At 72.5% G+C, this 53,315-nt stretch carries 55 protein-coding genes and 1 tRNA gene (2 of these 56 cut by a window edge); 30 read left to right on the top strand and 26 right to left on the bottom strand.

Annotated elements, in window-relative coordinates:
* Together F6X51_RS11865 and F6X51_RS11860 are read left to right on the top strand one after the other, a co-directional pair.
* Positions 1–28: the 3' portion of a DUF3309 domain-containing protein gene (locus F6X51_RS11865; protein ID WP_150963834.1), read on the top strand. The gene continues 128 nt to the left of window position 1, outside the view; only the last 28 of its 156 coding nucleotides appear in the window; its start codon lies off the left edge, out of view; it ends in the stop codon at positions 26–28.
* A gap of 592 nt (positions 29–620) precedes the next feature.
* A complete protein-coding gene (locus tag F6X51_RS11860) occupies positions 621–803 on the top strand; it encodes a hypothetical protein (RefSeq protein ID WP_150963832.1) in 183 nt (60 codons plus the stop codon).
* 496 nt (positions 804–1,299) lie between these two features.
* On the opposite strand, the gene F6X51_RS27855 is transcribed toward F6X51_RS11860, so the two are convergent.
* The 4 genes from F6X51_RS27855 to F6X51_RS11835 form a co-directional block, all read right to left on the bottom strand.
* Positions 1,300–1,617, bottom strand: coding sequence for a hypothetical protein (locus F6X51_RS27855; protein WP_191970094.1), 318 nt, complete (start codon positions 1,615–1,617; stop codon positions 1,300–1,302).
* Positions 1,614–1,886 (bottom strand): hypothetical protein, encoded by a 273-nt coding sequence (locus tag F6X51_RS11850; RefSeq protein ID WP_150963830.1) that lies wholly within the window; start codon positions 1,884–1,886, stop codon positions 1,614–1,616. The genes F6X51_RS27855 and F6X51_RS11850 overlap by 4 nt, the downstream gene beginning before the upstream one ends.
* A gap of 265 nt (positions 1,887–2,151) precedes the next feature.
* Positions 2,152–2,227 (bottom strand) — tRNA-Lys (locus F6X51_RS11840).
* 106 nt (positions 2,228–2,333) lie between these two features.
* Positions 2,334–3,905, bottom strand: coding sequence for a 2-isopropylmalate synthase (locus tag F6X51_RS11835; RefSeq protein ID WP_150963826.1), 1,572 nt, complete (start codon positions 3,903–3,905; stop codon positions 2,334–2,336).
* A 598-nt stretch (positions 3,906–4,503) separates the two neighbouring features.
* Here F6X51_RS11835 and F6X51_RS11830 point away from each other — a divergent pair.
* A complete protein-coding gene (locus F6X51_RS11830; RefSeq protein WP_150963961.1) occupies positions 4,504–5,004 on the top strand; it encodes an SRPBCC family protein in 501 nt (166 codons plus the stop codon).
* Between the two features lie 232 nt (positions 5,005–5,236).
* Complete coding sequence (locus tag F6X51_RS11825; protein ID WP_407658518.1) at positions 5,237–5,572, top strand: hypothetical protein; 336 nt, start codon at positions 5,237–5,239, stop codon at positions 5,570–5,572.
* A 75-nt stretch (positions 5,573–5,647) separates the two neighbouring features.
* Here the strand turns inward: F6X51_RS11825 and F6X51_RS11820 are convergent, their stop codons facing one another.
* From F6X51_RS11820 to pdxY, 3 genes are all read right to left on the bottom strand, one after another.
* Positions 5,648–6,373, bottom strand: a complete 726-nt coding sequence (locus F6X51_RS11820) for an NUDIX hydrolase (protein WP_150963822.1) — start codon at positions 6,371–6,373, stop codon at positions 5,648–5,650.
* Positions 6,366–7,289, bottom strand: coding sequence for a PhzF family phenazine biosynthesis protein (locus tag F6X51_RS11815; RefSeq protein ID WP_150963820.1), 924 nt, complete (start codon positions 7,287–7,289; stop codon positions 6,366–6,368). The genes F6X51_RS11820 and F6X51_RS11815 overlap by 8 nt, the downstream gene beginning before the upstream one ends.
* A gap of 336 nt (positions 7,290–7,625) precedes the next feature.
* Positions 7,626–8,474, bottom strand: coding sequence for a pyridoxal kinase PdxY (gene pdxY, locus F6X51_RS11810; RefSeq protein WP_150963818.1), 849 nt, complete (start codon positions 8,472–8,474; stop codon positions 7,626–7,628).
* Between the two features lie 204 nt (positions 8,475–8,678).
* Between pdxY and F6X51_RS11805 the strand changes: the two genes are divergently transcribed.
* A complete protein-coding gene (locus F6X51_RS11805) occupies positions 8,679–9,200 on the top strand; it encodes a DedA family protein (RefSeq protein ID WP_150963816.1) in 522 nt (173 codons plus the stop codon).
* 7 nt (positions 9,201–9,207) lie between these two features.
* Here F6X51_RS11805 and F6X51_RS11800 read toward each other — a convergent pair whose 3' ends face one another.
* A complete protein-coding gene (locus F6X51_RS11800) occupies positions 9,208–9,807 on the bottom strand; it encodes a DUF6985 domain-containing protein (RefSeq protein WP_150963814.1) in 600 nt (199 codons plus the stop codon).
* Between the two features lie 255 nt (positions 9,808–10,062).
* Here F6X51_RS11800 and F6X51_RS11795 point away from each other — a divergent pair, with 255 nt between their 5' ends.
* Complete coding sequence (locus F6X51_RS11795) at positions 10,063–10,548, top strand: MmcB family DNA repair protein (protein ID WP_150963812.1); 486 nt, start codon at positions 10,063–10,065, stop codon at positions 10,546–10,548.
* An 88-nt stretch (positions 10,549–10,636) separates the two neighbouring features.
* Here the strand turns inward: F6X51_RS11795 and F6X51_RS11790 are convergent, their stop codons facing one another.
* From F6X51_RS11790 to F6X51_RS11780, 3 genes are all read right to left on the bottom strand, one after another.
* Complete coding sequence (locus F6X51_RS11790; protein WP_150963810.1) at positions 10,637–11,257, bottom strand: alpha/beta hydrolase; 621 nt, start codon at positions 11,255–11,257, stop codon at positions 10,637–10,639.
* Positions 11,258–11,288: 31 nt separating this feature from the next.
* Positions 11,289–12,218, bottom strand: a complete 930-nt coding sequence (locus tag F6X51_RS11785) for a ring-cleaving dioxygenase (protein WP_150963808.1) — start codon at positions 12,216–12,218, stop codon at positions 11,289–11,291.
* Between the two features lie 298 nt (positions 12,219–12,516).
* Positions 12,517–13,413 (bottom strand): LysR family transcriptional regulator, encoded by an 897-nt coding sequence (locus F6X51_RS11780; RefSeq protein WP_150963806.1) that lies wholly within the window; start codon positions 13,411–13,413, stop codon positions 12,517–12,519.
* Between the two features lie 141 nt (positions 13,414–13,554).
* On the opposite strand from F6X51_RS11780, the gene F6X51_RS11775 reads away from it, so the two are divergent.
* Positions 13,555–14,349 (top strand): SDR family NAD(P)-dependent oxidoreductase, encoded by a 795-nt coding sequence (locus F6X51_RS11775; protein ID WP_150963804.1) that lies wholly within the window; start codon positions 13,555–13,557, stop codon positions 14,347–14,349.
* A gap of 22 nt (positions 14,350–14,371) precedes the next feature.
* Here the strand turns inward: F6X51_RS11775 and F6X51_RS11770 are convergent, their stop codons facing one another.
* Entirely contained in the window at positions 14,372–15,241 is an 870-nt protein-coding gene (locus F6X51_RS11770) for an NAD(P)-dependent oxidoreductase (RefSeq protein WP_150963802.1), read from the bottom strand.
* 27 nt (positions 15,242–15,268) lie between these two features.
* Positions 15,269–16,282, bottom strand: coding sequence for an alpha/beta hydrolase (locus F6X51_RS11765; RefSeq protein ID WP_150963800.1), 1,014 nt, complete (start codon positions 16,280–16,282; stop codon positions 15,269–15,271).
* A gap of 243 nt (positions 16,283–16,525) precedes the next feature.
* Here F6X51_RS11765 and F6X51_RS11760 point away from each other — a divergent pair, with 243 nt between their 5' ends.
* Complete coding sequence (locus F6X51_RS11760; protein ID WP_150963960.1) at positions 16,526–17,854, top strand: MFS transporter; 1,329 nt, start codon at positions 16,526–16,528, stop codon at positions 17,852–17,854.
* Between the two features lie 288 nt (positions 17,855–18,142).
* On the opposite strand, the gene F6X51_RS11755 is transcribed toward F6X51_RS11760, so the two are convergent.
* On the bottom strand, positions 18,143–18,469 hold the full coding sequence (locus F6X51_RS11755; protein WP_150963798.1) for an SWIB/MDM2 domain-containing protein: 327 nt from the start codon (positions 18,467–18,469) through the stop codon (positions 18,143–18,145).
* Positions 18,470–18,935: 466 nt separating this feature from the next.
* Here F6X51_RS11755 and F6X51_RS28885 point away from each other — a divergent pair, with 466 nt between their 5' ends.
* The 6 genes from F6X51_RS28885 to F6X51_RS11730 all read left to right on the top strand — a co-directional run bounded on the left by F6X51_RS28885 (position 18,936) and on the right by F6X51_RS11730 (position 23,386).
* Positions 18,936–19,058, top strand: a complete 123-nt coding sequence (locus tag F6X51_RS28885) for a hypothetical protein (RefSeq protein WP_281407637.1) — start codon at positions 18,936–18,938, stop codon at positions 19,056–19,058.
* Between the two features lie 238 nt (positions 19,059–19,296).
* Complete coding sequence (locus F6X51_RS11750; protein ID WP_150963796.1) at positions 19,297–19,746, top strand: PRC-barrel domain-containing protein; 450 nt, start codon at positions 19,297–19,299, stop codon at positions 19,744–19,746.
* Positions 19,747–19,906: 160 nt separating this feature from the next.
* Positions 19,907–20,419, top strand: a complete 513-nt coding sequence (locus F6X51_RS11745; protein ID WP_150963794.1) for a MarR family winged helix-turn-helix transcriptional regulator — start codon at positions 19,907–19,909, stop codon at positions 20,417–20,419.
* Position 20,420: 1 nt separating this feature from the next.
* Entirely contained in the window at positions 20,421–20,789 is a 369-nt protein-coding gene (locus tag F6X51_RS11740) for an antibiotic biosynthesis monooxygenase family protein (RefSeq protein ID WP_150963792.1), read from the top strand.
* Between the two features lie 88 nt (positions 20,790–20,877).
* On the top strand, positions 20,878–21,579 hold the full coding sequence (locus F6X51_RS11735; protein WP_246696761.1) for a DUF2268 domain-containing putative Zn-dependent protease: 702 nt from the start codon (positions 20,878–20,880) through the stop codon (positions 21,577–21,579).
* Between the two features lie 781 nt (positions 21,580–22,360).
* On the top strand, positions 22,361–23,386 hold the full coding sequence (locus tag F6X51_RS11730) for a PAS domain-containing protein (protein ID WP_191970084.1): 1,026 nt from the start codon (positions 22,361–22,363) through the stop codon (positions 23,384–23,386).
* A 51-nt stretch (positions 23,387–23,437) separates the two neighbouring features.
* Here F6X51_RS11730 and F6X51_RS11725 read toward each other — a convergent pair whose 3' ends face one another.
* Positions 23,438–23,872 carry a hypothetical protein gene (locus tag F6X51_RS11725; protein WP_246696760.1) on the bottom strand — a complete coding sequence of 145 codons (435 nt, stop codon included), beginning with the start codon at positions 23,870–23,872 and terminating at the stop codon, positions 23,438–23,440.
* A 415-nt stretch (positions 23,873–24,287) separates the two neighbouring features.
* On the opposite strand from F6X51_RS11725, the gene F6X51_RS11720 reads away from it, so the two are divergent.
* The 3 genes from F6X51_RS11720 to F6X51_RS11710 all read left to right on the top strand — a co-directional run bounded on the left by F6X51_RS11720 (position 24,288) and on the right by F6X51_RS11710 (position 28,432).
* Entirely contained in the window at positions 24,288–25,085 is a 798-nt protein-coding gene (locus tag F6X51_RS11720) for a PRC-barrel domain-containing protein (RefSeq protein WP_407658515.1), read from the top strand.
* On the top strand, positions 25,082–26,449 hold the full coding sequence (locus F6X51_RS11715) for an MFS transporter (protein ID WP_150963788.1): 1,368 nt from the start codon (positions 25,082–25,084) through the stop codon (positions 26,447–26,449). The genes F6X51_RS11720 and F6X51_RS11715 overlap by 4 nt, the downstream gene beginning before the upstream one ends.
* Before the next feature lie 216 nt (positions 26,450–26,665).
* The gene (locus F6X51_RS11710) at positions 26,666–28,432 is read left to right on the top strand and encodes an ABC transporter ATP-binding protein (RefSeq protein WP_150963956.1); all 1,767 of its coding nucleotides are present in this window, start codon (positions 26,666–26,668) and stop codon (positions 28,430–28,432) included.
* Positions 28,433–29,501: 1,069 nt separating this feature from the next.
* Here F6X51_RS11710 and F6X51_RS11705 read toward each other — a convergent pair.
* Positions 29,502–31,046 (bottom strand): M48 family metalloprotease, encoded by a 1,545-nt coding sequence (locus tag F6X51_RS11705; protein ID WP_150963786.1) that lies wholly within the window; start codon positions 31,044–31,046, stop codon positions 29,502–29,504.
* A gap of 5 nt (positions 31,047–31,051) precedes the next feature.
* Complete coding sequence (locus F6X51_RS11700) at positions 31,052–31,921, bottom strand: hypothetical protein (RefSeq protein ID WP_150963785.1); 870 nt, start codon at positions 31,919–31,921, stop codon at positions 31,052–31,054.
* Between the two features lie 349 nt (positions 31,922–32,270).
* Here F6X51_RS11700 and F6X51_RS11695 point away from each other — a divergent pair, with 349 nt between their 5' ends.
* The 5 genes from F6X51_RS11695 (at position 32,271) to F6X51_RS11675 (ending at position 37,605) form a co-directional block, all read left to right on the top strand.
* On the top strand, positions 32,271–32,594 hold the full coding sequence (locus F6X51_RS11695; protein WP_150963782.1) for a hypothetical protein: 324 nt from the start codon (positions 32,271–32,273) through the stop codon (positions 32,592–32,594).
* Positions 32,595–33,187: 593 nt separating this feature from the next.
* Complete coding sequence (locus F6X51_RS11690) at positions 33,188–33,598, top strand: helix-turn-helix domain-containing protein (RefSeq protein WP_150963780.1); 411 nt, start codon at positions 33,188–33,190, stop codon at positions 33,596–33,598.
* 145 nt (positions 33,599–33,743) lie between these two features.
* Complete coding sequence (metK, locus tag F6X51_RS11685; protein WP_150963778.1) at positions 33,744–34,922, top strand: methionine adenosyltransferase; 1,179 nt, start codon at positions 33,744–33,746, stop codon at positions 34,920–34,922.
* 8 nt (positions 34,923–34,930) lie between these two features.
* Positions 34,931–35,677 (top strand): tRNA (guanine(46)-N(7))-methyltransferase TrmB, encoded by a 747-nt coding sequence (gene trmB / locus F6X51_RS11680; RefSeq protein WP_150963776.1) that lies wholly within the window; start codon positions 34,931–34,933, stop codon positions 35,675–35,677.
* 179 nt (positions 35,678–35,856) lie between these two features.
* Entirely contained in the window at positions 35,857–37,605 is a 1,749-nt protein-coding gene (locus F6X51_RS11675; protein ID WP_246696758.1) for a sensor histidine kinase, read from the top strand.
* 75 nt (positions 37,606–37,680) lie between these two features.
* Here F6X51_RS11675 and F6X51_RS11670 read toward each other — a convergent pair whose 3' ends face one another.
* A complete protein-coding gene (locus tag F6X51_RS11670) occupies positions 37,681–38,715 on the bottom strand; it encodes a hypothetical protein (RefSeq protein ID WP_150963772.1) in 1,035 nt (344 codons plus the stop codon).
* Between the two features lie 396 nt (positions 38,716–39,111).
* Here F6X51_RS11670 and F6X51_RS11665 point away from each other — a divergent pair, with 396 nt between their 5' ends.
* From F6X51_RS11665 to F6X51_RS11655, 3 genes are all read left to right on the top strand, one after another.
* Positions 39,112–39,711: a superoxide dismutase gene (locus F6X51_RS11665; protein ID WP_150963770.1), complete on the top strand. Its 600-nt coding sequence runs from the start codon at positions 39,112–39,114 to the stop codon at positions 39,709–39,711.
* Between the two features lie 217 nt (positions 39,712–39,928).
* On the top strand, positions 39,929–41,458 hold the full coding sequence (gene murJ, locus F6X51_RS11660) for a murein biosynthesis integral membrane protein MurJ (RefSeq protein ID WP_150963768.1): 1,530 nt from the start codon (positions 39,929–39,931) through the stop codon (positions 41,456–41,458).
* Positions 41,459–41,539: 81 nt separating this feature from the next.
* The gene (locus F6X51_RS11655) at positions 41,540–42,214 is read left to right on the top strand and encodes a haloacid dehalogenase type II (protein WP_150963766.1); all 675 of its coding nucleotides are present in this window, start codon (positions 41,540–41,542) and stop codon (positions 42,212–42,214) included.
* Here F6X51_RS11655 and F6X51_RS11650 read toward each other — a convergent pair whose 3' ends face one another.
* Positions 42,215–43,453: a YncE family protein gene (locus F6X51_RS11650; protein WP_246696757.1), complete on the bottom strand. Its 1,239-nt coding sequence runs from the start codon at positions 43,451–43,453 to the stop codon at positions 42,215–42,217. It abuts the gene before it with no gap.
* 61 nt (positions 43,454–43,514) lie between these two features.
* Between F6X51_RS11650 and F6X51_RS11645 the strand changes: the two genes are divergently transcribed.
* On the top strand, positions 43,515–43,877 hold the full coding sequence (locus F6X51_RS11645; protein WP_150963764.1) for a hypothetical protein: 363 nt from the start codon (positions 43,515–43,517) through the stop codon (positions 43,875–43,877).
* An 8-nt stretch (positions 43,878–43,885) separates the two neighbouring features.
* On the opposite strand, the gene F6X51_RS11640 is transcribed toward F6X51_RS11645, so the two are convergent.
* The 3 genes from F6X51_RS11640 to tlpA are packed head-to-tail and all read right to left on the bottom strand — an operon-like array spanning position 43,886 to position 47,584.
* Positions 43,886–45,643 (bottom strand): carbamoyltransferase family protein, encoded by a 1,758-nt coding sequence (locus F6X51_RS11640; protein ID WP_150963762.1) that lies wholly within the window; start codon positions 45,641–45,643, stop codon positions 43,886–43,888.
* A gap of 41 nt (positions 45,644–45,684) precedes the next feature.
* A complete protein-coding gene (nhaA, locus tag F6X51_RS11635) occupies positions 45,685–46,893 on the bottom strand; it encodes a Na+/H+ antiporter NhaA (RefSeq protein WP_150963760.1) in 1,209 nt (402 codons plus the stop codon).
* A gap of 46 nt (positions 46,894–46,939) precedes the next feature.
* Positions 46,940–47,584 (bottom strand): thiol:disulfide interchange protein TlpA, encoded by a 645-nt coding sequence (gene tlpA / locus F6X51_RS11630; protein ID WP_150963758.1) that lies wholly within the window; start codon positions 47,582–47,584, stop codon positions 46,940–46,942.
* Between the two features lie 48 nt (positions 47,585–47,632).
* On the opposite strand from tlpA, the gene argH reads away from it, so the two are divergent.
* The 3 genes from argH (at position 47,633) to F6X51_RS11615 (ending at position 50,382) form a co-directional block, all read left to right on the top strand.
* Positions 47,633–49,024: an argininosuccinate lyase gene (gene argH / locus F6X51_RS11625; protein WP_150963756.1), complete on the top strand. Its 1,392-nt coding sequence runs from the start codon at positions 47,633–47,635 to the stop codon at positions 49,022–49,024.
* A 96-nt stretch (positions 49,025–49,120) separates the two neighbouring features.
* A complete protein-coding gene (locus F6X51_RS11620) occupies positions 49,121–49,396 on the top strand; it encodes a hypothetical protein (protein ID WP_150963754.1) in 276 nt (91 codons plus the stop codon).
* Between the two features lie 227 nt (positions 49,397–49,623).
* On the top strand, positions 49,624–50,382 hold the full coding sequence (locus tag F6X51_RS11615) for an invasion associated locus B family protein (RefSeq protein ID WP_246696756.1): 759 nt from the start codon (positions 49,624–49,626) through the stop codon (positions 50,380–50,382).
* A gap of 47 nt (positions 50,383–50,429) precedes the next feature.
* Here the strand turns inward: F6X51_RS11615 and F6X51_RS11610 are convergent, their stop codons facing one another.
* Both F6X51_RS11610 and F6X51_RS11605 read right to left on the bottom strand, forming a co-directional pair.
* Positions 50,430–50,810, bottom strand: coding sequence for a hypothetical protein (locus F6X51_RS11610; protein ID WP_407658514.1), 381 nt, complete (start codon positions 50,808–50,810; stop codon positions 50,430–50,432).
* Between the two features lie 404 nt (positions 50,811–51,214).
* Positions 51,215–51,916, bottom strand: coding sequence for an HAD family hydrolase (locus F6X51_RS11605; RefSeq protein WP_150963752.1), 702 nt, complete (start codon positions 51,914–51,916; stop codon positions 51,215–51,217).
* 197 nt (positions 51,917–52,113) lie between these two features.
* Between F6X51_RS11605 and F6X51_RS11600 the strand changes: the two genes are divergently transcribed.
* On the top strand, positions 52,114–52,434 hold the full coding sequence (locus tag F6X51_RS11600) for a PetM family of cytochrome b6f complex subunit 7 (RefSeq protein WP_150963750.1): 321 nt from the start codon (positions 52,114–52,116) through the stop codon (positions 52,432–52,434).
* 9 nt (positions 52,435–52,443) lie between these two features.
* On the opposite strand, the gene F6X51_RS11595 is transcribed toward F6X51_RS11600, so the two are convergent.
* Together F6X51_RS11595 and F6X51_RS11590 are read right to left on the bottom strand one after the other, a co-directional pair.
* Positions 52,444–52,950: a response regulator gene (locus F6X51_RS11595; RefSeq protein ID WP_150963748.1), complete on the bottom strand. Its 507-nt coding sequence runs from the start codon at positions 52,948–52,950 to the stop codon at positions 52,444–52,446.
* Positions 52,951–53,040: 90 nt separating this feature from the next.
* Positions 53,041–53,315, bottom strand: the 3' portion of a protein-coding gene (locus F6X51_RS11590) for a histidine kinase dimerization/phosphoacceptor domain -containing protein (RefSeq protein WP_150963747.1). It continues 814 nt past the right edge of the window; the window shows 275 of its 1,089 coding nt (coding positions 815–1,089); the start codon falls outside the window, past its right edge; its stop codon occupies positions 53,041–53,043.

The following is a 53,315-nucleotide window of genomic DNA, read 5'->3' as shown; positions in this document are numbered from 1 at the left end:
CGTCCTGCTCGTCATGGGACGCGTCTGACGTACGTCCTGACCGATGCTCCTGTTCGGCAGGCCGTCCCGAAGGACTGGCGGCCTCGCCCACTCGGCAGGTGGCGGAAACAGCCGAGAGCTGGCGGCCTGGTTTGCAGTCTGGGCGCGGCCGGCACCTCTATGCCGGTCTCAGACCCTCAGCGTTTCGGACCGCTGAGGTGTCTCATTTGGCTCTGGACTATCGCAAGTCAGGATCTCGGAAGCCCGGAAACAACCCATAGGAGACGCCGAACGTGTCTCACGGCTCAGTCTTGTCTGGGTACACCTCGGAGAGACGCGCTTTCAGGCCTAACTGTCGACGCGCGATCCCGCACCCGACCAACCGGGCACTCCCGGATCCGGTCGAAACGCGTATCGGTGCCGATCGCGGGGAGCAGCATGACCGTGCGCCCCGCGCGCGAACTCTGGGGTGGCAGTCACCGGCCCGGCACGTCACCTTCCCCGAACGATGCCGCGGTCGGTGATCCCGCCGGGCTACTCAGCCGAGAGCGGAAGGAACTTGCAGCGCCGGCCGGCGATGAACTCTTGCGAGCCGGTTGGCCGGGAGATGGGACGACGGCCACGGATACCGATGGCAGATCATGAGCGGGAAGTACGCCATACGCCAGGAAGGCAAGGGCTGGACGGCCTACAACACGAGGACGGGCGAGCCGGTGCGCCTGAACGGTGCTGCTCAGGTCGGCCTCAGCCGAGAGGTGGCCCAGGAGATCGTCCGGACCTTGCAAATGCTGGAGCCCGGGCCTGACAAAAGCGTGGCGGGCTGAGGGCGGCGTCAGCCTCAAGGCTGTTCGTGCGGGCACATAGAGCCGCGAGCTGGCTCTCGACCGCCCGCAATTCTGCCTTGGCCTCGCAGGTGTCCTGATGGCGCTGGGCCTGGACCTCAATGAGCAGGTATTGATCGGCCCGACGCGCCTTCAACTCCGCGATGCGCCAGTCCAGAACGCCAAGCCTGTACTCCGCTTCCCTTGTCACGCGCCCCTCCTTCTGTCTCAAACTGCAGCAGCCCTATCGGACGACAACCAGACCGTGCTTGCGCGAAGGAAACCCGGGCATCATGCGCCCCCCGGGGGGGGCCAATGCGCGCCATAACGCTTGGCACACCGAGACTCGCACATGTGGAATTTGGGGGAAAGCCCTACTGTGACAGAGTAATCGACTGTACGAGCTGATTTTGTTAATATTATATTAACTTATCCGAAGTAAAATATAAGGTTATGCAAACGGGCAAATACGCCATGGCGATTGTCGTCTTCGACCCGATCACCGGGAAGCTCGCAGCCATCCAGCCACCAAAGCGTGCCCGTCCGTCACGTCCCCAGTCTGCGGGACAGATACGTCACGACGGCAGCCGAGCGGGGTGCAGTTCTGATTCGGATCATGGATCAGAGCGGGCATTGGGATACCCGGACCGTCGTCGGGTACATCGGCCGCGGCAACGCCTTGAAGGATCACTCGGGACTGGGCTCTTGCGAAGCTTTCAACGCTGATCCTGATGAACGTCGAGTACTTCGACACGACCAGCGGACGACCGTAGTTCTTCGAGCCCTTCTCCATGTCGACCTTGGTGGCCCAGTTCACCACCGGATCGAACTTCTCGGCGACGAGGAGCTCGCCGCCTTGTCCTTGACCGGCAGAACCGTCGCGGTGTTGGTCTCGCCCTTCTTCGGATCGCCGTTCACGACCGACCAGTTGACCTTGCCGGTCTTGGCGTCGAGCGAAGCGCCTGAATAACCGGAAGACCATTGCCAGATTATCCCCGCTGCGCGCGAGGGGGGGGAAACCCGCTGCGAACTCGAGAGGGCCGCCTTCACGAGGGGAGCAGCGCTGGAGCGTTCGGGCGTGGCCATCTGGGTCCATGCCCATCCGACGCGAGCACCGCTTCTTCGATCCCGTCGACTGGCCGCAGCCCTCAGCCGTGATCCGGTCCCGGAGGGCAAGGGGCTGCCGTGAGGGCTGCGGGCGTCCGCATACGCGCAAGCGACGCCGAAGCCACGGCAGGCGGGAGCGCGGACACGCTTGGACGCGAGAACGAAGAAGGACGGTTTGTCGAAATAAGCCGGAGACGTCGTGTCGAAACGACGTCTCGGATCCCGGCTAAGGTTTTGATTTATTTGGTGGGCGCACTAGGGTTCGAACCTAGGACCCGCTGATTAAGAGTCAGCTGCTCTACCAACTGAGCTATGCGCCCTTATCGCTTGTCAGCGATCCGCCGCGGCCACCAAGTCCGTCGGCGAGGTGGGGGCTGATACCAAGGGGGCCGGGGGCTGTCCACCCCCGGCCTGCACTTTTATTGGCTATTCGGCCGCGGCGTGCTGGGCGTGCAGGCGCACGGCCGTGGCCGAGAGCTTGTTGAGGGCCGAGAGGTAGGCCTTGGCCGAGGCGACCAGGGTATCCGGGTCGGCGCCGCGGGCCGTCATGGTGCGCTCGCCGGCCTTCAGACGCACCGAGACCTCCGCCTGCGCGTCCGTGCCCTCGGTCACCGCGTGGACCTGGTAGAGCTCGAGCTCGGCCTCGTGCGGCACCAGCGCCTTGATGCAGTTGAACACCGCGTCCACCGGCCCGTTGCCGTCGGCCTCCTCCGTCAGGGTGCGGCCGTCCATGGCGATCTTCATGGTGGCGCGCTGCGGCCCGCGGGTGCCCGCGATCACCGAGAGGGAGACGAGGCGGATGCGGTCGTGGGCGGTGGCGAGGTTCTCGTCGACCAGGGCCTCGATGTCCTCGTCGTAGACGTGCTTCTTGCGGTCGGCCAGCGCCTTGAAGCGCTCGAACACGTCCTGGACCTGGTTGTCGGACAGGTGCAGGCCGAGCTCGTCGAGCTTCGAGCGGAAGGCGGCGCGGCCGGAATGCTTGCCCATCACCAGCGAGGTCTTGCTGACGCCGACCGAGGCCGGGGTCATGATCTCGTAGGTCTCGGTGTGCTTGAGCATGCCGTCCTGGTGGATGCCGCTCTCGTGCGCGAAGGCGTTGCGGCCGACGATCGCCTTGTTGAACTGCACGGGGAAGTTCGTCGCGTGCGAGACGAGCTTCGAGGCCCGGGTCAGCATCGTCGCCTCGATGCCGGTCTCGTAGGGCATCACGTCGCCGCGGGTGCGGATCGCCATGACGATCTCCTCGAGGGCCGCGTTGCCGGCCCGCTCGCCGATGCCGTTGACGGTGCACTCGACCTGCCTGGCGCCGCCCTCGACGCCCGCGAGCGAGTTCGCGATGGCGAGGCCGAGATCGTCGTGGCAATGCACCGAGAACACCGCCTTGTCGGCGTTCGGCACGCGGGCGCGCACCTGCTCGAACATGGTCCGGTACTCCGCGGGCGTGGCGTACCCCACCGTGTCGGGCAGGTTGATGGTCGTGGCGCCGGCCCGGATCGCGGCCTCGACGCAGCGGCAGAGATAGTCGATCGGCGTGCGGGTCGCGTCCATGGCGGACCATTCCACGTCCTCCACGAGGTCGCGGGCCTGGGACACGGTCTTGAGGATGATCTCGACGACCTCGTCCTCGGTCTTGCGCATCTGGTGGGCGAGGTGGATCGGGGAGGTCGACACGAAGGTGTGGATGCGCCCGCGGGCGGCGTGGCGCACCGCCTCGCCGGCCCGGGCGATGTCGCCCGGGATCGCCCGGGCGAGGCCCGCGATCACGGCCCGCTTGGCGCGGCGGGCGATCTCCGCCACCGCCTCGAAATCGCCGTTCGAGGCGATCGGGAAGCCGGCCTCGATGATGTCGACGCCCATCGTGTCGAGGAGCTCGGCCACCGCGAGCTTCTCGTCGAGGGTCATGGTGGCGCCGGGGCATTGCTCGCCGTCGCGCAGGGTGGTGTCGAAGATGAGGACCCGGTCCTTGGTGCCCTGGGGGGTCGTGGTCTGGCTGGTCATGGCGGTCGTGTACCCTGGTCGCGGCGCGCCCCGCTGTCGCGGCCGGCGGCGCCCTGTAAGCCTGTCGTCGTGGCGGTCCGCGTCCCCTGAGTGCCCAGGCGCAGGCGCCCGGCCGGCCCTCAGGGGCGGCTAAGGAGGAGGCTGGCGAGGGGCGCGCGCGACCGCGGCGCTGCGGGGGCAGCGTGGGCGGCGATGGGCGCGGAGCCGGCTCTGGCCAAGGCTCGTCTCTCCTCGGGGCACGATCGGGGGCAGCGATCGGCGGTGACGAATCGGGGCGGCGCGCGCGCCGGGTCCCGCACAGGCGACCGTACCTAGCCCCGGCGCGGCGGAAAGACAAGAACGGGCCGACGAACAGGCGGCGGGCGTCCGGCCGGACGCCGTTCGGGGACGCGCCCCGGGCCCGGAAGCCTCCTCGGGCACGGAAGCCCCCTCGGGGAGTGAAGCCCCCCTCCGGGCCGGAAGCCCCCCTCGGGGAGCAGCCTCGTCAGCGCCGCTCCATTGCCGCGGCGGCGATCCGGCCTAGCTTCGGGGCAGCCCCACAGGCCCGCGCCGGGGATCATCCCGGTGCCGCACAAGAAACCGGATGGAGACCCCCACCATGTCGCGCCTGCTCTCGCGCTCCCTGTCCCTGCGTCCCCTCGCCTGCGCCGGCCTCGGCCTCCTCGCCGGGACGGTGCCGGGCCTCGCCCTCGATGTCCAGAAATCCGTCGACGTCGCCGCGCCCCCGGCCAAGGTCTGGCAGACCATCGGGGATTTCTGCGGCATCGGCTCCTGGCACCCGGCCATCGAGACCTGCGCGCCCTCGGAGAAGGACGGCAAGAAGATCCGCACCCTCAGCCTCAAGGGCGGCGGCAGCATCGTGGAGGAGCAGGTCATCCGCGACGACAAGGTGATGTCCTACACCTACGTCATCCTCGAGAGCCCGCTCCCCGTCAGCGACTACAAGTCGACGATCGCGGTGGCGCCGGAGGGCGCGGGCTCGAAGGTGACCTGGGACGGCACGTTCAACGCCAAGGGCGCGCCGGACACCGTCGCGAAGGACGCGATCGAGGGCATCTACACCTCGGGCCTCAAGGCCATCGCGGACAAGAGCCGGTAGGCCCGACCCATCCGGGTCGGCGCGCGTCCGGCCGGGCGCGACCGCCGCCGCGGGGCATCCCGCGGCGGCGCAGGACGGGCCGCGCCGCGGGGCATCCCGCGGCGGCGCAGGACGGGCCGCGCCGCGGCGATTGACCGCCCGGCGGCGGAGCGGCACAAACCCGGCGGCGCCAAGCTGCGCCGTACGCACGCCCTGCCGTGAACCCGGGATGCCGCCCTTGACACCGCACCGCCTGAGCCCCGCCCGCGCCGCCCTCCTGTCCGCCACTCTCCTGCCCGCCGTCCTCCTCGGCGCCTGCCAGCCGAAGGCGGGCGCGCCGCCCGTGGCGATTGCCGCCGCCACGCCCCCGGCGATCACGCCGCTGCCCCAGGGCGCGGGCTGCGGCCCCGCCATCGCCCGGACCCAGGCCGTGGTGGACAGCGACGTCGCCACCGGCAACCTGAACCAGCCCGTGGGCGCCCGCTTCGGCGCCGATCTCGCCCGCGCCGCCTCGGCCTGCGCGGCCGGGCGCGAGGGCGAGGCCCTGCACCTCCTCGCCGCCGCCAAGTCCCGCTACGGCTACCCGTAGGCCGGTCCCGCGGGGCCTCGCGACCCCTGGGGCGCCCACGCCCCGCGAAGCCTCAGCCCCACGCACCGCGGAGCCTCAGCCCCGCGGGCAGAAGGCCTGCGCCAGGTAGGCGCGCACGAAGCCGGGCATCCGGCCCGGGTCGATGTCGCCGAGGGACCGGGCGATCACGATGCGGGCGAGCTCGGGCTCGGCCTCGCGGGCCCGGTGCGCCTCCATCCGGTCGCGGAGGGCGTCCGCCGCCTCCGGGAAGGCGACGGGGCGCAGGAAGGCGCATTGCCCCTCCCCGCGCAGGAGCAGCCACGCCTCGGGCGCGTCGTCGGGGAGCGCGAGGCCGGTCTCCTCCCGCAATTCCCGGACGGCGCTGCCGGCGAGGTCGACGCCCGCGCCGCGGACGTCCCCCGGGTCCGGGGTGCCGCAGGGGAAGTAGACCTGCCCGGCATTGGCGGTGTGGCCGCCCATCTCGCCGAGGAGCACGGCCCCGTCCCGGCTGCGGGGCACGATCGCCGCGAAGGCGTTGGCGACGGGCCCCTCCGGGCGGCCCGCGTCCCGGAAGGCGAGGAAGCGCGCGTAGGTCGTCTCGAAGAAGCGGGCCTCGCAGGCGCCGTCCGCGAGGCTCAGGCCGCAGGCGAGGAGCACCGGCCCGTCGAACAGGCCCGGCCGCTCGGCGACGCGCCGCGCCCAGTTCTCGGCGATCGCCCGCGCCTCGGCCCGCGCCCAATCCCACTCGTAGGGGACGAGGCGGGCCGTCAGGCGCCGGAGCGGGTGGAGCGTGAAGCCGGCGGCCCCGCCCCTCTCAGGCAACGAGGCTGCCCTCGCTGACCAGAACGGCGGCGCCCCCGATCTCGACGGAGCGCAGGACGCCGTCCGCGATCACGAGCTGCAGGGCGATCTCGCTCGGGCGGCCCATGGCGAGGCCCTGCCGCAGGACGACGTCGTGCGTGCCCGTGCCCAGGGGCTCGAACTGCATCAGCACCCCGGCGAAGGCCGCCGCCGCCGAGCCGGTGGCGGGATCCTCCGGCACGCCGAGATGGGGGGCGAACATCCGGGCCTGGTAGCGCTGGCCGAGCCCCTCGGGGTCGGAGGCGTAGAGGTAGAGCGCGCCGGTCCCGCCGAAGCCCTCGCCGAGGGCCGCGAGGGCGCCCGGGTCGATCCGGGCCGCGTCGAGGCGGTCGCGGGAGGCAACCGGCACGAAGGTGAAGTCGACCCCCGCCCCGTGCCGGCTCGGACCATGGGCGCCCATCCCAATATCCTCCGGCGCGAGGGAGAGGGCGGCCGCGAGGGCCGCGGGCTCCGGCCCCTCCCCGAGGAAGCTCGGCAGCGCCGGGGCCTTGAAGCGGGCGCGGCCCCGCCCCGCCCCCGCCTCGACCACGCAGGGCACGATGCCGATCGCCTCCTCGAGCCCGAACGCGAGGGCGTCGGCCCGGGCCGCCCCGACCCCGCGGGCCTGATCCTGCAGCCCCAGGAGCACCGCGGTGCCGACGGTCGGGTGCCCGGCGAAGGGCAGCTCGCGCGCGGGGGTGAAGATGCGGATGCGGGCCCGGTGGCGCGCCTCGGCGGGGGGCAGCACGAACACCGTCTCGGACAGGTTGAACTCCCGGGCGATGCGCTGCATCGCGGCCCCATCCAGGCCCTCGCCGTCGAGCACCACCGCGAGCGGGTTGCCGGCATAGGGCTCGTCCGTGAACACGTCGAGGGTGGCGAAGCGGCGTCGGGTCATGGGAGCGGAACACCTTCGGGGCGCGCGGGAAGGACGCCCCCGGCCGCGCGGCCGGGGGCGTCGGCGTCGCGCCGAAGCTGTCGGGTCGGCGCTCGATTCGCAATGGCGGCGGGCGCCGGGCCGCGCCGACATCAGGGCAATGCCGGGGCGCGCGGCAGATCCTGCGCCTCAGCGCCGGAGGCCGCCGGAACCAGCCCTGGTGAGCGAGGTTCCGGCCCGGCACATCCGCAATCCGCTAGGGTCTTCCAGTCGCCGGGTCTTCCATTCGCGATCACGGTCCCGTCGAGGTCGCACGGGATCTCGACCCCTCGGGCGGACGGACCCGGAGGACCGCCCTCACACCGCCTCGACCGGGAAGGTCTCGCTCGGGGACACGAACTCCTCCTGCGCGGCCACCGTCAGGATCTCGCGGGAGCCGGCCTCGGCGGTGCGGCGCAGCAGGCCGTAGACGGAGGCCGAGGCCATGCCGAGCGCCAGGGCGGCCGAGCCGGTGCGGGCGTAGTGGACGAAGAACAGGGCCGCGATGGCGTCGCCCGCCCCGTTGACGTCGAGGGCGAGGCGCGGCGTGCGCACGCACCAGAACCCGCCCCCCTCCCCGGCCAGGAGGTCGATGGCGCCCGGCGGCGTCGCGTCGGTGATGAGCGAGGTGACGAGCACCACCCGGGGGCCCAGCGCCTGGAGGGCCGCGACCGCGCGCTTGGCCTCCTCCAGGGTGCCGGTCGGCAGGCCCGTGAGCACGTCGAGCTCGAACTGGTTCGGGGTGACGATGTCGGCGGCGGGCACCGCCTGGCCGCGCATGAAATCCGGGATGCCGGGGCGCACGTAGACGCCGCGCCCGGTATCGCCCATCACGGGGTCGCAGGCGTAGAGCGCCCGCGGGTTGGCCTGGCGCACCGCCCGGACCGCCCCCAGGATCGCCGTGCCGATATCGGCCGAGCCCATGTAGCCCGAGAGCACCCCGTCGCACTGGCCGAGGACGCCGCGCTCGCCGATGCCGAGGACCAGCTCCTCGATGGCCGGCCCGTCGAAGACGCGCCCCCGCCAGGCGCCGTAGCCGGTGTGGTTCGAGAACTGCACCGTGTGGATCGGCCAGACCTCGACGCCGAGGCGCTGCATCGGGAAGACCGCGGAGGCGTTCCCCACATGCCCGTAGGCGACGTGCGACTGGATCGACAGAACCTTCACCGGGAGCCTTCCTCTCGCGACGCGAACCCGAGACCGGGTGTTAGCCCCGTTCCGGGCCGCGCGCATCCCCGCGGCGGCTCCGCCCGCGCGGGTTCCGCTTGCGCCGCCGCGCCGGGCTCCGCACAGAGGGACCCGGCCGGGCGGCCGCGGCGGGGCCGGGGCGCGCCCCAGGACCGCATCCGAGGATCGCGCTGAAGGATCATCATGGACTTCGACGCCCTGCGCACCGCGACCCTCGGCTTCGTCGAGGCCAACAAGGACTGGACGCCGCTGATCGCGGGGGTCCTGGCCTTCTGCGAATCCCTCGCCTTCCTGTCGCTCCTCGTCCCCGCGACCGTGATCCTGCTCGGCATCGGCGCCCTGGTGGGGGCGGCCCAGATTCCGTTCTGGCCGGTGGTGCTCGCCGCCGCGCTCGGGGCGGCCCTCGGCGACTGGGTCTCCTACGAGTTCGGCCACCACTACAAGGACGGCGCCAAGCGCCTGTGGCCGATGCGGCGCTACCCCGAGATGGTGGCCCGGGGCGAGGCCTTCCTGCACCGCTGGGGGGCGGCGGCCGTCGCCGTCGGGCGCTTCTTCGGGCCGGCCCGGGCGGTGGTGCCCCTGATCGCCGGCATGTTCGGGGTCGACCGCCTGCCGTTCCAGGTCGCCAACATCCTGTCGGCCCTGGTCTGGGCCTTCGTGCTGCTGGCGCCGGGCGCCGGCCTCCTGACCCATTTCCAGGGCTGAGGCCGGCTCAGCCCTCGTCGCCCTCGCCGCCCTCGTCGTCCGGGTGGCTGGAGAGGAAGAAGGCGTGGCGGCCGTGGGCCGCCGCCTCCGCCACCGCCCGCGCGAGCACCGCCTCCGCGGTGTCGACCCCGAGCACCTCGGTCCGCCGCAGCAGGATGCCGAGCCCGTGCTCCGGATCCCAGGAGCAGCCGAAGGCGAGGCCGACGAGCGCCGGGCCGGCTCCCGCCCCGGGATCGTGGACCTGCACCCGCACGGGGGCCAGGGCGGCCCCGATCTCGGCGGGCTCGGGCAGGGAGACGCTCTCGTCGCCCTCGACGAGGCCGAGCACGTCGCCGATCCGCGGCATCGCCCGGGCCACCGCCTCGACGATCGCGGCCGCGACGGCCTCCTGCTCGGCGGCGAGCCCCACCAGGGCCGCGATCCCGGCCGCCGTGAAGGCGACCCCGTTCTCCGGGGGCCCGAGGCGGAGCCAGCCGGGCTTGGCCCCCCGCGCCGTCCCGAACAGGCGCTCCCAGGACGACAGGCCGATCTCAAGATCATCGCCGGCGCCGCGCAGGCGCGTCCGGAGCGCGTCCGGAATGTTGGCGACCTCGGGCACGGTATCCATGACGCTCCCCGAACCGGTGGCGACCGCACGACCCGCCTATAGCATCGCCCGTCCGGCGCGGCACGCGCCGTCGCACGCGATTCGTTCGAACGATCATGAACGGATCCCCCGGTTTTCGATGGGCTCGTTCATGAATTCTTCCATGCTCGTGCGGTGCCGGCGCCGCAGGTGACAAGGCCGGACCGAACTGGTTCGATGGGGCGCCGTCCCGATTCGGGACGCCCGCCCGGCCCCCCGAACCCCTCGATTCCGCCCGTGTCCGCAGCGCTCTCCCTCGCGATCCTCCCCCCCGACCGGCGCCAGTCGCCGACGGCCGCCAGCGTTCAGCGCGGCGTGCGCAGGCTTTTCGCCGACCTCGGCCAGGTCACGATCCCAGAGTTCTCGCTGGCGAATGGACGCCGCGCCGACGTGATCGCGCTCTCTGCTTGCGGAAAGCTCACCATCGTCGAGATCAAGTCGAGCGTCGCCGATTTCCGGGCCGACAAGAAGTGGCCGGACTATCGCGATTACTGCGACCGCTTCTACTTCGCCATCCCCGAGAGCCTGCCCGAGAGCCTGATCCCGGAGGAGGCCGGCCTCATCGTGGCCGATGCCTTCGGGGGCGCGATCCTGCGCGATCCCGCCGACCACCCCCTGAGCGGCGCCCGCCGCAAGGCCGTGACCCTGCGCTTCGCCCATTGCGCCGCCAGCCTGCTCCACGCCCTGGCCGACCCCGGCGCGATCCGCGACGGCGTGCTCTGACCGCCCGCCAGGGCCGGCCCCGCCCTGGCGGGACCGGCACTAACCAATTGGTAGATCATCGTTTTTAAACTTCTGGTCGCGTGCCGGATCAGGCCGCGTGGGCCGCGATCCAGTCCCGGGCGAGGGTCAGATCCCCCTGGCTGAGCCCGTGCCCGACGGGCAGCCGCCGGTGCTCGACCCGGGCCCCGGCCCGCTCCAGCTGCGCGGCGAGGCGCCCGGAATTCTCCGCCGGCACGATCGGATCGACCGCCCCCGACAGGATCAGGACCGGCTTGCCCCCGAGGTCCCCCGCGGGCGGTTCGGCCAGCGGCACCATCGCGCGGATCAGGACGGCGCCGGCCAGCACCTCCGGCCGCAGCAGGAGGAGCGCGGCCGCGATGTTGGCGCCGTTCGAGAAGCCCACCGCGACGGGGGCCCCGATCCCGTAAGCGTCGCGCGCTTCCTCAATGAAATCAGCGAGTTCTCCGGTCCGGCGGCGCAGGTCCGCCTCGTCGAACACGCCCTCGGACAGGCGCCGGAAGAACCGCGGCATGCCGTTCTCCAGGACCGGGCCGCGCGGCGAGAGCAGCGCCGCCCCGGGGGCCAGCGCCCGCCCGAGGGGGATCAGGTCGTTCTCGTCCCCGCCGGTCCCGTGCAGGAGCAGGAGCGGGGGCCGCTCCGGGCCGGAGGCCGGCTCGAAGCGGTGGCTGAAGGCGAGCGTGGTGGCCATGGCCTATCTCCTTGTCAAATCTCGGTTTTTCCTAGGCGACCTTCGGCAGCACGGCCTCGATCTCGGCCCGGTGCGGCTCGAGGAAGGGCGGCAGCTTCAGCGCCTCGCCGAGCGCCGTGACGGGCTCGTCGACGGCAAAGCCCGGCACGTCGGTCGCGATCTCGAACAGCACGCCGCCCGGCTCGCGGAAATAGACCGAGCGGAAGTAGTTGCGGTCGCGCTGCTCGGTGACCGCCAGCCCGTGCTCCTCCGTCAGCTGGCGGACCATCGCGGCCTGGGCCGCGTCGTCCGCCGCCCGGAACGCGATGTGGTGGACCGATCCGGCGCCCTGACGCCCCCGCAGGAAGTCGCCGACCGCCCGGAGCGTCACGGACCCGCCGAGATCCGTCCCGCTGCGGAAGCGCGTCTGCGCGCCCTCGCGCCCGACCTCGTGGAAGCCGAGCACGCCGGTCAGGATCGCCGCCGTGGGAGCGGCCTCCCGCAGGAGCAGCGTGACGCCGTGGAAGCCCCGGATCGCGTGTTCGGCCGGAACCTCGCCCGCCGTCCAAGCCGGCTCGGCCTCCGCACCGTCTGTGCCCACGAGGGCCAGCGCCATCCCGTCCGGGTCGCGGAAGGGCAGCACCGTCTCGCCGAAGACCTGCGCGGGCGCCTCATGGGTCACCCCCTGCGCGATGAAGCGATGCGTCCAGTAGCCGATCGAGGACCGGGGCACGCGGAAGGCGGTCTCCTGCGTCTCGCCGATCCCGGTCCGGCCGGGGACGGCATGCTCCCAGGGGAAGAAGGTCAGGATGGTGCCGGGCCGCCCCGTCTCGTCGCCGTAATAGAGGTGGTAGGTGCCCGGATCGTCGAAATTGACGGTCTTCTTCACGAGCCGGAGGCCGAGCACGCGGGTGTAGAAATCCACGTTGCGAAGCGCCGGGCCGGAAAAGGCCGTGACGTGATGGAGGCCGTGCTCGGACATGATGATCATCTCCCGTTGGACCCGGCATCGGGTCGATGGAGGCAATCTGGCTCTTCGGATGAGGTGAGAAAATAGAAACAACAGAAATCCATCGTTTCCAAAGAATGCCTGGATCCGTCACTGCGACGTGGAAGCGTTGGCCGCCTTCGAGAGCGGCGCCGAGCAGGATCCCTGGCGCGTGTCACCGATCGAGCTTGAGCACTTGAGGGGTGTCTGGCCTTAAAGCTCTGACCTGATTTGAGAAAATTCCTGGCGCGCGCAGGCCGGACCGGTCTCGGCTGACGCTGCTGAGGTTCGGTCAATCGCGGATCGCGACGGTCTCGGTCAGGAAATCGATGAAGCAGCGGATGCGCAGGGCGAGCCGGTCGTCCCCGGCAAAGAGCACATGGATGTCCTCAGCGTCGCCCGGGCTGAAGGCCTCGAGGACCGGGGCGAGGCGGCCGGCCGCGACGTCGTCGGCGATGTGGAAGCGGGCGAGCCGCGCGATCCCGGCCCCACCGAGGGCCATCAGGCGCACCACCTCGCCGGAATTCCCCAGGAAGCTGCCCTGAACCGGACGCTGCACCACGTCCTCGCCGATGCGAAACGGCCACGTGTCGAGGGACCGGCGGAAGCTGAAGGTCAGGCAATCGTGCCGCGGCAGGGCGTCGGGGTGCTCCGGCACTCCGCGGGCCCGCAGGTAATCCGGGCTCGCCACCAGCATCATGCGGCTGCGGCCGAGACGCTTCGCGCGAAGGCGCGTGTCGCGCAACGGTCCGATCCGGATCGCCACGTCGGCCCGGGCCTCGATCAAGTCGATGATCTCGTCCGTCAGCGACAGCTCCACGGTCAGCCGCGGATAGGCGGCCAGGAAGGTGGGCAGCACCGGCACGATCGCACGCAGACCGAAGGGAACCGATGCGTTGACTCGGAGGCGTCCGCTCGGCTCGGCGGCCTCCCGGTTCAGGCTGCCTTCCATGGCCTCGAGCTCGGTGAGCAGGTCGCTCGCGCGCAGGAAGTAGGCCTCGCCCTCGTTCGTCAGCCGCAGGGAACGCGTGGTGCGCTGGATCAGGCGGGTGCCGAGACGCTCCTCGATCCGCGCAACGGCGCGGCTCACGGCGGAGGGCGTCTGCCGCAGCGCCTTGGCCGCCGCCGCGAAGCTGCCGCGGCGCGCCACCTGAACGAAGGCCTCCATCTCGCCGAGCCGGTTGTCCACGCAGCCACCCCATTCGTGCATTGGATGCACGACGATCGTGCCGCCTCGCCGCCTTTTCAGCAATGAACCGGAGCGGCATCTCTCTGGGGATTGGACCGACGGGTGCACGCCCTCCCCCCACAATCCCGAAGAGGCATCGCTATGGATCTGAAGCTCAACGACAAAACGGCCCTGATCACCGGCTCGACCGCCGGCATCGGGCTTGAGATCGCCCGCAAGCTCGCCGCCGAAGGCGCGTCGGTCGTGGTCACGGGTCGGTCCCGCGCAAAACTCGATCAGGCTGCGGCCCTCGTCGCGGCGGAGCCGGGGGCCGGACCCGTGCGGGGCGTTCTCGCCGACGCGGCGACGGCGGAGGGTGCCGAGATCCTGGCCCGCGAGGTCCCGCGGGTGGACGTGCTGGTGAACAATCTCGGCATCTACGAGTCGAAGCCCTTCGCGGAGATCGCGGATGCGGATTGGCACGGCTTGTTCGAGACCAACGTCGTCAGCGGCGCGCGGCTCGCCCAGCGCTATTTCCCGCCGATGCTCGACCGGAATTGGGGGCGGATCATCTTCGTGTCGAGCGAGTCCGGCCTCGTGGTCCCGCCGGACATGATCCACTACGCGGTGACGAAATCGGCTCAGCTCACCATCGCGCGGGGCCTCGCGCAACTCACGAAGGGCACCGCGGTGACGGTGAATTCGGTGATGCCGGGGCCGACCCGCTCGGAGGGCATCGTCGATTTTCTCCGGAGCGTCGCCACCGATCCGAACGCCGCGCCGGAGGTTCTTGAGGCGGAGTTCTTCCGCCTCCACCGACCCCTGTCGCTGATCCAGCGCATGATCGAGCCGGAGGAGATCGCCGCGCTGGTGGCCTATCTGGCGAGCCCCCTCTCCGCCGCCACGAACGGGGCGGCCTTGCGGGTCGAGGGCGGCATCGTGCCGACGATCGCGTGAGCGGATCGCCGGCCGCGCTCGCTCAGCCCCGGCCGCTGCGCCGGGCCGCCACCCGGGCCAGCGCGGCGAGATCCTTCTCGCCGTCGCCATGGGCCATCGCCTCGATCAGGTTGTCGCGCAACACGCTCGCGAAGGGCATCGGCACGCCGACGGCCTCGGCGGCAGCCAGGGCGAGACGGACGTCCTTGGCCCCGAGCCTGAGGTTGAAGCCCGGCGGTTCGTAGCGGTCGGCCGCGATCGAGGCGCCGTAGCCCTTGTAGACCGGCGAGGCGAAGAGGGTGTTGGTGAGGAGATCGAGGAGCTCGCCCCCCGCGACGCCGTGCCCCTCGGCGAAGGCTGCGGCCTCGCCCATGGCCTCGATGGCCGAGACCAGCATGAAGTTGCCGGCGAGCTTCACGGCATTGGCGCGCTGAGGCTCATCGCCGAAGCGCCACGTCCGGGTCCCCATCGCGTCGAGGAGGGGCGCGGCGCGGTCGATCGCCGCCGCCGCGCCGGCCGCCACGATGTTGAGCGCGCCCTTCTCGGCAACGTCCGGGCGCCCGAAGACGGGAGCCGCCACGTAGGGAACGCCCGCCCGTTCATGGAGCGCCGCGAGCTCGGCCGCGAGCGAGACCGAGATCGTGCTCATGCCGAGATGCAGCCCGGGGCGCTCGGGCGAGTCGAGCAGGCCGCCCTCCACGATGACGCCGCGCAGGGCCGCGTCGTCGGCCAGCATCGTGATCGCCGCGTCGCCCCGGAAGGCCTCCGCCGCGCTCGCCACGGGTTTCGCCCCCGCGACGGCCTTGGCGGCGTCGGGGGAGCGGTTCCAGACCCGGACCGTGTGGCCCGCCCGGATCAGGCTCGCGGCCATGCCCTGGCCCATCCGGCCGAGGCCGATGACTCCGACATCCATCTCGGTTCTCCTGTTAAAATATTGATATCAATGGCTATTCAAGAATTCGAGCGTCAGCTCGTTGAAGCGCTCGGTCGCCTCCATGTGGACGAGGTGGCCGACGCCCTCAATGATTTCGGCGCGGCCGTCGGCCATCCGCGCGGCCAGCGCCCGGGCATGGGCCGCGTTCTGGCCCATTCCGGGCTGCAGCTCGGGCGGCGCGTAGGGCTTGCCCGGCGCGTTGTGATCGTTGGCACCCATGACGAAGAGGGCCGGCGCCGTCACCAGGGGGATCTCGTGCACGACCGGCTGGCCCCAGATCGCCTGATAGGAATTCACGAAGGATTGGAGCCAGCGGGGATACTCGCCCGAGTCCTTCACGCGCTCGCGGATCTCGACGAACGGCTCGATCGCCGCGGGCGGCAGGGACAGGGCGTAGCTCGTGATCAGCTGGCGCCGGTAGGCCTCGGCCGTGAGGGCGCCCTCGCGCTGCAGGAGGACGTCGTTCGAGACCGGCGGCACCGCGAATCGGTAATCCTCGAGGCCGAGGGGGGCTTCGAGGACGAGGCTGTTGACGCGGTCCGGGGCGTTGCGGGCGAGGCGGATGGCGAGCATGCCGCCCATGGAATGGGCCACGACGTCGACCCGGGCGAGGCCGAGGGCGTCGAGGAGCGCGACGGTGTCGGCGGCCATCCGGTCGAAGCCGAAGGGGCCGACGGGCTTCGAGGACTTGCCGAATCCGAGCTGGTCGGGGACCACCACGCGGTAGCCCGCGCGGCTCAGCGCGACGATCACGGGCTGCCAGTAGCTCGCCGGAAAGTTCCGTCCGTGCAACAGGATAGCGGTGCGCCCGTTGGGTGCGGCGGCGGGCGCCACGTCCATGTAGGCGAGGCGCTGGGCCTCGTTGTCCCGGGTCAGGGGCAGGAAGCGGACGGGGTAGGGATAGGCGAAGCCCTCGAGCCCGATGCCGAGGGGCGCGGGCGCCTGCGCGCGGGCCGCGACGGGGGCCGCCAGGGGCGCCGCGGCGAGCCCGAGACCGAGGAGCAGCATGGAACATTTCATGAACGATCTCGCACGCAAGCCTTGAACAAATCCACGTTCGCGGGGTGACATAGGGCACTTGAGGGCCCACCAAGCGGCCGATATCGCCCGAAGGCGCATCAGGAGCACGCGACGATGGCCGGAACCCAGGGCCCGACACAGCGCCAGGGCCCGGCCGGCCGGGCGGCGGAGGAGGGCGGCGCGCCGCCGGCGGAGCCATCGCCGGCGGGCACGCCCCCGGACGGGTTGCCGCCGCGGGAGCGCATGCTGGCGCTCCTGGCCATCGCGCTTGCCATGACCATGGCGATCCTCGACGGGGCGATCGTGAACGTGGCCCTGCCGGTGATGGCCAAGGACCTGGCGGTGAGCCCGGGGGCGGCGATCTTCGTGGTCAACGGCTACCAGATCGCCGTGACGGCGGCGCTGCTGCCGCTGGCCTCGCTCGGCGACATCCTGGGCTACCGGCGGGTCTATCTCGGGGGGCTCGCGGTCTTCACCGTCGCCTCGGTGGCCTGCGCGCTCTCGCCCTCCCTCGCGGTCCTGATCGCGGCGCGGCTGGCGCAGGGGCTCGGGGCCGCGGGCATCATGAGCGTGAACATCGCGCTCGTGCGCTTCATCTATCCCCAGCGGATGATCGGGCGGGGCGTCGGCAACGTCGCCCTGATCGTCGCCATCGCGTCGGCGGCCGGCCCGACCGTGGCGGCCGCGATCCTGACCGTGGCGACCTGGCCCTGGCTGTTCCTCGTGAACCTGCCGGTCGGCCTCCTGGCGCTCCTCGTCGGCTCGCGCACGCTCCCGGCAACGCCCCGCAGCGGCGCCCGCTTCGATGCCCTGAGCGCGGGGCTCAACGCCCTGACCTTCGGCCTGCTGATCATCGGCATCGACGGGATCGGCACCCCGGAGGGGCGCGGGCTGGCGCTCGCCGAGATCGCCGGGGCGGTCGTCGTCGGCTCGGTCTTCGTCTGGTACCAGCTGCGCCTGCCGAGCCCGCTCCTGCCCGTGGACCTCCTGCGGATCCCCGCCTTCGCCCTCTCGATGGCGACCTCCATCGCCTCCTTCGCGAGCCAGATGGTGGCCTATATCGCCCTGCCGTTCTACTTCCAGGACGTGCTCCACCTCTCGGAGACCCAGACCGGCTTCCTGCTGACGCCCTGGCCGCTCGCCATCGCGGCGATGGCCCCGGTCTCGGGGCGCCTCGCCGACCGCTACGCGCCGGGCCTCCTCGGGGGCATCGGCCTCGCCATCATGGCGGCGGGGCTGACCGGGATGGCGCTGCTGCCGCCCGCGCCCTCGACCCTCGACATCGTCTGGCGCCTGACCCTGTGCGGCCTCGGCTTCGGCCTGTTCCAGTCGCCCAACAACAAGGTGATCATCACGAGCGCCCCGCGGGAGCGCAGCGGCGGCGCCAGCGGCATGCAATCGACGGCGCGCCTCACCGGCCAGTCGCTCGGCGCCGCCCTGGTGGCGGTCCTGTTCGGGCTGACGCACGGGTCGGGCACGGCCGAGCCCATCGCCCTCTCGCTCTGGTGCGCGGTGGCGCTCGCCGGCACCGGGGCGCTCGCGAGCGTGCTGCGGCGCCAGCCCGGCGGCTAGCCGCCGCGGGGCCCGCCGCAGCGAGGGCGTTCCGGGTCGTCGGGGGGCAGGGTGGGCGGACCGCCTCGTCGGGATCGGTCCTGCGGTCGTCCGGCAGACCAAGAACGGTCCGGCCGGTCGGGGAATATCCGGGGCTCCGGATGGGCCCTCGCCGGGGCGGCGCCCTCCGGCGCCGGGGCGGGACCGGAGCGGCCGTCCCGCCGCGGATCCCCGATACCGGGGCTCCGGATGGGCCCTCGGCCGCCGCGGCCCCCGCGGCGGGCGGGGACCGGGGCGCGTCGGGTGGTCTCAGGACTTCAGGTGGGCCGCGAGATGCTTGTTCATCTCGAACATCGTGCACTTGTCCTTGCCGAAGACCTTCTTGAGCTTGTCGTCGGCCAGGATCTCGCGCTTGTTCGCCGGATTCTGCAGGTTGTGCTTCTTGATGTAGTCCCAGACCTTGCTGACCACCTCGCCGCGGGGCAGCGGGCTGGTGCCGACGATGGCGCCGAGCTCGGCCGAGGGCTTGAGCGGCTGCTGCAGGGCGTTCGGCTTGGCAGCGCCGCCTTCGGCCTTCGCCTTGGGGGCAGCCTTCGCCTTCGGCGCAGCCTTGGTCTCCGTCGTCTTGGTCGCCATGATTTCCTCCGGTGCTCGCGCTTGAAACGCGGACGCGTGGCAGCTCCGCTGGCCGGAGCGCATAGCTGCAACAACTAAGCGGTGCCGCGAGCGTTCCAAGGGGAAACTGTCGTTATCCCCGCTCTCATCCACAGGTCTGGCAGGCTCTGAACGGTTTCCGTGCCGTTCGGACGGCCCGAGGATCGGTTCAAATCGGGCGATGACTTGCCCAGACCACGCCACTACTTCGCGCGGGGGCGGGATCGGGCGGCCCCTCGGGGGGTGCGAAAAACCAAGCCGCCGCAAACGCTTAGTGGAGCCCTCGAAGGGGCGCGCCCCGTCTCCCGCCGCGCGGCCCGCGCCTGGGGCGGTCCGGTGGCGCCCGTCCCCCGGGCGGGGGCCGCGCGGGCGGCGGATGGCCCGATCCCGGACGAACGATTTTTGCGCACGAAACGCCCGGTTAAGCCCCGGCTGCCAGCGTGCGCGCATGTTCATCACCGCCACAGCCCTCGCGCTCTGCTCCGCCTGCGCCCTCCTGCTCGGTCTCGGGGCCGCCATTGCGGCCGAGGCGCGCGGCGACGCGGCGGGCCGGGACGCCGGCCTGGTCTGATCGGCGCCCCGCCCGGCGCGCGCCTCGGCCGCGGCCCCGGAGCCGGCCGGCCCGGCGCCCCCCCTTCGCGGTGAGCCGGCGCGGCCACCGCCTCGCGCCGGCGCTCCCGAGGGTCGGGACGCCCCGCACCGGAACCCGCTTCCGCCCCGGCGCTTACCTTCGCTCACGGGCCCGTCCGGGCCTCGCGGCCCGCCGGATGCCCCGGCCCGGCGCCCCCTCGAGCGATGCGGGAGCTTCCATGCCCACAGACCTGCCGACCGATCCGCAGAACGAACGCCATCTCCGGGCGCCCGGCTCGATGGAGCTCGACCCGGCCAGCGAGGGCGTCGCCATCGACGAGACGCCGCGCCTGATCGCCTCGAACAAGGTCGAGGGCACGGCGGTCTACAATCGACAGGGGGAGCATCTCGGCTCGGTCCACAACTTCATGGTCGACAAGGTCTCGGGGCAGGTCGCCTACGCGGTGCTGGCCTTCGGGGGCTTCCTCGGCCTCGGCGAGAACCACCACCCCCTGCCCTGGCGGGCGCTGACCTACAGCGTCGAACTCGGCGGCTACGTGGTCGACCTCGACCGGGACACCCTCGCGGGCGCCCCGAGCCACGGGCCGGGCGAGGACGCCTTCGCCGACCCGAGCTATGGCGGGCGCCTCGACGACTATTACGGCGGCCGGCTCGTCCCGACCGCCTGACCCGGCAGAGCGGCGACCCCGGACCCGGGGTCGCCGGCTTCACCGCGTGGGGCCGGAGCCGGGCCCTGCGGAACTCCGCTTGGCCCCGGTTCCGGACCGGCCATTACGACAGCACATTGTCGTGTTGACATTCAGTTGTCGACGGGACAGGAATGGGCGCATGACGCGCCTCCATCCCGCCACCGGCGAACAGACGGACCGCCTGCGCCGCGCGCTGACGGGCCTCGTGATCGAGGTGTTCCGCCTCAACGGCGACCTGCTTGCCGCCGGGGACGCCCTGGTCGGCGACCTCGGGCTGACCAGCGCCCGCTGGCAGGTGCTCGGCGCAGTCGCGCTCTCGCCCATGCCCCTCCCGGTGGCGCACATCGCGCGCAACATGGGCCTGACCCGGCAAGCCGTGCAACGCTCCGTGGACGAAATGCGCGAGGACGGCTTCGTCCGCCTCGAACCGAACCCGCATCACCGACGCGCCATGCTCGTCACCATGACGGAGCGGGGCGCAGGGGCCTACCGCGCCGCGAGCGAGCGGCAGGGACGATGGGCCGAAGCCCTCTCGGCCGGCCTGCCGCCCGAGGGGATCGAGGCCGCCGGAGACCTGCTGCGCGAGATGCAGCGTCGCCTTGGGGGTCTCGATACCCCTGCCGCCGCCGTCATCGAGATCGAGGAGACCTGAGATGCCGAAGTTCGTCGAGATGGATCGCGCCGTCACGCTGGCCGATCAACTCAAGAGCGAGGAAGGGCCGGTGGTCCTGATCAACACGTTCGTCATCTCGTCCGAGGACGCCGACCGCTTCCTGGCCGCGTGGGGTGCCGACGCCGCCATCATGAAAGGTCAGCCCGGGTTCATCTCGACCCAACTCCATCGCGGCATCGCCGGTAGCGGCACATTCCTGAACTACGCCGTCTGGCAGTCGGTCGCTCATTTCAGGACTGCCTTCGCCGACCCCGCGTTTCAGGCGCGGCTGGCGGATTACCCGGAGAGCGCGACGGTGAGCCCGCACCTGTTCCACACGATCGAAGTTCCCGGCATCTGCGTCGCCTGAGCGACGATTGCTGCCGACCTCGCATGCGAGGTTGCCGCGCCGCTTGCCTCCCGGCAGGATCGCGTGGCGGCCCCGGTGAGGCGTGGCGATGGGCGTGGCGATGGGCGTGGCGATGGGCGTGGCGATGTCCTGGCAACTGCACTGGCTTGAAGCGTCCGGCGATCTGAGCCCGTGGCGTGCCACGATCATCGCGGAAGTCGAGATCGCCCGGAACGCGGTGGCGGGCGTGCTGCCCCCGGCCCCGCTCGACATCCTCGTGCAGCGCCTGCCCGGTGCGGTGATCCCCGAGACAGGGACCGCGGGACAAGCCATCCGGGGGAGCTTGTTCTCCCTCGCGCTCGACCCCGACAATCCGAATTTCGAGCGGTCTCTGCGCGATGGGGGCCTGCGCCGGACCGTGGCTCACGAGGTCCACCACTGCCTGCGCATGGCCGGCCCCGGCTACGGCTGGACGCTGGGCGAGGCTCTCGTGAGCGAGGGCTTGGCGGGCCAGTTCGTGAGCCGCCTGTTCGGCTCGCCGCCCGAGCCGTGGGACTGTGCCGTCTCCGACGCGGCGCTCGAGGCGAACCGTCCGGATCGGGCGACGCTCATCGGCGCCGGCTACGACCACCGGGCTTGGTTCTTCGGCTTCGGGGGACGCTATCCCCGCTGGCTCGGCTACACCCTCGGCTACCGGATCGTGGGCGACTGGCTGGACGCCGCGCCGGATATCGGCGGCGACACCTGGATCAACGTCCCCGCACACGACGTCATCGCGGCAGCCTCCGGGCGCACCTTGTCGAACCTCTGACGCGTCGACCAGGTCGGCCCTCACCACCACGGCCCGCAACCCACCGCAAGCCGATGCCGCGCCCGGGTCCCGAGCCTCGGATCCCGGTTCATCCGGCTGGCAGGAGAGCCCGGATTCGGATCGCCTGATCCCGGGACAGCCAGCCCCGGCCGATCCGGCCGCCCCGCGGCCGAGCGCCGGCACCCCGAAACCACCCTCTCGAAGGCCTGAATCGAAGGCCTGAATCGAAGGCCTGCGCGCGCGAGACCTCGGCGCGGCCGCCATCGGCGCGCGAGCACGTCCGGCGATCGGTCCGCAAATATTGTCACGCCTCGACGAAGTTCAATCAAAGGTTGAGAAAATACTAGTTCGGATAACCCTTGGTAATAGTTTCAGCAAATTTATCACATTCGCGCGATTTGTTTTGAAACCGCCGACAGACGACATTTAAACAGGTCTGGATGGCTCGATCTTTCTTGAATTGAAATGTCCTACCTGTATCTTCAGGTCAGGTTTGGCTAAAAACTCCTCACAGATCAGGATAGATGGCAAAAAATGACCTTCACTGAAGCCGAATAGGTCGATAGGGCGAAAATCGCTCAGATTTGACCGCCTCGAAGGGCGAGCCGGATTGGGTGCCGCGCGCAGGGCCCGAGCGAAGACCTGTGTGCGCGTCCCCAGGGAACCGGTGCGAGACCTGATCTGCGCACCGGCGACATGGAGACCGCGTCGATCGACATCACGTCTCGCACCGAAAAAGTCTGGAATGAGCGAAGTCTTGGAGCATAAGTCGCGAACGAACATGACGTACAATATCCCAAACCTTGCCTTCTCGTCGCGCGAGTTCCTGCGCATGATCGAGTCGTTCGGGCTTTCCGGCAATTGGGGCTGGCATTTCGCGCGCAACGAGTACATCTGGTCTTCCGGGATGTACAAGCTCTTCGGAATCGAGGACGGGTCGGTGCAGCCGGATTACGAGCTGTTCCGCAGCCTCGTCCATCCGGAGGACCGGGCCAAGCTCGAGGATGCGGGGCAGATCCTGCACGAGGGCATCCTCGGCAACCACACCTTCCGCATCGTCCGGCCGGACGGGACCATGCGGATGGTGCTGAGCCGCGGCGACGTCTACTTCACGCCGGACGGGGCGCCGGCCGGGGCCGCCGGCGTCGTGCTCGACATCACGAACCAGCAGCGCGCGGCGCTGGCCGTGCGGGTGCACAACGACCGCCAGCGGGCCGTGTTCGAGCACGGCATGATCGTGCCCTGGGTCTGGACGGGCGACGGGCAGGCCCTGCACGCCCCCGGCTGGTGCGAATTGACCGGGATCGCCCCGGAGGACCTTCAGCGCGACTGGCACGCGCCGATCGAGGACCGGGCCGCCATCCTCCAGAAATTCGCGGAGGCGCGCGAGCGGGGCGAGGCCTCCTCGCTGGATTTCGCCGCCAAGCTGGCGGACGGGAACCGGGTCGCGCTCCGGGCCCTGATGGTGCCGGTCTCCAACGGCGGCGGCCCCGTGCGGGAATGGACCGGCCTGACCTTCCCGCCGACCTCCGCCACCCCGGAGCCGAAGCGCCAGCCCCTGGCCCCCGGCAACGAGCAACTGGTGCGCGGGCTGCACCTGCGGGCGGCGCGCGGCCTCCTCGACTGGACCCTCTCGGACCTCGCCGAGGCCAGCAAGCTCTCGCTCTCCACGATCCGGCGCCTCGAGGAGGATGCGGACGGGCCGCTGGCGCGCAGCCGCCACGCGGTGGTCCAGGCCCTCCGCCAGGCCGGCATCGCCTTCACGATCGTCGAGGGCACCACCCTCGCGGTCGCCAAGGTGGCCTGAGCGCCGGCCGGGCCGCCTGGGCCCGGCGGCCGTCCAGGCCGTTTTACCGGCTCAGAACTTGCCGCCGACGCCGACGCCGCCGCTGGCGCTGAGCGCGGGGGCGAGGCTCCCGGAGGACGAGGAGCCGCCGCCGGCGCCCTCGATCTCCTCGCGCTGGATCCGGCGCGGGCCGGCCTCCGCCGCGCGGGCCTCGCCGCGGCTGTTCTGCGGCAGGTCGAGGCGCCGGGTCGGCGCGGTCTGCAGGGGGTTGCCGTCCGGATCGGTCGTGGGGGTGCGCACCTCGCGGTTCGACAGGGCGCCGCGCATGGAGGGCGGCGGCCCGAGATCGGAGGCCGGCATCACGCCGCCGCCGCCGCCGCCGAGGGCCTGGCAGCCGCCGAGCGCCGCCGTCGCCAGCGCCGCCGTCGCCAGGAGCGCGAGCAGGCCGGAGCGGGCGCCCAGCCCGGGCCGGGCCGGGACCGAACGGGGCTGGGGGGAACCGGACATCGGGGCCTGGGACATAAGGGCCTGGGACGTGGGAACCTGAGACATGGGGGGCCTGATCCTCTCCGTGGCCGCACCTGACGTCACGGCTCGTATTGTCATTCGGCGCCTCTGTACGACGAGGTTTTGGCGAAAACCAGTCACGCTCCCGCGCGCAGCACGGGCCCTGCACCGGTTCGGGCGCCGCCACGGCGCGGCCGGACGGGACGGGAGGGCGGGCCGTGGCAGCGCCCCCCTGGACAGGGCGGCCCGGCGCGGCCACCCTCCGGCCCGGATCTTGCCGCAACCCCGCGGCTCCGGATCCATAACTTCGCCTTGGTCCCCGCGCATACCGGTCCGCATCCGCCCGCCTCGGAACCCCCCGGAACGGCCGCGGTTGTGCCCCGGAGCCGGCGCGACACTTCATCGAGGAACCCGCGTGTTCAGAACCGTCCGGATGATCGCGACCACGACGATCACCCTGTGGGCCGCCGCAGCCGCTGCCGACAACGCCGCCCCGGCCCCCGCAGGCGGCGAGGCCGTGCCCGGCGCCGCCGCCCCGGCCCAGCCCGCGACCACGCCCGTCGCGCCCCAGGCCGCGCCGCCCCAAGTTCCTCCGGCCCAAGTTCCTCCGCCCCAGGTTCCTCCGGCCCAGGCCCCCCCGGCCCAGGTTCCTCCATCCCCGGCCGCCGCCCCGCCGCCCGCCGCGACCGCGCCGGCCCAGATCCCGGTGACGCCGCCGCCGACGCCCCCGCAGGGCACCCCCGCCACGGTGCTCGACACCCAGGATTACGAGAGCGTGCTCGGCAAGGGCGTGCGCAGCGCCAACGGCGACGAGCTCGGCCGCATCATCGACGTGATCATCGACAAGGACGGGCGCCCGCGCGCCGCCATCATCGATTTCGGCGGCTTCCTGGGCGTCGGCTCGCGCAAGATCGCGGTGGACTGGCGCTCCCTGCGCTTCACCACGGACGGCAAGCCCGGCCGCCTCGTGCTGCAGCTGAGCCGCAACCAGGTCCGGGTCTCCCCCGAGTACAAGGCCGGCGAGCCCATCGTGGTGCTCGGCCCCGCGAGCCCCGCCGCGCCGGACGCGGCCGACCAGGCCACGGCGCCCCAAGCCCCCCCGCAGGCATCCGCGCCGGCCGCGACGCTGCCGGGCTCCGTGGTTCCCGCCCCCGCCGCGGCCCCGCCCCCCGCGCCGGCCGACAAGCCCCCCGAGAAGGCGCCCGATAAATGACGGTGCCGCGACCCCAGTACCGGCGCGCCGTCCACCCGCGCGAGCGCATTGCGCCGCGCTTCGAGCACCGCACCCGCCCGGTGCGGTTGAGCGAGGCCTCCCCGGAGGCCACGGAGGCCGCGCCCGACGTGATCCCCCAGACGCCCTCCGACCTGCCGACGATCTCGCGGGCGAGCCGCCGGGGGCTCGACGCCTTCGCGTTCTTCGTGGCGAACCTGCAGACCGGGTTCGGGCCGTTCCTGGCGGTCTACTTCACCCAGGCCAAGTGGACCCAGTCCGACATCGGCTTCGCCCTCACGGTCGGCAGCCTCGTCAGCCTCCTCGGCCAGGTGCCGGGCGGCGCCTTCGTGGATGCGGTGCGCTCGAAGCGCTTCGCCGCCGGGGTCGCCGTGGCGGCGATCTCGGCCAGCGCCTTCGCGCTCGCGGTCTGGCCGAACTTCCTCATCGTGCTGCTCGCCATGGCGGCCCACTCGGCGGCGAGCTGCGTGCTCACCCCGGCCATCGCGGCGATCAGCATCGGCCTCGTCGGGCATGCCCGGGCCGGCGAGCGCCTCGGCCGCAACGCCAGCTTCCAGGCGCTGGGCAACGCGCTGGCGGCGGCCGGCATGGGCGCCTGCGGCTACTACCTCTCGAACGACGCGGTGTTCTACCTCACGGCGACCCTGGTGGTGCCGACCCTGATGGCCCTCTCCTCGATCCGCCCCGGCGAGATCCGGGACGTCAGCGCGCCCTCCCCCGGCCCCGGCGAGGCCGCGGCCCCGGCAGGCGGCTCCGGCCTGCGAGCCCTGGCGACGAACCGGGCGCTCCTGTGCTTCGCCGCCTGCATGGTGCTGTTCTTCCTGGCGAACGCCGCCCTGCTGCCCCTCGTCGGCAGCGTGCTGACGCTGCGCGCCAGCGAGACCGCCACGGCGCTGATCGCCGCCTGCATCATGGTCCCCCAGGGGGTGCTGGCGGTCTGCGCCCCCGCCTTCGGCCGGGCCGCCGAGCGCTGGGGCCGGCGCCCGATGCTGCTCGTCGGCTTCGCGGCCCTGCCGGTCCGGGCCCTGCTCTTCGCCTACACGGACAGCCCGACGCTCCTCGTGGCGATCCAGGTCTTCGACGGCATCTCGGCGGCCGTGCTCGGCGTGATGGTGCCCCTGGTGGTCTCCGACGTGACCCGGGGCACCGGCCGCTTCAACCTGGCCCTCGGGGCGGTCGGCACCGCCATGGGGATCGGGGCGGCGCTCTCGACCTCGCTCGCCGGCATCATGGCCGACCGGCTCGGCAGCCACACCGCCTTCCTCGGCCTCGCGGTGGTCGGGCTCGCGGCCTTCGGCCTCCTCGCCCTGATCATGCCCGAGACCCGGCGCCGGGGAACCGCCTGATACCGGACGAAGCGCAAAATCGCGGGGCCCGGCACCGAAATCGCATCCCGCTCAACTCACGTTCAGCTTCAATGGATAAAAGCATTCCGGACGGGCGGGCCCTTGCAACGTATGGTGACGCTTTCGCGTTGCCGCCACAGGGATCACTTTCTCGCATGCGTGCAAGCGCGTCCCTCTTCGCCCGTCAGGTTCGCTGAAATCGAGATGGCCATCGCGATGGAAGACCTCTGCCAATATGCCGACCGGCCGTGGGCCTTCGTGGGGCGCTACCTCAAGCGCCGCGCGCTGCCGCACGCCGTCATCCTCGTGGCCGTGCTGGGCGCGGTCGGCTTCTCGGTCAGCACCGACTACGCCCTCAAGGGCGTGGTCGACGCCCTGAGCAAGGGGCCGCAGGCGGGGCTGATCTGGGGGGCGCTCGGCGTGCTGATCGCCTTCATCGCCGCCGACAACATGCTCTGGCGCGTGGCGAGCCTGGTCGGCTCCTTCACCTTCGTGGGCGTCACCGGCGACATCCGGCGCGACCTCTTCCGGCACATGACCGGGCACTCGCCCTCCTTCTTCGCCGACCGTCAGCCGGGCACCCTCGCCTCGCGCATCACCGCGACCTCGAACGCGATCTTCACGGTCGAGAACATGTTCGTGTTCAACGTGATGCCGCCCTGCGTCGCGGCCTTCGGCTCGATCGCCTACATCGCCACCGTCAACCTCACGATGGCGGCGGTCCTCGCCGGCATCTTCGGCGCCGTCGTCATCCTGATGTTCAAGATGGCCGCCGCCGGCAAGCCGCTCCACCACGACTTCGCCGCCAAGGCCGCGAGCGTCGACGGCGAGATGGTCGACCTCGTCGGCAACATGCCGCTGGTGCGCGCCTTCTCGGCCTTCAAGCGCGAGTTCAAGCGCTTCGACGGCACCATCGGGGTCGAGATGCGCTCGCGCCGCTCCTCGCTGCTCTACCTCGAGAAGCTGCGCATCGTGCACGCGATCCTGACCGTGCTGGCGGTGCTCGGCCTGCTCTACTGGGCCATCACCATGTGGGAGGCGGGCCAGGCCACGAACGGCCAGGTGGTCCTCGTCTGCACGCTGGGCATCCGCATCCTGGCCGCCACCCGCGACCTCGCGGTGGCCCTGGTGGACGCCACCCAGCACACCGCCCGCCTGTCGGAGGCCCTCCACACCCTGCTGCAGCCCCACGACCTGATCGACCACCCGGAGGCCGTGCCGCTCACCGGCCACGGCGCCAAGATCGACTTCCAGCACGTCGCCTTCGACTATCCGGACGGCCGCGGCGTGTTCACGGATTTCGACCTCGCCATCGAGCCGGGCCAGCGCATCGGCCTCGTCGGCAAGTCGGGCGGCGGCAAGTCGACCCTGTTCTCGCTGCTGCAGCGCTTCTACGACGTGAAGGGCGGCCGCATCCTGATCAACGGCCAGGACATCGACCGGGTCACGCAGGAGAGCCTGCGCGAGGCCATCACGGTGGTGCCGCAGGACGTCTCGATGTTCCACCGCTCGCTGCGCGAGAACATCCGCTACGGCCGGCCCGACGCCTCGGACGAGGACGTCTGGAAGGCCGCCGAGGCCGCCCATTGCACGGACTTCATCAACGCGCTGCCGGAGGGCTTCGACACCATCGTGGGCGACCGCGGCGTCAAGCTCTCGGGCGGCCAGCGCCAGCGCATCGCCATCGCGCGGGCGATCCTCAAGGACTCGCCGATCCTGCTCCTCGACGAGGCCACCTCCGCGCTCGATGCCGAGTCCGAGGAGGCGATCCGCCACGCGCTCGCCAACCTGATGAAGGGCCGCTCCGTGATCGCCATCGCGCACCGGCTCTCGACCCTGAAGGATTTCGACCGGATCGTGGTCCTCGAGGGCGGCCGCATCATCCAGGACGGCTCGCCGGACAAGCTCACCCATCTGGACGGCTTCTACCGCGAGCTGATGAAGAAGGAATCGATGTCGATGTCCGCCCTCGCCGCCGCCTGACGCGGCCGGGCGGGAGTGGAGATCGGGCCGGCGCGGGGAGACCCGCGCCGGTTTTTTCATGCGGGGCCACGGTCTGGGCGTCCAGCGCCCCTGTTCGATGGCGGAGCGCCCCCCCTCTGCCGACCGGGTGAGGGGTGCGACATGTCCGGATGCGTCGCATCCCTCACCCCGGCCCGCTGCGCGGGCAAACCTCTCCCGTTCGGGAGAGGGGGCCCGTCGCGCCACCCGCGCCCACCTCAGGACCACGACTCACTCCGGACGGCGGTGCACCCACCTCTCCCGTCCGGGAGAGGTAGAGTCGGCGCCAGCCGACCGGATGAGGGATGCGACCTCTCCGGAAAGGTCGCACCCCTCACCCCAACCCTCTCCCGCACGGGAGAGCGGGCGCGTCGCGCCACCCGCGCCCATCTCGGGACCACGATTCACTCCGGACGGCGGGCCGCCCCACCTCTCCCGTCCGGGAGAGGTCGAGTCGGCGCCAGCCGACCGGGTGAGGGATGCGACCTCTCCGGATGCGTCGCATCCCTCACCCCAACCCTCTCCCGCACAGGAGAGGGGGCGCGTCGCGCCACCCGCGCCCATCTCGGGACCACGATTCACTCCGGACGGCGGCCCGCCCCACCTCTCCCGTCCGGGAGAGGTCGAGTCGGCGCCAGCCGACCGGGTGAGGGGTGCGACCTCTCCGGAAAGGTCGGATCCCTCACCCCAACCCTCTCCCGCACGGGAGAGGGGGCCTGTCGCGCCACCCGCGCCCTTGAACGGCAGGGCGCGGACGGCAGAGCGCCCCACCTCTCCCGTCCGGGAGAGGTCGAGTGCGCGGCACGCGCACCGGGTGAGGGGTGCGACCTCTCCGGAGAGCGAGCCTCCCTCACCCCGGCCCGCTTCCGCGGGCAAACCTCTCCCGCTCGGGAGAGGGGGCCTGTCGCGCCACCCGCGCTCACCACGGAACCACAACGCACTCCGGACGGCAGAGCGCCCCCCTCTCCCGCACGGGAGCGGGGATGTGGCGACGTTCGTCAATTTTGAAATTCCGGCGCGCTCGGGCCGCCGGGCCGGGGCCGAGGGCGCGCTACTCCACCACCAGCTTGTAGCTCTGCCCGGTCCGCAGGGTCGCGCCGCGCTCGAGCCCGTTGAGGACGAGGAAGCGGTCGAGGGCGCGGTCGGAGACTGCCATGCGCTGGGCGAGATCCTCCGGGGTCCCGGACGGCGCGGGCACGATCTGGATGCGCAGGGGCTTGAGCGAGCGGGTCTCCTCGGGGGAGACCGCCGCGAGACTGCCGGTCCAGCGGCGGAAGGCGGGATCGGGGTCGGTGGCGCCCTTGGCGGCCATGATCATCCGGTAGGTGGCCTCGCCGACGCGGATCGCCGCGAGGCGGAAGGTCCAGTCCTTGCCGCGCGAGACCGCCACGACCGCCGGATGGCCCGCGATGGTGCGGCCCTCCACCGAGCCGGCCTCGATCGCGTCGTTCCACGTCGCCTTGAGGACGTCCTCGAGGCTGCGCTCGGGGTTCGCCTCGACCTGATCGAACAGGAGGCGGCGGCTGCCCTCGTTGGTGGTGCCCAGCACCGCGTTCTTGGTGTTCTCGATGGTGAAGCCCTCCGGCACCTCGAAGGCGATGCCGAGGCTCGGATGCAGGAAGCGGCGCCCGCGCACCACGCCCTCGCCGGGATTGTCGCCGTAGGCGATGCCGTCGATCGCCGCGAGGTAGCGGGCCCGATCGTCGGTGCCGACCCCCGGCGCGCCGATGCGGCGGGCGGCCCGGGTGACGAGGGTGATGCGCTCGGCCGTGCCCGGATGGGTCGCCAGCATGTCGGGCTCGCTGGCGCTGCCGGCGCCGGTCTTCAGCGCGATGGTGCGGTTGAGCGCGGTGAGGAAGCGGCCCGCCCCGAACGGGTCGTAGCCCGCCCCCGCGAGGGTGCGCACGCCCACCGCGTCCGCCTCGAGCTCCTGCTCGCGGGAGAAGCGCGCCAGGGCGAAGCGGGACTGGTTCTGCAGCTGCGCGCCGGTGGCGGGGTCGTTCAGCACGTCGGCGACGACCCGGCTGACGAGCTGCGAGCGCAGCTCCAGCTCGGTCCGGGCGTTGGCGTGGCTGAGGGTGACATGCGCGATCTCGTGGGCCAGCACCGCGGCGATCTCGGAGGTGTCGCTCGCCAGCGCCAGCAGTCCCCGGGTGGCGTAGAGCCGGCCGTTCGGCAGCGCGAAGGCGTTGACCACGGGGGAGTCCAGCAGGGTGACCACGTAGGTCTGGTCCGGCCGCTCGCTCGCCTTGACGAGCCGGTCCGTGACCTCGGAGACGAGGCGCAGCGTGGCCGGCGCCCGGTACTCGCCCCCGAAGGAGCCGACGAGCTTGGCGTGGTCCGCATCCGAGACGGTGCGCGCCCGGCCCGTGGTACGCGGCGCCTCGGCCGGGACGGACACGGCGGCGGGCGTCAGGACCGCGCCGGTCTGGTCGCCGGCGCAGGACGCGAGGCCGAGTGCCAGGGCGGCCAGGCCCAGGACGGCCCGGCCGGAAACGCCATGAGCCAAGACGCCCTGGCCCGGCGCGCATCCGCGCGCGGATGCCGGCCCCCGGCGCCGGCTCGATCCCTCGGCTCGCTTCGCAACCCCGCCCATGCCGTTCAGCGCCGCAGCGCCCGCTCCCTCTCCGGACCCGCCCCCGGGTCGTGGCCTCGTCCGTCGTCCTCGCCCAGGACCTCGATCATCTCGGCGCTGGCGACATCGATGACCGGCCCGCGCCCGATCTCGACGATGCCCCGAACCCGGACGATCCGGCCCTTCAACCCGGCCGCACTCAAACCATGATCCTGCAGCCGGCGCCAAGTGCGCTTCGACACGATCACGGTCAAGCCGTCCTCGCCGCGGCGCACGAAATCGAGATAGGTGCGCGCCGCGCGCTCGCCGACGCCGACGATGCGCCCCTGCGCCACCACGAAGCGGCCGGCCGCCGCCCGGAGCGCCGCACCGTCCGCCGCCGCGGGCCCCGGCGCGCGCCAGAGGCCGAGCCCGGCCCGGCGCGCCGCCGCCTCCGCGGCGAGGAGACCGGGGCGGCAGAGCACGTCCCCCTCCCCGGCATCGACCTGCGCGAGGCCGCTGCGAATCAGGCCGCCCGCGAGGTCGACCGGCTCGACCTCGGTGCCCTTGGCCTCACCCGCGCCTGCCTCGCCCTCGGCGATCGCGTCGATGCGGCTGCGGCCCCAGCGGTCGGGCTCGCCCCGCACCGTCACCGTCAGGGCGCGCCCGCGGTGGCGGGCGAGCCACGCCGCGGCGGCCCCGGCCGCGTCCGGATCCTCCGGCCAGCGCAGCGACCCGAGGAGCGCGCGGCCGCCGGAGCCCAGCGCGATCTCGCCGCGGGGGCCGACGCCCTCGATCCGATCGATGCGGGCCGGGGCGGCGCGGCACTCCGCCGGGCCGGACCGCGGGGCCGCGAGCGCGGGGCCGCCGGAGATGAGGCCCAGCACCGCCGCCCCGGAGCGCATGCCCCATCGCATGCCCCGCCGCATGTCCCGCCGCATGTCCCCCTGCCCCGTCATCGCCGCCCTGCCTGCCCCGCGCCGTCGTCCGAACGTCAGACTGCCCCCCGAGTGCGGCAGTCTGACGGAAAACCCGCCGCCCTGTCCGGCCCGCGGGGCGTTTTCCACCCCCTGCGGCAGGGGCGTCACACCGGGCCGGCCCGCCGCGCTCGAGGCCCGGCCAGGGTGCCGCCGGATTCGTGCAAAATCGGGGCCCCGCCCGGCGCGCATGGCCGGTTCGGCGCTTCGTACGGTTTCTCCGGGGTTCGGCTATTGTGTCATTCTACACAATCAGACAGAGCAATCCGCCACAGCGGAGCCCGCCGCGATGCCCAACGACGCCGATCCGCCCGCACGCGACTTCGTGCCGGCCCTGCCGCCCGCCGGGCCGGGGCAGCTCGACGCGTGGTGCGCGGACGAGCTCGAGAAGGCGGCGGCCTGCCTCGAGGACGTGGGCGAGCGCGCCATGGCGGCGAGCCTGCGCGGCATCGGCATCCTGCACCGGGTCAAGGCCCTGGAACTCGACCTGCGCCAGCTCGGCCGATCCCCAGGGACGATGGGACCGGGGGACACGGCACCGGGGAACACCGCCCCGATCCGGTTTGCCTTGCGGGGGGATGATGGTAAGGACGGGACGGTTCAGTCTCCGTAGCTCAGCTGGACAGAGCACAGGTTTCCTAAAGACATGAATTGGGCGCCGCGCCGGGAAACCACGCGGCGGATCCGCTCAAATTCGGGGAAAGCTTCCGGCGCAAACGGCGCCCTGCCGATCCCGAGCCAAGCCTGGATTGGACCTGATGGTCCCCGGGGCCTTCAGGCCTTCGGGGGCGTCGGGTCCTCGGGGCCTTCGGGCCTTCGGGGCCTTCAGGCCTCCAGGAAGGTGTAGAGACTAGACGGGCGGCACCTAACGGCCCCGCGCTGGCGCGGGTCCCACGGTGAAGGGATAGTCCAGGCCACGAACGCCCGTCCGGGCGGCGGCGAAAGCCGAAGTGGTATGAAACCTGGGGTCGCAGGTTCGAGCCCTGCCGGGGACGCCATCGCCTCCCGCCTCCGACGGCGCGAGGCCGTTCCGGAGCGGGCCGATGCGCGCGAGCGCTGAGGCCCGGTTTCGTGCTAGAGTCCGGTCGGGTGAGTACGTATTCGAACGTCGCCGTCGTGACAAAGTGTCAACGGAACCTTAAGCGTGAATGCGCGGAACCGCGGATCCCAAGGTCCGATGGCTGAGGCGGGCGTACGAGACACGCGATGGCTGGACAGAAGACCGATCAGCGGGACGCCTATATCGGGCAGCGCATCGCCGAGGAGCGCCGCCGGGCCTCGCTGACGCAGCGGCGCGTCGCCCAGAGCTTCGGCATGTCGGCCGCGCAGCTCCAGAAATACGAGAAGGGCACGAACCGCATCAGCGCGGTCCATCTCGAGATCCTAGCCCGGATGACCGGCGTGCCGATCGAGCACTTCTTCCAGGGCATGAAGCGCCTCGACGACATCCCCCTCGACGGCTTCGGCGAGAACCGGCAGCAGCCCTATTCCGGCGAGAGCGAGTGGCAGGGCCTCGTCGAGGTGGTGGCGCGCCACGTCGACGAGCATTTCTCGGAAGGGGCCCGGCGCGACCTCGCGGCCGCCGTCCACGCCCTCGACCGCAAGTTGAACGGCTGATCGGCCGGAAGTTCCGTACGATATATCGGACGCGTTCGGCAAACCATCTTGACCGGTGGCGGGGCCGGTGCAAGAAGTCGAGCTTCGTCAGACCGGGTCTAGCGCCAGACGCATGAGGGCGCGCCCGCAACCGGGGGTGCATCCCATGCCGCGTTCCGACTACCTCTTCACCAGCGAATCCGTCTCCGAGGGCCACCCCGACAAGGTGTGCGACCGGATCTCCGACACCGTGGTGGACGCCTATCTGACGGCGATGCCGGAGGCCCGCCTCGGCGTCGAGACCCTGGCCACCACGAACCGCATCGTGATCGCCGGCGAGGTGCGCGGACCCGATTCCGTGACCTTCCGGGACCTCGAGCACCTGACCCGCGAGGCCGTGCGCGACATCGGCTACGAGCAGTCCGGGTTCCATTGGAAGAACAACGACGTCGCCATCCACCTGCACGCGCAATCCGCCGACATCGCGCAGGGCGTCGACGCCGCGGGCAACAAGGACGAGGGCGCGGGCGACCAGGGCATCATGTTCGGCTACGCCGCCGACGAGACCCCGGAGCTGATGCCGGCCCCGATCTTCTACGCCCACAAGATCCTCAAGGACCTCGCCGACGCCCGCAAGGCGAAGCAGGGCGACGCCGCCCTCCTCGGGCCGGACGCCAAGAGCCAGGTCACCGTGCGCTACGCGAACGGCCGCCCGGTCGAGGTGACGCAGATCGTGCTCTCGACGCAGCACCTCGACGAAACCCTGGATTCGGCGGACGTGCGCGCCATCGTGGAGCCCTACATCCTCAAGGCGCTGCCGCAGGGCTGGGTCACCGAGGGCACGGTCTGGCACGTCAACCCGACCGGCAAGTTCGTGATCGGCGGCCCCGACGGCGATGCCGGCCTCACCGGCCGCAAGATCATCGTGGACACCTACGGCGGCGCGGCGCCCCACGGCGGCGGCGCCTTCTCGGGCAAGGACCCGACCAAGGTCGACCGCTCGGCGGCCTACGCGGCGCGCTACCTCGCCAAGAACGTGGTGGCGGCGGGCCTCGCGAGCCGGGCCACGATCCAGCTCGCCTACGCCATCGGGGTGGCCAAGCCCCTGTCGATCTACGTGGACCTGCACGGCACCGGCAAGGTCGACGAGGCCAAGCTCGAGGCGGTCCTGATGGATGCCATCGACCTCTCGCCCCGCGGCATCCGGACGAAGCTCGGCCTCAACAAGCCGATCTACGCGCGGACCTCGGCCTACGGGCATTTCGGCCGGGCGCCCGAGGCGGACGGGGGCTTCTCCTGGGAGCGCACCGACCTCGCCGCCAGCCTCACGTCGTCCCTCTCCTGAGCCTGAGCATGGCCGGGGGGGACGAGAGCCCCCCCCGACCGGGCGGAGGCGACACGGCGCCGGAGGGTCCCGAGCGGGCCTTCTTCGGCCGCCGCAAGGGCAAGCGCCTGCGGGCGGGCCAGGAGCAGCGCCTCGCGGACCTGCTGCCGAGGCTCCGGGTGAGCGTGCCGCCGGACGGGGGCCGCCTCGACCCGGCGCATCTCTTCCCCGAGCCCAAGCGCGCATACTGGCTGGAGATCGGCTTCGGCGGCGGCGAGCACCTTGCCGCCCAGGCCGCGCGCCATCCCGACATCGGCATGATCGGGGCCGAGCCCTTCGTCAACGGCGTGGTCAAGCTCCTGCGCGCGGTCGACGAGGCCGGCCTCGCCAACGTGCGCATCCGCGACGAGGACGTCACGGCGCTGCTCGCCGCCCTGCCGGAGGCCTGCCTGTCGCGGGTCTACCTGCTCTATCCCGACCCCTGGCCGAAGCGCCGCCAGCGCAAGCGCCGCTTCGTGTCGGACGAGTCCCTCGCCGAGATCGCCCGGGTGCTGCGGCCCGGCGGCCTGTTCCGCTTCGCCAGCGACATCGACGACTACGCCGGCTGGACGCTGGTGCGGGCCGCGCGCTGCCGGGCGCTCCGCTGGAGCGCGACGCGGGCGGCGGACTGGACGAACCCCTATCCGGACTGGCCCGGCACCCGCTACGAGGCCAAGGCCGTTGCGGCGGGCCGGCGCCCCACCTACCTGGAATTCGCCCGCGCCGGACCCGCCTGAGGGCCTGCCGGTGCGGCCCGAGGCCTCAGGCGAGCGGACGGAAGGCCCCGAAGGTGTCCTCGCGCACGCACGCGGCCCTTCGCCGGTCTTGCCGCTGCAGAGCTTGACGTTCATCCTGCGCGGGGGTGCGGGACGGCGGCGGACGGTCCCGCGGGAAAAGGTTCGGATTGGGCGACAGGGTGGATCACGACCCCGCTGCGAGCACGATCGACCTGCATCGCGTGGCCTTCGAGGAGGCCGCGGTCGGTCTCGCCATCGTCTCGGCCCACGATCATTCGGTGCCGGGCAGCGCCGCCCACGAGAGCACGATTCTCGACGCCAACCGGCATCTCTGCCACCTCCTCGGCTACGGGGCCGGCGAGCTCGTCGGCATGCCCCTGTCGGACCTCCTCGACCGCCCGAGCCTGGTCGACGGGGTGCAGCGCTGGCGCCGGGCCGACGGCCGCCCGGTCGACGTGCGGGTGCGGCGCTCGGCGGGGCTCGGCACCTCCCTGGTGGTCGAGGCCATCGATGCCGACGAGGCGGTGCGGGCCGAGCAGAACCGCGAGGCCCTGATCGCGGCGGGACTCGGCGAGTGGCGCTGGGACAGGGGGACGGGCCTCGTCACCCTGTCGCGGCGCGCCGGGCAGATCCTCGGGCACCCGCCGGGGCCCTCCCTGTCCTGGACGGACCTGCGCGGGCGGATCGGCGAGGCCGAGGCGGCGCGCATCGCGGACGTGGTGCGCGAGGCGCTGGCGGCGGGCCTGCCCTACGCCGTCGAGTGCCGCCTGCGCCGGGCGGGGGACGACCGCGAGATCATCGTCGGCACCCGCGGCCAGGCTCTGTTCGGGCCGGATGGCGGGCTCACCGGCATGGTCGGGGTGGTGCAGGACATCACGACCCGGGTCGAGGCGCGCGACGCCCTCCTGGGGCGCGAGCAGCGCCTGCGGGTCGCGACCTCGCTCGCGCGCCTCGGGATCTTCGAGTGGCACATGCTCGAGGACCACGCGATCTGGGAAAACGAGCGCATGTTCGAGATCTTCGGCCGCACGGCCGCGGACGGCACCGTGGGCAAGACCGAGTTCCTCAACGAGCTGCTGCACCCCGACGACCGGACGGCCGTGCGCCAGGCCATCTCGACGGCATTGCGCGACGACGAGATCCTGCACGCCACCGGCCGCATCCGCCGCAAGAGCGACGGCACCTGGCGCACCATCGACATGGCCGGCCGCTTCGAGCGCGACGCCCCGAACCGCCTGCCGCGCCGGCTCATCGGCGTCGTGGCGGACGTCACCGACCGGCGCCACGCCGAGGAGCGCCAGACCCTCCTGATCCGCGAGCTGCACCACCGGGTGAAGAACACCCTGGCCACCGTCCAGGCCATCGTCGGCTCGACGGCCCGGACCGCGTCGAGCATCGAGAGCTTCTACGAGGCCTTCGTGGGCCGCATCATGTCCCTCGCCCACACCCATTCGGTGCTCACCGAGGACACCTGGCAGACCGCGAGCCTGCGCACCCTCCTGGTCAACGAGCTGAAGCCCTACGCGGAGGGGGCGATGGACGGGGCGGGCGACGGGCGCATCGCCCTCGAGGGGCCGCCGATCGACCTCGCCTCCGAGATCGCGGTGCCGATCGGCATGGCGATCCACGAGCTCACCACCAACGCGGCGAAGTACGGCGCCCTCTCGACCCGCAGCGGCCGCGTCGCGGTGACGTGGCAGCTCCTGCCCGGCGGCCCGGCCGGGATGCTGCGCTTCGCCTGGCAGGAGAGCCACGGCCCGCCGGTGCAGCCGCCCCGGCGCCAGGGCTTCGGCTCCCGCCTGCTGCAGCGCGTGCTGACGACGCAGGTCCAGGCCGAGGTCGAGACCGAGTACCCGCCCGAGGGCTTCCGCCTGACCATGCTGGCCCCGCTGCCGAAGCGCAACGACGCCCTCAACCCCCTGGCCTGACGGGTCGGCGGCGGTGCCGGCCTCGGCGCGCCGCGCGCGGGAGGCCGCGCTGAGGGCGGATCGCCCGGGCCCGGCTCAGGCGGCGCCGCGCGTGTCGGATTCGCCGCCCGCCTCGACGAAGGCCTTGAGCTCGTCGAGGGACGCGAAGGTGAAGCGGCCCCGGGGCGTCTCGGCCTCGATCGAGCCGTTCGAGAACATCACGTAGGTGTTGCTGCCGGACGCGTAGGTGCCGACGACCTCGAGCTTCGGCGCGGGTTCGGCCTCGGCCTCGGCCTCCGGCTCGGCCGGCTCCGGCGAAGCCTCGGGCTCCGGCTCCGGCTCCGCAGCCGTGTCCAGGGCGGGGCGCAGGGGCGGAGCGGCCGTCTCCGGCGCCACGAACAGGTCGTCCTCGGGCGCGATGCCGTCATCGGGCTCCGGCACCGCCTCGGGCTCGGACGGGGCGGGTGCGGGGGGCGGCGGCACGAAGCCGGCGGGTTCCGGCAGGGGCAGCTCGGGCTCGATCTCCGCCCGGTGCGCCTCGGACGGATCGTCCGCGAGGGTGGAGGCGGACGGTGCGTCCCGCTCGGGGAACAGCGTGTCGGTGAAGGTCGGCTCGGTGCCGGCTCGTCCGGAGGCCAGGCCCGCGCCCGCGAGCCCGGTGCCCACCAGACCCGCGCCCGCAAGCCCTGCGCCCGCAAGCCCTGCGCCCGCAAGCCCTGCGCCCGCAAGCTCCGCACCTGCCAGGCCCGCCCCTGGAAGCCCGGCGGCGGTGCCGAGGACGGGGCGACCGCTCGCCGGCGCGGGTCCCGCGCCCTCGGGCAGGACCGGATCGACCCGGGCCGGGAAGAGGGGCGCCGCGGCCTTCGAGGCGCTGCCGAACTCCCTTGCCGGAGCCCGGTCCGCATCGCCCGCCGCCGGCAGGGCCCGGGCGTTGACGGCCCGCTCGACCCGGCGCAGGCCGCCCGCCACGACCCCGAGGGCGAGGATCACCGCGCCGGCCGACGCCACGGTCGCGCCCGCGATCACCATCGCGAGACCGCTCTCGAGGCGGACGAAGGGAAAGCCCTGGATGACGGAAGCGATGCCCCCGATGATCATGACGGCGGCGAGCGCGAACAGCGCGAGGATCATGCAGCTCTCTAAGCAACGGCCGGAGGATCCGGGCCCCGAACAGTAAAGCCTTGGGGGCGTTTTGCAAAACCGGCCCGAGCCCGGAAGCCCGCGAAAAGCCCCGTCGTCCACGGCCGATGTCGCCCGCGGTTGGCCCGGGGTCAAGCCGGGGTCGAGCGTGGGGGCGCGCGCCGCGGCGGGGCCCGGGCGCGCTTTCACCAGGCGCGCTTTCACCAGGCGCGCTTTCACACAGGCCGATCGCGGCCCCGGCGTTGCCGAGGCGCGGGCACCGACTTACCTAAGCGGCCGTTGCCTCATGGACGGCGCGCGGATTGCGTTGCCGCCGGCAAGAACCTCGAACCCGTCTTCACCCGACGTGCCTTCACCTGAAGCCGCCGCAATCCCGGAGAGATGCCGATGACCTTCACCCTGCCGGAACTCCCCTACGCCTACGACGCGCTCGGGCCCTACATGTCGAAGGAGACCCTCGAGTTCCACCACGACAAGCACCACAAGGCCTATGTCGACACGGGCAACAAGCTGCTCGAGGGCACAGACCTCCAGGGCAAGAGCGTCGAGGAGATCGTCAAGGCGAGCTACAACACCAACCAGGCGCTCTTCAACAACGCCGGCCAGCACTACAACCACATCCACTTCTGGCAGTGGATGAAGCCGAATGGCGGCGGCGCCATCCCGGGCGCGATCGCCAAGAAGATCGACGAGGACCTCGGCGGCGCCGAGAAGTTCAAGGCCGACTTCATCCAGGCCGGCATCGGCCAGTTCGGCTCGGGCTGGGCCTGGCTCGCCGTCAAGGACGGCAAGCTCGCCATCCTGAAGACCCCGAACGGCGAGAACCCGCTGGTGCACGGCGCCAAGCCGATCCTCGGCGTCGATGTCTGGGAGCATTCCTACTACATCGACTACCGCAACCGGCGCCCCGACTACCTCAAGGCCTTCATCGAGAACCTCGTGAACTGGGAGCACGTGGAGCAGATGTACGCCGAGGCCGCGAAGTAAGGCTCTCCGCCGATCCCGCGCCGCGGGCGATTTCGCCCGCGGCGCCCGGTTTCGCCCGATGCCGGCCCTTGAGGCCGCGCGCGAAACCGGCTCTTGATGCGCCCCGCCGGGCCGACCCGGCGCCAGCCGGGGCCCGCGCCATCTCCGCTTCAGACCCCTTGCCGTCGCCTCGGCCGGCCCGCCGCCCCCCGCCCCGCCCCGGTCCCGCGCACGCCCGATGATCCGCTCCATCCTCTCCGTCGGCGGCTGGACGCTGGTCTCGCGCGTCACGGGCTTCGCCCGCGACGTGGTGATGGCCGCCGTGATGGGCGCCGGGCCGATCGCCGACGCCTTCGTGGTGGCGTTCCGGCTGCCGAACCATTTCCGCGCGATCTTCGGCGAGGGCGCCTTCAACACCGCCTTCGTGCCGGCCTATGCGGGCCTCGCGGAGGCCGGGGAAGCGGGGGCGGCCCGGGCCTTCGCCGACCGCATCTTCAGCCTGATGCTGGCGACCCAGATCGTGCTGCTCGCGGTCGCGCTGCCGGCGATGCCCTGGGTGGTGCGGGCCCTGGCGCCGGGCTTCTCGGAGGATCCGGAGCGCTTCGGGCTGGCGGTCTCGCTGACCCGGATCACCGTGCCCTACCTGCTGTTCATGACCCTGGTGACGCTGCTCTCCGGGATCCTCAACGCGCATCGGCGCTTCGCGGTGGCGGCGGGGGCGCCCGTGCTCCTCAACCTCGCCATGCTGGGCGCGCTCGGGCTCACCGGCCTGTTCCCGAATGCGGGCTACGCCGCCGCCTGGGGCGTGGCCCTCGCGGGGCTCCTGCAATTCGGCCTGCTCTGGTGGGGCTGCCGCCGGGCCGGGGTGATGCCGGGGCTCGCCGCGCCGACGCTGCGCGACCCCGCCATGCGCCGCTTCTTCACGGTGCTCGGGCCGGCGGTGATCGGCTCGGCCGGCTTCCAGATCGCGGCCTTCGCCGACACCATCATCGCGAGCCTGCTGCCGACCGGCGCCGTCTCGGCCCTCTACTACGCGGACCGGCTCTACCAGCTCCCCTTCGGGGTCATCGCCATCGCGGCCGGCACCGTGCTGCTGCCCGAGATGAGCCGGCGCATCGCGGCCGGCGACGTGGCGGGGGCGCACGCGGCGCAGAACCGGGCCGCCGGCTTCTCGCTGGCGCTGTCCGCCCCCTTCACGGTGGCGTTCCTGACCCTGCCCGGCCTGATCATGGCGGCCCTGTTCCAGCGCGGCGCCTTCAGCGCCGAGGACGCCGCCCGCGCGGCCTCGGTGCTCGCCGCCTACGGGCTGGCGCTGCCCGCCGTGGTGCTGGTGCGCAGCGCGGTCGCGAGCTTCTACGCCCGGCAGGACACCACGACGCCGCTCTACGCCTCGCTCACCGCCATCGCGGTCAATGTCGGGCTGAAGCTGCTGCTGACCGGGCCCTACGGCGTCACCGGCCTCGCGCTCGCCACCGCGGTGAGCCAGTGGGTGAACCTGATCCTCCTCGTCGCTCTGGCGTGGCGCCGGGGCTGGACCGCGCCGGGACGCGGCCTCGGGATCACGGTCCTCGGGGTCGTGATCGCCTGCCTCGGCCTCGCGGCGGTCGCGGTCTACGGCCTGCCGCTGGCCGAGCGGATCGTCCCGGCCCTGCCGCACCTGCGCGAGATCGCGGTGCTCGGGCTCCTCGGGCTCGCCGGCGCCGCGCTCTACGGGCTGCTGCTGCTGGCCACGCTCCACCTCTTCGGATTGCGCCTGCGCCGGGCCTGAGGGCTCCTGCGCAAGCCCGCGAGGGCTCGCCGCGGAGGCCCTCGCGCGCCAGATGCCCGCTTCCAGGACCCGGAGTTCCCCATGGACGCATCGCGCCTCACCGCCGGCAAGGCCGCCGCCGTGTTCGACGCCTACGGCACCCTGTTCGACGTCCACGCGGCCGTGCAGGCGCATGCCGCCGCGGTCGGGCCGGACGCGCCCCGCCTCTCCGAGGTCTGGCGCAACAAGCAGCTCGAATACAGCTGGATCACCAGCCTGATGGGGCGTTACCGCAGCTTCTGGTCGATGACCGAGGAGGCCCTCGACTACGCCCTCGCCCAGCACCCCGGGGTGGACCGGGGATTGCGTGGACAACTCCTCGACAGCTACCGCGACCTCGCGGCCTACCCGGAGGTGCCCGGCACCCTGCGGCGGCTGCGGGCGCTCGGCCTGAAGACCGCGATCCTGTCGAACGGCAACGCCGCGATGCTGGAGCGGGCGGTCGCCGCGGCGGGTCTCGGCGACCACCTCGACGCGGTGCTCTCGGTCGACGCGGCGGGCGTGTTCAAGACGGCGCCGGCGGCCTACGCGATCGTCCTCGACAGCCTCGGCGTCGCCCGCGAGGCGGTTCTGTTCTGCTCCTCGAACCGCTGGGACATCGCGGGCGCCGCCGCCTTCGGCTTTTCCACCGCCTGGGTCAACCGCAGGGGCCTGCCCGACGAGTATGCCGACCTGCCGCCGGATGCCGTGATCGGCAGCCTCGACCCCCTCGCCTGATCAGGGCCGGCCGCGGAGCGAGGCCGGCTGCCCCGGAAGGGCGAGCCGGTAGCCGGTCTCCCGGATCGTGTCGCCCTCGACGCGGTACACCCCGAGGGTCCGGTCGCTGTAATTGCCGATATAGACGTAGGCCCCCGACGGGTCGAAGGCGACGCCCTGCGTGACGGCCCCGGCCGGCGCCTCGCCGAGGTAGCGCAGGCGTCCTTCGGGCAGGATCGCGACCAGCACCGCCGCGCCGCCCACCGTGTAGGACGGGCTCGCCCGGGGAGCGGCCGCGCCCTTCACCACCGAGATCGCGGCGCGGCGCCCGTCGGGGGCGAGCGCCAGGGTCTCGGCGGTGTCGCCGACGCCGAGATGGTCGAGCACCACCGGGCGGACGCCCCCGGCCCGCATCAGGCTGACCGCGTCGGCATGCCCGTCGCTCGGGCTCGCGCCCGCGTTGCCCGAGAGCACGAAGGCGCCGTCCGGCGTCACCTCGAGCCCGTAGGTGCCGGGCCCGACCGGCATATCGAGGGCGGGATCGTGGCTGACGCGCGTGCCGTCGCGCGTGCCCTCGATCGCCAGCACCCCGACCGTGCCGGCCTTGTTCTTGGCCACGAAGGCGCGGCTCTCGTCCGGGGCGATCGCCACGGCGGCGGCCTCCGCGCCGACATCGACGGTGGCGGCGACCCGGACCTCGTCCCCGATCGTCAGCACCGTGACGCTGCGGCCCTCGCGGTTGGCCACGAGGGCGAGCCGGCCCGACCGGCTGATCGCGACGCCCGAGGGCTGGCGCCCGACGCGCACGACCTGGCGCACCCGGGGCGGCTCGGCCGCGAGATCGACCACGAACAGGCGGTCGTCGGCCTGCGCGTACCAGGCCTCCCCCTCCCGCCGCATGGTGACGGGATTCGTCACGAGGCCGAGGCGCCCGTCCGGGGTGATCTGGAGGTTGGTCGGCGGGCCGTAGACCGAGGTGTCGAGCGCGGGCGAGGCGAGGACGTGGGCGAGCCTCGGCCTCGCCGGGTCCGCGATGTCCACGATGGCGAGCCCGTCGGCGCCGTTCGGCCCGTTCTCCGAGCCGCCCGGGCGGAAGAAGGTCTTGCCGTCGAGCCCGACGAGGAGGAAGGGCGGGCCGTCTGCCGCCAGCCCCGGGAAGGCCGCGAGGGCGAGGAGAAGCCCGAGCCCGATGCGATGCGCCGACCGGCGGCGTGGTCCGTCCTGCCGGGCGGACGCCCGATCGGATTGTGCGCAGTTCATTCGCGGATTCTTAAGCATCGGGATGTTGGATCCGTCCTAGCACGAACCGGAGATCTCGCGCGTGCGCCTCACCCTTTCCGTCGGCCCGGTCCGGGCCGGTCTTCGCGCCACCCTCGTCGGCGGCCTCCTCCTCGCCGCCGCCGCGCCGGTCTCGGCCCGGGACGGGCGCAACGCCGCGATCATCGGCGGGGTCGCGGCGGGCGTGCTCGGCGGCGTCGCCGCCGGCGCGCTCATCAACGGCGCGAACCAGCCCCCGCCGCCCCCGCCGCCGGAGTACCGCGCCCGCCGCATCGTCGAGGAGGAGCCGGTCGAGACCGTGGTGGTGCGCCGCGAGCGCCGCGGCCCGGTCTGCCACGACGAGCGCCGCAAGGTCTGGCTCGACGAGGAGGACTTCACCGACAGGCGCGTCGAGGTCTGCGAGTAGGCCCCGCCTCACTTCACCAGCAGCCAATCCTCCACCACGAGGGCGTCGAGCCCCGTGGTGTAGAACATCAGGATCGCGTCCTCCGCGGTGTGGAGGATCGGCTTGCCCATCACGTTGAAGCTCGTGTTGAGCAGGATCGGCACCCCGGTGATGTCCCGGAAGGCGCCGATCAGGGCCGCGTAGGCGGGGTTGCGCTCCGGCGTCACGCTCTGGAGGCGCCCGGTCCCGTCCGCGTGGACCACCGCCGGAACCCGCGCCCGCACCGCCTCGCGCCAGACCAGGGTGCGCTCCATGTAGGGACTGTCGGCGTAATCCTCGAACCAGTCCGGGCCGGCCTCCGCCAGGATCGAGGGCGCGAAGGGCCGGAAGGCCTCGCGGTACTTCACCTTGGCGTTAAGCGCGTCCTTGGCCCAGGCGGGGCGCGGATCGGCCAGGATCGAGCGGTTGCCGAGCGCCCGCGGGCCGAACTCCGCCCGCCCCTGGACCCAGCCGACGAGCCCGCCCCCGGCGAGGATCCGGGCGGCCTCCCGGGTCACGCCGTCATGGCCGAGTCGCCGGGCCCGGGGCTCCCAGGCGGCCATGCGCGCGAGGGGCTCGGTCGAGACCCCGGAGCCGAGATAGGGGCTGAGCGGGCGGGTCTCGGGCGCCGGCCCGCCCCAGTCCGGATGGTCTTCCGCGTAGGCGAGCCAGGCGGCCCCGATCGCGTTGCCGTCGTCGCCCGGCGCCGAGGGGACGTGGAGGCGGGCAAAGCCCGAGCGGCCGATGACCCGGCCGTTATAGGACGAGTTGAGGCCGCAGCCGCCCGCGATGACGAGGTTCCGGTGGGGCGCGAGCCGCTCCGCCTCGGCCACCAGGATGTCCATCATCTCGCCGAAGAGCTCTTGACCGCAGCGGGCGAGGTCGGCCCAGCCGACCTCCTGCGCGTCCGCCGGCCGGCGCGCCAGGATCTCCCCCGCCACCGCCTGCACGGTGGCGTCGTCGGTGAACCTGAGGCGCCCGCCCTCGCCCGAGAACAGCCGGCGCAGCAGGCTCATCAGCTCCGGATCGGTCCGGCCATAGGGCGCGAGCCCCATGATCTTCCATTCCTCGCCCTTGATCTGGTCGAAGCCCGCGAGGTCCGTGATCAGCCCGTACAGGAAGCCGACGGAGCCGCGGCCGCGGTGACGGCGCACCTCCTCGATGCGGTTGTGGCGCATCCGGTAGATCGCGGCGGCGCCGGTCTCGCCCATGCCGTCGACGACGAGCGCCGTCGCCTCCGCGAAGGGGCTGCCCCAGAGCCCGTAGGCCGCGTGAGTGAGGTGATGCGGGTAGCGGCGCTGCGCCACCACCTCGGCCCGGGGAGCGCCGCCGGCGCCGCGCGTCTCCTGGTCGAGGGCCAGCAGGGTGCCGTAGCCGGCCCGCCCCTGCGCCAGCGCCAGCTCGGCGATGAAGATGCGCTCGGCGCGCTCGGGCACGAAGGAGCGGTTGAGGGCGGTGCCGTGCCGGCTCAGGGCTTCGAGCGTGAAGGCGCCGCCGCGCTCCTGTCCCTGCAGGAACTCGGTGAATTGCGGCCCCCAGGTCGAGGCGATGACGATCTCCGAGCCCCGCGGCACGTGGCGCTCGAGGATGCCGACCATCCGGGTCGCGGCGTCCGGCTCGCAGTTCGGGGCGCGCTTGTACTGCAGGAAGCGCTCGGCGGCCTCGGCGAAGATCACCCCGCCGTCCGGGCCGATCAGGGCGAGCGCCGGGTCGTGGAAGGTCGTGGCGAGGCCGAGATAGTAGCGCATCGGGTCTTCCTGCGGCTGCCCCATCCGGTGGAGGGGCCGGGTTACAGGGCGCGGCCGGACCCCGCAACGCCCGCGCCGCCGCGGTCCGGCCGCCGCCGCCCGGACGCCAGGGCCAGGATGGCGGCGCCGACGAGCCCCGACATCAGGGAGCCCGCCAGCACGCCGAGCTTCGTCTCGGTCGCGTGCAGGCCGTCCGTGAAGGCGAGGCCACCGATGAACAGGCTCATGGTAAAGCCGATGCCGCAGAGCACCGCCACCCCGTAGACCTGCGCCCAGCTCGCATGGGCGGGCCGCGCGGCGAGGCCCGCCAGGACGGCGAGCCGCACGCTCGCGAAGATGCCGACCTGCTTGCCGAGGAAGAGCCCGAGCGCCACCCCGAGGGTGACGGGGTCGCGGAGCGCGCCCGGGGAGAGGCCGAGCAGCGCCACGCCCGCATTGGCGAAGCCGAAGACCGGCACGATGGCGTAGGTGACGAAGGGCGTGAGGGCGTGCTCGAGGATGTGGAGCGGCGAGGCCGGGTCCTCGGGCCGGCCCGGGCTCGGACGGATCGGGATGGTCAGCGCCAGGAGCACCCCCGCCACGGTGGCGTGGACGCCCGAGCGCAGCACGAAGAACCAGAGGGCGAGGCCGAGCAGGAGGTAGGGGCCCAGGGCCGTGACGCCGCGGCGGTTCAACAGGACGAGGATCCCGAAGGTGGCGGCGGCCAGCCCCAGCATCGCCGGATCGAGGCCGCCGGTATAGAACAGCGCGATGATGGCGACCGCCCCGAGATCGTCCACGATCGCGACCGCGCTGAGGAAGACCTTCAGGGAGACCGGCGCCCGCCGGCCGAGGAGCGCCAGCACGCCGAGCGCGAAGGCGATGTCGGTGGCGGCCGGGATCGCCCAGCCGCGCAGGGTGTCCCCGCCCCGGTTCAGGGCGACGTAGACGAGGGCCGGCACCACCATCCCGCCGAGGGCCGCGAGGCCGGGCAGGGCCCGGTCGGGCCAGGTCCGCAGCTGCCCGTCGAGGGCCTCGCGCTTGATCTCCAGGCCGACGAGCAGGAAGAACACGGCCATCAGGCCGTCGTTGATCCAGTGCAGCAGGCTCAGGGGGCCGAGGTGGAGGTGGAGGATGCGCTCGTAATCGGTCGCGAGCGCCGAGTTCGCCACCACGAGGGCGAGGGCGGCCGCCGCCATCAGGACGAGGCCGCCGCCGGCCTCGCTGGTCAGCGCGGCGCGGATGGCGGAGAGCGGGCGCGGCCTGTTCATCGGCCCGGGGTGCCCGGCTTTGCCGGCCGAGACAACCCTGCCCCGGTCAGGAGGCGGGGCCGAGCGCCGCGCGGATCAGCCGCTCGGCATCCCCGCTCGACCACTCGGCCGGGCCCTTCATGACGCCGATCTCGCAGCCCTTTGGGTCGATCAGGAGGGTCGTCGGCAGCCCCGTGGAGCCGGTGTCGCGCTGGATCGCCGGCAGCACCCGGCCGCCCGGGTCGGCGTAGTAGGCGAGCCGCGCGATGCCGTTCTCCTTCAGCCAGGCCAAGGGCTTGTCGAGGTTGCGGGTGTCGACATTGATGGCGACCACCGCGAAATCCGCGCCGCCGAGCGCGCCCTGGAGCCGGTCGAGGGCCGGCATCTCGGCCTTGCAGGGGGCGCACCAGGTCGCCCACAGGTTGACCAGGAGCGTGCGGCCCCTGAGGTCGGCGAGGCTCACCTCCGCCCCTTGCGCGTCCTTGAAGCTCAGGGCCGGGGCGGGTTTCGCGGCGTCGAGGACCTGCATGGCCGCGACCTCGCCGCGGGCGAGCGGCGCGAGGCGGGCGCGGGTGGCCTCGCTGCCGGCGCAGGGCTCGGCGCGCGTGTTTCCGTTGCCCCCGGTGGAGCCCGTCCCGTATAGGGCGAGTCCGGCGCCGAGCGCCGCGATCAGCGCCGCCCCGTAGACGAAGGAAGTCAGGCGGCCGGGCATCAGCGTTGCGTCTCCGGGGCGTGAGGCGGCGAGAGGGTTTGGAGAATCATGAGCAACCGGATGTGGGGCGGGCGCTTCGCGAGCGGCCCCGCCGAGATCATGGAGGAGATCAACGCCTCCATCGGATTCGACAAGCGCCTGGCGCCCCAGGACATCCGCGGCTCGCTGGCGCATGTCGCGATGCTGGGCGCCGCCGGGATCGTGCCTGCGGAGGATGTGAGCGCAATTCAGGACGGGCTCAAGGCGGTCCAGGCGGAAATCGAGGCCGGGCAGTTCGAATTCAAGCGCGAGCTCGAAGACATCCACATGAGCGTGGAGAGCCGGCTGCGCGAGATCGTCGGCCCGACGGCCGGGCGCCTGCACACCGCCCGCTCGCGCAACGACCAGGTCGCCACCGACATGAAGCTGTGGGTGCGCGACACCCTGGACAGCCTCGACGCGCAGGCGGCCGGGCTGCAGCGGGCGCTGGCCGAGAAGGCGCTGGCGCATGCCGACACCGTGATGCCGGGCTTCACCCACCTGCAATCGGCCCAGCCCGTCACCTTCGGGCACCATTGCCTCGCCTACGTGGAGATGCTCGGGCGCGACCGGGGCCGGTTCCGCGATGCCCGCGCGCGCCTCAACGAGTGCCCGCTCGGCGCCGCGGCGCTGGCCGGCACCTCCTTCCCGATCGACCGCCACGCCACCGCCGCCGCCCTCGGCTTCGACCGCCCGACCGCGAACTCCCTCGATTCCGTGGCCGACCGCGACTTCGCGCTGGAATCCCTCTCGGCCGCCGCGATCTGCGCCGTGCACCTGTCGCGCTTCGCCGAGGAACTGGTGGTGTGGACCTCGGCGCAGTTCGGCTTCGTGCGGCTGTCGGACGGCTTCACCACCGGCTCGTCGATCATGCCGCAGAAGCGCAACCCCGACGCGGCCGAGCTGGTGCGGGCGAAGGCGGGTCGGGTGATCGGGGCGCTGACCGGCCTCCTCATCGTGATGAAGGGCCTGCCCCTCGCCTATTCGAAGGACATGCAGGAGGACAAGGAGGGCACCTTCGACGCGCTCCAGGCCCTCTCCCTCTGCCTCGCGGCGATGACCGGCATGGTGCGCGACCTCGAGCCGGCCTCCGACGTGCTGGCCCGGGCCGCGGGCTCCGGCTACGCCACCGCCACCGACCTCGCCGACTGGCTGGTGCGGGCGCTCGGCCTGCCCTTCCGCGACGCCCACCACGTCACCGGCCGCCTCGTCGGCGCGGCCTCGGCCAGGGGCGTCGGGCTGGAGGACCTGTCGCTCGCCGAGATGCAGGCGGCGGAGCCGCGCATCACTGGGGACGTCTACGCCGTGCTCGGCGTCGGGAACTCGGTGAACAGCCGCACCAGCTACGGCGGGACGGCGCCGGCCAATGTCCGGACCCAGGCCGAACGCTGGATTGCACAGCTTGGCCGTGAGACGGCCTGAAAAACGAGCAGGATGCGCGCCCAAATGGGCGTGCGTTCACGGTCTAGCTATGTGACGCTTGCTAAGAAGCGGCCCGAGCGTTTCGGAGATCGTCGCATGCCCGTGGAAAGTTGGATCACGCCGGAGGAGATTCCCGCCCTCGCCGCCGCCGCGGCCGCGGCGATCGACGTGGCGCTGAGCGGCCTCGGCGAGGCGCAGCGGGAAGCGTTCTGGCACTCCGTGCGCAAGTGCTACAACACCCCCTACAACGACCCGCCGCCGCGCAAGCGCACCTTCGCGGTGTCGGCGATCATCGCCGAATCCAAGGCGCGCCTGCCGCTCGCCCCGCCGCCCGTTCCGGCCCCGATCCAGGCCGGCATCCAGGCCGCCTGAGGCGCGGGCGCCGTTCGGCGGCGCGGCGCGAGGCCCCTCGTCGGCGCCCCTTGCACCGAACGCGGCCCCTTGCCGAACCCGCGCTCAAGCTTCACAAGTTGCACCCTGAGTTCTGCGTCCGGCGCGCCCGCGCCCGGCTGCGCTCGGACAGAGCCGCATTCCCCGGCGGCCGGTGTGCCTCCCGTCGCGCCCGATCATCTCAGGAACGACGCCCTCAGGACCTGCCGATGTCTCACACGAAGTCTCATCCCCAGGCAGCGCGTGCCGAGGTGGCGCGTGCCCGCGCGGTGCGCGGCCTTCCCCTCGCCGCCCTCCTCGTCGCGGCCGCCCTGCCCGCGGCCCCCGCGACGACGGGGCTCGCGGTCGCGGCGGGCGCGGCCGGCCTCGCCCTCTCGGCGGCCCCGGCCCTGGCGCAGGACGCCGCCCCCGAGGAGCCGCAGGGGCGGCGGCGCGGGCGCGGCCGGACCAGGGCCGGCCCCAAGGCGGCCGTGACGCCGCCCGGCATGCAGCAGGCGACGCCGGTGGCGATCTTCGGCGACTGGAACGTGTTCGCGAGCGGCCAGGGCAGGACCCGCCTGTGCTACGCCATCGCCCAGCCGACGACGCGCTCGCCCAACACCCTGAAGCGGGACACAGCCTACCTGTTCGTCACCGTGCGCAAGGGCGAGAACGTGCAGAACGAGGTCGCGGTGATGCTGGGCTTCCCCTCGAAGCTGGCCGCGAGCCAGACCAAGCCCGGCTCCGGCCCCGCCTCCACGGACCCGATCCTGACCATCGGCAGCACCCGCTACGGCCTCGTCGTCAAGGATGGCAATGCCTGGTTGCAGAACCCGGCCGAGGAGGCGCGCGTCGTCGCCGAGATGAGCGGACGCAACCCCAAGCTCTCGGTGAAGACCACCTCCCTGCGCGGAAATCCGACCAGCGACGAGTACGCGCTGGCCGGGTTCGGGGAGGCGATGAAGCGGACCCGCGAGGAGTGCAAGTAGGGGTGGAGCCCGGGCCGCCCGCCCGGGGCGGCCCGACGCGCCCGGCCTCAGACGGCGACGAGGCGGGGCTCCTGCGGGCCGCGGCGCTCGGCCGTGCCCCGGCGGTCGGCGGGCCGGGTGCGCTGGCGGACGCGCTCGCGGGCCGCCTTGGCGGCCTGCTCGACGCTGCGGAAGACCGCACCGTCGAGGGGATCGAAATCCCGTGAGGAGGAGAAGAACCGCACGCCGCCGGGCTCCGGCACGGCGATGCCGGCGGTGACCTCCCCGATCTCGATGATCCGCGCCGTCGGCGCCGGTTCAGGCGCGCGCTCCGCGTGGAGGCGGTTGCGGGCGCGCGCCGCCAGGTGATCGGTGAAGGGGTCGGCGAGGACGGCCGGGCTCGGGGCGGTCAAGGCGCGCGCTTCGGCGCCTGCGAAGGACTGGGACATGGACAGGAGGCTCCTGCGGCCGGGACTGCGCCGGCCCTGCGATCGGTCTGCGAGCGAACATCGGCCGGGGCCGGAGCGTCAGCGTCGACAGCAATCGCGCGACCGGGACGGCCGGGCGCGGAATTCAGGGAGCCTCGGAAGCAACGGAGAAACAGTCACGGCAAGTCATCCTTTCGATGAAGGACCACGAGGCGCGAGCGCTTCGCGGTGCTTTAGCGTTTGGTGACGCGGCGCAAGCTACACACTTCAAATCACCGCGGCGGGCGATGCGGGGCTGCATCGCTCGACGTCTTAAGGATGGTGACGTAACCTCTTCTCGTCAACGGAGAATTCTTTCAAATGCAAGCACGGCCGTGGGACGAAGCCGGTCCCCGAGGCCGCTCGCGCAGGCGCTTTCTCCGCTCTCAGGCGGCGCGCAGGAGTCCCGCGAGATCGCGGTAATCGCGGAAGATCCGGGCCGCGCCCGCCGCCGCGAGGTCGGCCCCCGCCCGGTCGTGCCCCCAATGTCCGCCGCCCGTGAAGCCCACCACGCGCATGCCCGCCGCCCGCGCCGCGGTGACGCCCGGCACGCTGTCCTCGATGACGAGGCAGGTCTCGGGCGCCGCGCCCATCCGGGCCGCCGCGTGCAGGAACAGGTCCGGGAAGGGCTTGCCGCGGGGGACCTCGGCCGAGGAGAAGATCCGGCCCTCGAAGAGTGGCAGAAGCCCCGTCAGCCCGAGGGAGTGGCGCAGCCGCACGGGGTCGCTGCTCGAGGCGACGCAGGCGGGCAGCCCGAGGGCCGCCACCGCCTCGGCGACCCCCGCCATGGCGCGCAACTCCCGGTCGAAGGCCCGCAGGGTGTCGGCCTTCACTGCCTCGACGAAGCCCTCCGGCGCGGAGATCCCGTAATCCGCCGCGATGTGGCCCATGATCGAGGCCATCGAGGTGCCGGCGAAGCGCGCCCGCACCGTCTCCAGGTCGATCGCGACGCCGATCCGGTTCAGGCCGGCGGTGAGGCGGGCGAGGCTGATCGGCTCGCTGTCGATGAGGACGCCGTCGCAATCGAAGACCACCAGGGCCGGGACGCCCGCGGGGCCGGGCCGCGGGGCCGGCCGGTCTTCGCACACATCCGTGGGATCGCCTCGCCGCAACAGGTCCGCTCCTCAAGCCTCGCGGGGCTCCCTCTGGCATGGGGCACCCGGCGGGGCAATCGGCACGGTCGTCGCTTGCGCCGCGGGCGCCCGCCCCCTACTCCACCGGTTGCACCCTGAACGCGGGCGTCCCCGGCGCGGGCGGCCCTCGGGCCCGAGATCGAAGACACGCGATGTTCCGCTTCCTGTGCCGCTTCTTCGGCCTTCTTCTCCTCGCCGGCGGCTTCGTCGCGCTGGTCTACGACGGCGCCCGCTCGATCGCGAATAACGGCCTGCGGGTGACGCCGCTGAGCGAGCTCCTGTTCACCCTGTTCAAGGACAAGGCGAACGCCCTGCAGGGCACCGTCGAGGGCGTGGCGCCCTGGCTCTGGAAGCTCCTCGTCCTGCCCCTCACCCTGGCCCCCGCCGCCCTGCTCGGGCTCGGCCTCGGGGCGATCCTGCTCTGGCTCGGCCAGCCGGCCCGCCGGCGCACCGGCGTCCTGACCCGGCCCTGAGGGCGCGCCCTAGACGGCGATCTGCCAGCGGGCCGCGTAGGCCGGGGTCAGGAACAGGCTCTCGGGGGGCGCCCGGTGCGGGGGCGGCAGCCGCAGCGCCTCGTCGAGGAAATCGAGCGCGGTCCGGAGGCCGTGCAGGGTGTAGGGCTTGGCGATGACGCCCATCGCGCCGGCGTAGTCGCCGCCGAGGTCGTTGTCGCCCGCATCCGGCGGCGGCGGGCCCGGCTCCTCGTCGACCGGGATGCGGCGCTCGTTGGCGGTGACGAAGATGACGGGCATCCGGGCCGTGCGGGCGAGCTGGCGCCCGACCACGATGCCGCCGCCGCTGTCGCCGAGGCGCAGGTCCACGAAGGCGAGGTCCGCCGCGAGCGTCGGGATGCGGGCCAGGGCCTCGGCGGTGGACATGGCGGTGGCCACGACCTCGTGCCCGGCCGCCACCAGCAACGCCTCGAGCTGCATGAGCAGGAGCGCCTCGTCCTCGACGACGAAGATCCGCAACGGCCGTCGCTTCGCCATACGGACCGAGGACCCCTCACCAAAGCGGCGTCGAACCAGCACGACGCCACGACGCCTCCCTCGGCACGCCCGTCCCCGGTGGCGGTGGCCTCAGGCCTGCGTCGGGAGCGCCACCGCGGCGGGCATCCGCACGGAGACCCGCGTGCCGCCCCGCGCGCCGCCCTCCACGATCAGCTCGGCGCCGAGCTGGCGCGCCAGGGTGCGCATCAGGGACTGGCCGAAGGAGGACGTGCCCGCCGCCTCGGTGGCGATGCCGACGCCGTCATCCTCGACGACGAGCAGGACGCGGTCCTCCGCCCTCCCGATGCGGATCGCGAGGCTGCCGGCGCGGCCCTTCACGAAGGCGTGCTTGAGGACGTTCGTGA

Origin of the sequence: Methylobacterium planeticum (genome assembly GCF_008806345.1) — a bacterium.
Taxonomy (GTDB): domain Bacteria; phylum Pseudomonadota; class Alphaproteobacteria; order Rhizobiales; family Beijerinckiaceae; genus Methylobacterium; species Methylobacterium planeticum.
This window is presented reverse-complemented; position numbering and strand designations above follow the sequence as displayed.

What these genes read in the sequence shown, in the direction of transcription:
- F6X51_RS11860 (WP_150963832.1), top strand. Translation starts at nt 621, where the DNA reads ATGAGCGGGAAGTACGCCATACGCCAGGAAGGCAAGGGCTGGACGGCC.
- F6X51_RS11850 (WP_150963830.1), bottom strand. Translation starts at nt 1,886, where the DNA reads ATGGCCACGCCCGAACGCTCCAGCGCTGCTCCCCTCGTGAAGGCGGCC.
- F6X51_RS11835 (WP_150963826.1), bottom strand. Translation starts at nt 3,905, where the DNA reads ATGACCAGCCAGACCACGACCCCCCAGGGCACCAAGGACCGGGTCCTC.
- F6X51_RS11830 (WP_150963961.1), top strand. Translation starts at nt 4,504, where the DNA reads ATGTCGCGCCTGCTCTCGCGCTCCCTGTCCCTGCGTCCCCTCGCCTGC.
- F6X51_RS11815 (WP_150963820.1), bottom strand. Translation starts at nt 7,289, where the DNA reads ATGACCCGACGCCGCTTCGCCACCCTCGACGTGTTCACGGACGAGCCC.
- F6X51_RS11805 (WP_150963816.1), top strand. Translation starts at nt 8,679, where the DNA reads ATGGACTTCGACGCCCTGCGCACCGCGACCCTCGGCTTCGTCGAGGCC.
- F6X51_RS11800 (WP_150963814.1), bottom strand. Translation starts at nt 9,807, where the DNA reads ATGGATACCGTGCCCGAGGTCGCCAACATTCCGGACGCGCTCCGGACG.
- F6X51_RS11790 (WP_150963810.1), bottom strand. Translation starts at nt 11,257, where the DNA reads ATGGCCACCACGCTCGCCTTCAGCCACCGCTTCGAGCCGGCCTCCGGC.
- F6X51_RS11785 (WP_150963808.1), bottom strand. Translation starts at nt 12,218, where the DNA reads ATGTCCGAGCACGGCCTCCATCACGTCACGGCCTTTTCCGGCCCGGCG.
- F6X51_RS11775 (WP_150963804.1), top strand. Translation starts at nt 13,555, where the DNA reads ATGGATCTGAAGCTCAACGACAAAACGGCCCTGATCACCGGCTCGACC.
- F6X51_RS11770 (WP_150963802.1), bottom strand. Translation starts at nt 15,241, where the DNA reads ATGGATGTCGGAGTCATCGGCCTCGGCCGGATGGGCCAGGGCATGGCC.
- F6X51_RS11765 (WP_150963800.1), bottom strand. Translation starts at nt 16,282, where the DNA reads ATGAAATGTTCCATGCTGCTCCTCGGTCTCGGGCTCGCCGCGGCGCCC.
- F6X51_RS11760 (WP_150963960.1), top strand. Translation starts at nt 16,526, where the DNA reads ATGCTGGCGCTCCTGGCCATCGCGCTTGCCATGACCATGGCGATCCTC.
- F6X51_RS11755 (WP_150963798.1), bottom strand. Translation starts at nt 18,469, where the DNA reads ATGGCGACCAAGACGACGGAGACCAAGGCTGCGCCGAAGGCGAAGGCT.
- F6X51_RS28885 (WP_281407637.1), top strand. Translation starts at nt 18,936, where the DNA reads ATGTTCATCACCGCCACAGCCCTCGCGCTCTGCTCCGCCTGCGCCCTC.
- F6X51_RS11750 (WP_150963796.1), top strand. Translation starts at nt 19,297, where the DNA reads ATGCCCACAGACCTGCCGACCGATCCGCAGAACGAACGCCATCTCCGG.
- F6X51_RS11745 (WP_150963794.1), top strand. Translation starts at nt 19,907, where the DNA reads ATGACGCGCCTCCATCCCGCCACCGGCGAACAGACGGACCGCCTGCGC.
- F6X51_RS11740 (WP_150963792.1), top strand. Translation starts at nt 20,421, where the DNA reads ATGCCGAAGTTCGTCGAGATGGATCGCGCCGTCACGCTGGCCGATCAA.
- F6X51_RS11735 (WP_246696761.1), top strand. Translation starts at nt 20,878, where the DNA reads ATGGGCGTGGCGATGGGCGTGGCGATGGGCGTGGCGATGTCCTGGCAA.
- F6X51_RS11730 (WP_191970084.1), top strand. Translation starts at nt 22,361, where the DNA reads ATGACGTACAATATCCCAAACCTTGCCTTCTCGTCGCGCGAGTTCCTG.
- F6X51_RS11725 (WP_246696760.1), bottom strand. Translation starts at nt 23,872, where the DNA reads ATGTCCGGTTCCCCCCAGCCCCGTTCGGTCCCGGCCCGGCCCGGGCTG.
- F6X51_RS11715 (WP_150963788.1), top strand. Translation starts at nt 25,082, where the DNA reads ATGACGGTGCCGCGACCCCAGTACCGGCGCGCCGTCCACCCGCGCGAG.
- F6X51_RS11710 (WP_150963956.1), top strand. Translation starts at nt 26,666, where the DNA reads ATGGAAGACCTCTGCCAATATGCCGACCGGCCGTGGGCCTTCGTGGGG.
- F6X51_RS11705 (WP_150963786.1), bottom strand. Translation starts at nt 31,046, where the DNA reads ATGGGCGGGGTTGCGAAGCGAGCCGAGGGATCGAGCCGGCGCCGGGGG.
- F6X51_RS11700 (WP_150963785.1), bottom strand. Translation starts at nt 31,921, where the DNA reads ATGCGATGGGGCATGCGCTCCGGGGCGGCGGTGCTGGGCCTCATCTCC.
- F6X51_RS11695 (WP_150963782.1), top strand. Translation starts at nt 32,271, where the DNA reads ATGCCCAACGACGCCGATCCGCCCGCACGCGACTTCGTGCCGGCCCTG.
- F6X51_RS11690 (WP_150963780.1), top strand. Translation starts at nt 33,188, where the DNA reads ATGGCTGGACAGAAGACCGATCAGCGGGACGCCTATATCGGGCAGCGC.
- metK (WP_150963778.1), top strand. Translation starts at nt 33,744, where the DNA reads ATGCCGCGTTCCGACTACCTCTTCACCAGCGAATCCGTCTCCGAGGGC.
- trmB (WP_150963776.1), top strand. Translation starts at nt 34,931, where the DNA reads ATGGCCGGGGGGGACGAGAGCCCCCCCCGACCGGGCGGAGGCGACACG.
- F6X51_RS11670 (WP_150963772.1), bottom strand. Translation starts at nt 38,715, where the DNA reads ATGATCCTCGCGCTGTTCGCGCTCGCCGCCGTCATGATCATCGGGGGC.
- F6X51_RS11665 (WP_150963770.1), top strand. Translation starts at nt 39,112, where the DNA reads ATGACCTTCACCCTGCCGGAACTCCCCTACGCCTACGACGCGCTCGGG.
- murJ (WP_150963768.1), top strand. Translation starts at nt 39,929, where the DNA reads ATGATCCGCTCCATCCTCTCCGTCGGCGGCTGGACGCTGGTCTCGCGC.
- F6X51_RS11655 (WP_150963766.1), top strand. Translation starts at nt 41,540, where the DNA reads ATGGACGCATCGCGCCTCACCGCCGGCAAGGCCGCCGCCGTGTTCGAC.
- F6X51_RS11650 (WP_246696757.1), bottom strand. Translation starts at nt 43,453, where the DNA reads ATGAACTGCGCACAATCCGATCGGGCGTCCGCCCGGCAGGACGGACCA.
- F6X51_RS11640 (WP_150963762.1), bottom strand. Translation starts at nt 45,643, where the DNA reads ATGCGCTACTATCTCGGCCTCGCCACGACCTTCCACGACCCGGCGCTC.
- nhaA (WP_150963760.1), bottom strand. Translation starts at nt 46,893, where the DNA reads ATGAACAGGCCGCGCCCGCTCTCCGCCATCCGCGCCGCGCTGACCAGC.
- tlpA (WP_150963758.1), bottom strand. Translation starts at nt 47,584, where the DNA reads ATGCCCGGCCGCCTGACTTCCTTCGTCTACGGGGCGGCGCTGATCGCG.
- argH (WP_150963756.1), top strand. Translation starts at nt 47,633, where the DNA reads ATGAGCAACCGGATGTGGGGCGGGCGCTTCGCGAGCGGCCCCGCCGAG.
- F6X51_RS11620 (WP_150963754.1), top strand. Translation starts at nt 49,121, where the DNA reads ATGCCCGTGGAAAGTTGGATCACGCCGGAGGAGATTCCCGCCCTCGCC.
- F6X51_RS11615 (WP_246696756.1), top strand. Translation starts at nt 49,624, where the DNA reads ATGTCTCACACGAAGTCTCATCCCCAGGCAGCGCGTGCCGAGGTGGCG.
- F6X51_RS11610 (WP_407658514.1), bottom strand. Translation starts at nt 50,810, where the DNA reads ATGTCCCAGTCCTTCGCAGGCGCCGAAGCGCGCGCCTTGACCGCCCCG.
- F6X51_RS11600 (WP_150963750.1), top strand. Translation starts at nt 52,114, where the DNA reads ATGTTCCGCTTCCTGTGCCGCTTCTTCGGCCTTCTTCTCCTCGCCGGC.
- F6X51_RS11595 (WP_150963748.1), bottom strand. Translation starts at nt 52,950, where the DNA reads ATGGCGAAGCGACGGCCGTTGCGGATCTTCGTCGTCGAGGACGAGGCG.